Source organism: Polaromonas sp. P4_H1, from assembly GCF_056400945.1.
This window is the reverse complement of sequence record NZ_JBFUKG010000019.1, coordinates 56,478-107,570: the sequence shown is the minus strand read 5'-3', so window position 1 is coordinate 107,570 and position 51,093 is coordinate 56,478. Positions and strand designations below refer to the sequence as shown.

Annotated in this window: 45 protein-coding genes and 1 riboswitch (1 of these 46 cut by a window edge); of the genes, 27 read left to right on the top strand and 18 right to left on the bottom strand. The window is 64.6% G+C overall.

Features of this window, described 5'->3' with window-relative positions; all coding sequences use genetic code 11:
* Positions 1-320: 320 nt before the first annotated feature.
* Positions 321-1,523, bottom strand: a complete 1,203-nt coding sequence (locus AC1DS5_RS21295) for a threonine ammonia-lyase (RefSeq protein WP_477720250.1) — start codon at positions 1,521-1,523, stop codon at positions 321-323.
* Positions 1,524-1,698: 175 nt separating this feature from the next.
* Between AC1DS5_RS21295 and AC1DS5_RS21290 the strand changes: the two genes are divergently transcribed.
* The gene (locus tag AC1DS5_RS21290) at positions 1,699-4,068 is read left to right on the top strand and encodes an ATP-binding protein (RefSeq protein WP_477720249.1); all 2,370 of its coding nucleotides are present in this window, start codon (positions 1,699-1,701) and stop codon (positions 4,066-4,068) included.
* A gap of 8 nt (positions 4,069-4,076) precedes the next feature.
* Here AC1DS5_RS21290 and AC1DS5_RS21285 read toward each other — a convergent pair whose 3' ends face one another.
* The 4 genes from AC1DS5_RS21285 to AC1DS5_RS21270 all read right to left on the bottom strand — a co-directional run bounded on the left by AC1DS5_RS21285 (position 4,077) and on the right by AC1DS5_RS21270 (position 9,570).
* On the bottom strand, positions 4,077-5,822 hold the full coding sequence (locus AC1DS5_RS21285) for a sensor domain-containing diguanylate cyclase (RefSeq protein ID WP_477720248.1): 1,746 nt from the start codon (positions 5,820-5,822) through the stop codon (positions 4,077-4,079).
* Positions 5,823-5,961: 139 nt separating this feature from the next.
* Positions 5,962-7,944 (bottom strand): RecQ family ATP-dependent DNA helicase, encoded by a 1,983-nt coding sequence (locus tag AC1DS5_RS21280; RefSeq protein WP_477720247.1) that lies wholly within the window; start codon positions 7,942-7,944, stop codon positions 5,962-5,964.
* A 91-nt stretch (positions 7,945-8,035) separates the two neighbouring features.
* Positions 8,036-8,428: a rhodanese-like domain-containing protein gene (locus AC1DS5_RS21275; RefSeq protein ID WP_041388161.1), complete on the bottom strand. Its 393-nt coding sequence runs from the start codon at positions 8,426-8,428 to the stop codon at positions 8,036-8,038.
* Between the two features lie 170 nt (positions 8,429-8,598).
* Positions 8,599-9,570, bottom strand: coding sequence for an IS5 family transposase (locus AC1DS5_RS21270; RefSeq protein WP_477720253.1), 972 nt, complete (start codon positions 9,568-9,570; stop codon positions 8,599-8,601).
* Between the two features lie 245 nt (positions 9,571-9,815).
* Between AC1DS5_RS21270 and AC1DS5_RS21265 the strand changes: the two genes are divergently transcribed.
* Entirely contained in the window at positions 9,816-10,862 is a 1,047-nt protein-coding gene (locus AC1DS5_RS21265) for a homocysteine S-methyltransferase family protein (RefSeq protein ID WP_477720246.1), read from the top strand.
* A 295-nt stretch (positions 10,863-11,157) separates the two neighbouring features.
* Here the strand turns inward: AC1DS5_RS21265 and AC1DS5_RS21260 are convergent, their stop codons facing one another.
* Complete coding sequence (locus tag AC1DS5_RS21260) at positions 11,158-11,796, bottom strand: cyclic nucleotide-binding domain-containing protein (protein WP_477720245.1); 639 nt, start codon at positions 11,794-11,796, stop codon at positions 11,158-11,160.
* A gap of 33 nt (positions 11,797-11,829) precedes the next feature.
* A riboswitch (S-adenosyl-L-homocysteine riboswitch) is annotated at positions 11,830-11,922 on the top strand.
* A gap of 17 nt (positions 11,923-11,939) precedes the next feature.
* Here AC1DS5_RS21260 and metH point away from each other — a divergent pair.
* From metH to AC1DS5_RS21230, 6 genes are all read left to right on the top strand, one after another.
* A complete protein-coding gene (gene metH, locus AC1DS5_RS21255) occupies positions 11,940-14,759 on the top strand; it encodes a methionine synthase (protein WP_477720244.1) in 2,820 nt (939 codons plus the stop codon).
* A gap of 244 nt (positions 14,760-15,003) precedes the next feature.
* A complete protein-coding gene (locus tag AC1DS5_RS21250) occupies positions 15,004-15,828 on the top strand; it encodes a glycine zipper 2TM domain-containing protein (protein ID WP_477720243.1) in 825 nt (274 codons plus the stop codon).
* Between the two features lie 466 nt (positions 15,829-16,294).
* The gene (locus AC1DS5_RS21245; RefSeq protein ID WP_477720242.1) at positions 16,295-17,011 is read left to right on the top strand and encodes a Crp/Fnr family transcriptional regulator; all 717 of its coding nucleotides are present in this window, start codon (positions 16,295-16,297) and stop codon (positions 17,009-17,011) included.
* A gap of 224 nt (positions 17,012-17,235) precedes the next feature.
* A complete protein-coding gene (locus tag AC1DS5_RS21240; RefSeq protein ID WP_477720241.1) occupies positions 17,236-17,955 on the top strand; it encodes a Crp/Fnr family transcriptional regulator in 720 nt (239 codons plus the stop codon).
* A gap of 229 nt (positions 17,956-18,184) precedes the next feature.
* Positions 18,185-18,679, top strand: coding sequence for a hypothetical protein (locus tag AC1DS5_RS21235; RefSeq protein ID WP_477720240.1), 495 nt, complete (start codon positions 18,185-18,187; stop codon positions 18,677-18,679).
* 86 nt (positions 18,680-18,765) lie between these two features.
* Complete coding sequence (locus AC1DS5_RS21230) at positions 18,766-19,110, top strand: hypothetical protein (RefSeq protein ID WP_477720239.1); 345 nt, start codon at positions 18,766-18,768, stop codon at positions 19,108-19,110.
* Between the two features lie 207 nt (positions 19,111-19,317).
* On the opposite strand, the gene AC1DS5_RS21225 is transcribed toward AC1DS5_RS21230, so the two are convergent.
* Positions 19,318-20,892 (bottom strand): YifB family Mg chelatase-like AAA ATPase, encoded by a 1,575-nt coding sequence (locus AC1DS5_RS21225; protein ID WP_477720238.1) that lies wholly within the window; start codon positions 20,890-20,892, stop codon positions 19,318-19,320.
* 206 nt (positions 20,893-21,098) lie between these two features.
* On the opposite strand from AC1DS5_RS21225, the gene AC1DS5_RS21220 reads away from it, so the two are divergent.
* From AC1DS5_RS21220 to AC1DS5_RS21170, 11 genes are all read left to right on the top strand, one after another.
* The gene (locus AC1DS5_RS21220; protein WP_477720237.1) at positions 21,099-21,896 is read left to right on the top strand and encodes a TorF family putative porin; all 798 of its coding nucleotides are present in this window, start codon (positions 21,099-21,101) and stop codon (positions 21,894-21,896) included.
* Between the two features lie 59 nt (positions 21,897-21,955).
* A complete protein-coding gene (gene glnK / locus AC1DS5_RS21215) occupies positions 21,956-22,294 on the top strand; it encodes a P-II family nitrogen regulator (RefSeq protein ID WP_077591625.1) in 339 nt (112 codons plus the stop codon).
* A gap of 35 nt (positions 22,295-22,329) precedes the next feature.
* Entirely contained in the window at positions 22,330-23,880 is a 1,551-nt protein-coding gene (locus AC1DS5_RS21210) for an ammonium transporter (protein ID WP_477720236.1), read from the top strand.
* 380 nt (positions 23,881-24,260) lie between these two features.
* Complete coding sequence (locus tag AC1DS5_RS21205; RefSeq protein ID WP_477720235.1) at positions 24,261-27,311, top strand: biosynthetic peptidoglycan transglycosylase; 3,051 nt, start codon at positions 24,261-24,263, stop codon at positions 27,309-27,311.
* Positions 27,312-27,403: 92 nt separating this feature from the next.
* The gene (locus tag AC1DS5_RS21200) at positions 27,404-28,339 is read left to right on the top strand and encodes an SMP-30/gluconolactonase/LRE family protein (RefSeq protein WP_477720234.1); all 936 of its coding nucleotides are present in this window, start codon (positions 27,404-27,406) and stop codon (positions 28,337-28,339) included.
* Between the two features lie 107 nt (positions 28,340-28,446).
* Complete coding sequence (gene glcE, locus AC1DS5_RS21195; RefSeq protein WP_477720233.1) at positions 28,447-29,562, top strand: glycolate oxidase subunit GlcE; 1,116 nt, start codon at positions 28,447-28,449, stop codon at positions 29,560-29,562.
* Between the two features lie 18 nt (positions 29,563-29,580).
* Complete coding sequence (locus tag AC1DS5_RS21190) at positions 29,581-30,351, top strand: YoaK family protein (RefSeq protein ID WP_477720232.1); 771 nt, start codon at positions 29,581-29,583, stop codon at positions 30,349-30,351.
* A 5-nt stretch (positions 30,352-30,356) separates the two neighbouring features.
* Positions 30,357-31,592, top strand: coding sequence for a glycolate oxidase subunit GlcF (gene glcF / locus AC1DS5_RS21185; RefSeq protein WP_477720231.1), 1,236 nt, complete (start codon positions 30,357-30,359; stop codon positions 31,590-31,592).
* A 188-nt stretch (positions 31,593-31,780) separates the two neighbouring features.
* The gene (locus AC1DS5_RS21180; protein ID WP_477720230.1) at positions 31,781-32,152 is read left to right on the top strand and encodes a VOC family protein; all 372 of its coding nucleotides are present in this window, start codon (positions 31,781-31,783) and stop codon (positions 32,150-32,152) included.
* Positions 32,149-32,670, top strand: coding sequence for an EVE domain-containing protein (locus AC1DS5_RS21175; protein ID WP_477720229.1), 522 nt, complete (start codon positions 32,149-32,151; stop codon positions 32,668-32,670). The genes AC1DS5_RS21180 and AC1DS5_RS21175 overlap by 4 nt, the downstream gene beginning before the upstream one ends.
* Positions 32,671-32,704: 34 nt before the next feature.
* On the top strand, positions 32,705-33,397 hold the full coding sequence (locus tag AC1DS5_RS21170) for a helix-turn-helix transcriptional regulator (protein WP_477720228.1): 693 nt from the start codon (positions 32,705-32,707) through the stop codon (positions 33,395-33,397).
* Between the two features lie 18 nt (positions 33,398-33,415).
* Here AC1DS5_RS21170 and AC1DS5_RS21165 read toward each other — a convergent pair whose 3' ends face one another.
* The 3 genes from AC1DS5_RS21165 to lplT all read right to left on the bottom strand — a co-directional run bounded on the left by AC1DS5_RS21165 (position 33,416) and on the right by lplT (position 36,387).
* Positions 33,416-33,901, bottom strand: coding sequence for a glutathione peroxidase (locus AC1DS5_RS21165; RefSeq protein WP_477720227.1), 486 nt, complete (start codon positions 33,899-33,901; stop codon positions 33,416-33,418).
* 36 nt (positions 33,902-33,937) lie between these two features.
* Complete coding sequence (locus AC1DS5_RS21160) at positions 33,938-34,828, bottom strand: DMT family transporter (protein ID WP_477720226.1); 891 nt, start codon at positions 34,826-34,828, stop codon at positions 33,938-33,940.
* A gap of 278 nt (positions 34,829-35,106) precedes the next feature.
* Positions 35,107-36,387 carry a lysophospholipid transporter LplT gene (gene lplT / locus AC1DS5_RS21155; protein ID WP_477720225.1) on the bottom strand — a complete coding sequence of 427 codons (1,281 nt, stop codon included), beginning with the start codon at positions 36,385-36,387 and terminating at the stop codon, positions 35,107-35,109.
* Positions 36,388-36,590: 203 nt separating this feature from the next.
* Between lplT and alr the strand changes: the two genes are divergently transcribed.
* Together alr and AC1DS5_RS21145 are read left to right on the top strand one after the other, a co-directional pair.
* Positions 36,591-37,685, top strand: a complete 1,095-nt coding sequence (gene alr, locus AC1DS5_RS21150) for an alanine racemase (protein ID WP_477720224.1) — start codon at positions 36,591-36,593, stop codon at positions 37,683-37,685.
* Between the two features lie 287 nt (positions 37,686-37,972).
* Entirely contained in the window at positions 37,973-38,434 is a 462-nt protein-coding gene (locus tag AC1DS5_RS21145) for an N-acetyltransferase family protein (protein ID WP_477720223.1), read from the top strand.
* 26 nt (positions 38,435-38,460) lie between these two features.
* On the opposite strand, the gene AC1DS5_RS21140 is transcribed toward AC1DS5_RS21145, so the two are convergent.
* The 5 genes from AC1DS5_RS21140 to AC1DS5_RS21120 all read right to left on the bottom strand — a co-directional run bounded on the left by AC1DS5_RS21140 (position 38,461) and on the right by AC1DS5_RS21120 (position 43,028).
* Positions 38,461-39,354, bottom strand: a complete 894-nt coding sequence (locus AC1DS5_RS21140; protein ID WP_477720222.1) for an NAD(P)-dependent oxidoreductase — start codon at positions 39,352-39,354, stop codon at positions 38,461-38,463.
* Positions 39,355-39,456: 102 nt separating this feature from the next.
* Positions 39,457-40,365 (bottom strand): EamA family transporter, encoded by a 909-nt coding sequence (locus AC1DS5_RS21135; protein WP_477720221.1) that lies wholly within the window; start codon positions 40,363-40,365, stop codon positions 39,457-39,459.
* Positions 40,365-41,339 (bottom strand): 2-dehydropantoate 2-reductase, encoded by a 975-nt coding sequence (locus tag AC1DS5_RS21130; RefSeq protein ID WP_477720220.1) that lies wholly within the window; start codon positions 41,337-41,339, stop codon positions 40,365-40,367. Before AC1DS5_RS21130 ends, AC1DS5_RS21135 begins: the two co-directional genes overlap by 1 nt.
* Before the next feature lie 204 nt (positions 41,340-41,543).
* Positions 41,544-42,530, bottom strand: coding sequence for a Bug family tripartite tricarboxylate transporter substrate binding protein (locus tag AC1DS5_RS21125; RefSeq protein WP_477720219.1), 987 nt, complete (start codon positions 42,528-42,530; stop codon positions 41,544-41,546).
* A gap of 84 nt (positions 42,531-42,614) precedes the next feature.
* Entirely contained in the window at positions 42,615-43,028 is a 414-nt protein-coding gene (locus AC1DS5_RS21120) for a 5-carboxymethyl-2-hydroxymuconate isomerase (RefSeq protein WP_477720218.1), read from the bottom strand.
* Positions 43,029-43,175: 147 nt separating this feature from the next.
* Between AC1DS5_RS21120 and radA the strand changes: the two genes are divergently transcribed.
* The 6 genes from radA to waaF all read left to right on the top strand — a co-directional run bounded on the left by radA (position 43,176) and on the right by waaF (position 48,397).
* Entirely contained in the window at positions 43,176-44,546 is a 1,371-nt protein-coding gene (gene radA, locus AC1DS5_RS21115; RefSeq protein ID WP_477720217.1) for a DNA repair protein RadA, read from the top strand.
* A gap of 94 nt (positions 44,547-44,640) precedes the next feature.
* A complete protein-coding gene (locus AC1DS5_RS21110; RefSeq protein ID WP_477720216.1) occupies positions 44,641-45,435 on the top strand; it encodes a metallophosphoesterase family protein in 795 nt (264 codons plus the stop codon).
* Positions 45,436-45,570: 135 nt separating this feature from the next.
* Positions 45,571-46,005, top strand: coding sequence for a glycerate kinase (locus tag AC1DS5_RS21105; RefSeq protein WP_477720215.1), 435 nt, complete (start codon positions 45,571-45,573; stop codon positions 46,003-46,005).
* Positions 46,006-46,106: 101 nt separating this feature from the next.
* Positions 46,107-47,045 (top strand): branched-chain amino acid transaminase, encoded by a 939-nt coding sequence (locus AC1DS5_RS21100; protein ID WP_477720214.1) that lies wholly within the window; start codon positions 46,107-46,109, stop codon positions 47,043-47,045.
* Positions 47,046-47,074: 29 nt separating this feature from the next.
* Entirely contained in the window at positions 47,075-47,302 is a 228-nt protein-coding gene (locus tag AC1DS5_RS21095) for a zinc-finger domain-containing protein (protein ID WP_477720213.1), read from the top strand.
* Between the two features lie 81 nt (positions 47,303-47,383).
* Positions 47,384-48,397, top strand: a complete 1,014-nt coding sequence (waaF, locus tag AC1DS5_RS21090; protein ID WP_477720212.1) for a lipopolysaccharide heptosyltransferase II — start codon at positions 47,384-47,386, stop codon at positions 48,395-48,397.
* A 16-nt stretch (positions 48,398-48,413) separates the two neighbouring features.
* On the opposite strand, the gene AC1DS5_RS21085 is transcribed toward waaF, so the two are convergent.
* From AC1DS5_RS21085 to AC1DS5_RS21075, 3 genes are all read right to left on the bottom strand, one after another.
* Positions 48,414-49,460: an NAD(P)H-dependent flavin oxidoreductase gene (locus AC1DS5_RS21085; RefSeq protein WP_477720211.1), complete on the bottom strand. Its 1,047-nt coding sequence runs from the start codon at positions 49,458-49,460 to the stop codon at positions 48,414-48,416.
* Positions 49,461-49,741: 281 nt separating this feature from the next.
* A complete protein-coding gene (locus AC1DS5_RS21080; RefSeq protein ID WP_477720210.1) occupies positions 49,742-50,962 on the bottom strand; it encodes an ATP-binding protein in 1,221 nt (406 codons plus the stop codon).
* 21 nt (positions 50,963-50,983) lie between these two features.
* Positions 50,984-51,093 carry the 3' portion of a response regulator gene (locus tag AC1DS5_RS21075; protein ID WP_477720209.1) on the bottom strand. The gene runs 613 nt beyond the window's last position, so the window shows 110 of its 723 coding nt (coding positions 614-723); its start codon lies off the right edge, out of view; its stop codon occupies positions 50,984-50,986.

The following is a 51,093-nucleotide window of genomic DNA, read 5'->3' as shown; positions in this document are numbered from 1 at the left end:
GCAAATGCGAATGGGGTGAAAACAGCGCCAATCAAGGCGCGCGACGACGCCCAGACCGGGCGTCTGGGCTAGGAGCGCAACGCAGAGTGGCGCTGTTTTCACCCCATTCCCTTCGGGTTGCGATCAAAAAGGCCCTGCGCGGCGTTGCAAAGCCTTGGCGGGGTCTACCCCGCCTGCGTTTTGCGCCTTGCTCATGGCCTTTTTGACTCGCAACGCATCTTGCATAAATAGCGTTCACAGGCCCTAGTCCGGCGAGTCCCCTCCCGCCAGCGGCAGCGGCAGCGGCAGCGGGACGGTGGCGGTCATGGGGCGGCGGACGCTCAGTGCTGCTCGGACGCCTCAAAACCGGCCGCGGCCAGCGCCGCCAGCACCTGCGCGATGTGCTCGCGCCCGCGTGTCTGGATCACCAGTTCAATCTCCACGTTCTGGACCGACAGCGTGGTGAAGGCGCGCTGGTGGTGTACCTCGTCGATGTTGGCGCCCGCGTCGGCCACGGTCGCGGTGATCCTGGCCAGCGAGCCCGGCACATCCCGCACACTGGCCTTGATGCGGGCCAGCCGTCCGGCACGCACCATGCCGCGCTCGATGATGGCCGCCAGCAGCAGCGGGTCGATATTGCCGCCGCACAGCACCAGCCCGACCTTCTTGCCGGCAAAACGCGCCGGGTATTTGAGCAGCGCCGCCAGCCCGGCTGCGCCCGCACCCTCGACCAGGGTTTTTTCAATTTCCAGCAGCATCACCATGGCCTGCTCGATATCCCCTTCATCGACCAGCACCAGGTCGTCCACCAGCTTTGCAATGATGGCCTGCGGGATCACCCCGGGCGTGCCCACGGCGATGCCCTCGGCAATGGTGCTGGTGCCCTGCGGGTGTCGCGTGCCCTTGACGGCGTTGACCATGGCCGGGAAGCGCGAGGTCTGCACCCCCACGATTTCAATCTCGGGCTTCAGGGCCTTGGCGGCGGTGGCCATGCCCGCGATCAGCCCGCCGCCGCCCACGGCGACGACCAGCGTGTCCAGGCTGGGGACGGCGTGCAGCATTTCCAGCCCGACGGTACCCTGACCCGCCACGATGGCTTCGTCGTCATAGGGGTGCACAAAGACCAGGCCCTCGCGCTCGGCCAGCATCAGCGCATGGGCGCGCGACTCCTCGAGCGTGTCGCCATGCAGCACCACCTCCGCGCCAAAGCCGCGGGTGCGCTCGGTCTTCACGCCCGGGGTAAAGCGCGGCATCACGATGACGGCGCGCAGGCCCAGGCGCTGGGCATGATAAGCCACACCCTGAGCATGGTTGCCGGCGCTCATGGCGATCACGCCGCGGCGCCGTTCGTCGCCTGAGAGTTGCGCAAGTTTGTTGCACGCGCCACGCTCCTTGAAAGAGGCCGTGTACTGCAGGTTTTCAAACTTCAGGTAGATCTGCGCGCCGGTCAGCTGCGACAGCGTCTTCGACTCGACGCAGGGGGTGTCCAGCAAATGGCCCTGCAGGCGCTGGGCGGCTTGTTCAATATCGATCAGACTGAGCATGAAAGTTCTCCTGGGCAGATTGTGTGCCCTGAACGTGTTATTTTCTGCTGCATGTGTGGCACATTTCACATGACGGTCTTCAAGTAGCGTCTTCCATGATGCTTCAAGCTGCGTTATGGTGTGTATTTAGGGCAGGGTTTGCGTCAAAGGTTTTTTGCAAACTGGAGGTTTGTCCATGAGCAAGCGTTCCGCGAGTGAGCAGCAGTGGCTGTTGTCTCCCGGCCTGAAAGAAGCGCCGGTGCTCGATCTCATGTGCTCGCACTTTGTGCTGACCCTGGCCGCCCGCCAGGGCGCCAAGTTCAATGTACGGCGCGACCTCAACAGCCTGCTGTCGCTCTCGGGGCGCCATCTGGTCTGGCCGCTGCCGGCGATGCAGCGCCTGCGTGAATTTCTGGGGCGCCGCTGCAAGGACAACGAACTGTGGCGCGGCCACGAAACCCTGAGCGATGCCGAATTCATGGCGCGCCACGGCGCCTGGCGCGGTCCGTATGAAGAGGGCACGCTGTTCTTCTACCTGGATGAACACGCCAAGGACCAGCCCAAGGATTTGCTGTCCGTGCTGGCCGCCACCGGCGAGTGGCTGACGCACGCGCTGAAGAAGCAGTCCACGCTGGTCGAAAAAAACATCGATGCGCTGGCCAACCTGCTGCAGCTCAACCGGGCCGAGCGCGCGCTGCTGCTGTATGGAACCCTCGCGCGCTATCAACGGGATCTTCGCTCGCTGCTGGTCGAGTTCAAGGTCAGCAACGCGCCCGAGGCCTATGCCGCCATTGCCGACGTGGCCGGCGTCAAGGCGCCCGAGGTGGCCGAGGCGCTACGCGCCGGCTCGCGGCTGGAGCGCATTGGCATGGTCGAAAACCTGATTTCCGAACACAACATCACGGACCTGGCCGACTTGATGAAGGTCAGCGAAAAGCTGCCGCCCGTGCTGATGCGCGAATACCGCGACCAGAACGAGTTGATGGCGGTCTTCACCCGGCCCGCTGCACGCAGCAGCCTAGGCCTCGCGGACTTTGCCTTTGTGCAGGACGACGCCCAGGTGCTGGTGTCCCTGCTGCGCAATGCGGTCGCCGCCCGGGAGCAGGGCGTCAATGTGCTGCTCTACGGGCCGCCCGGCACCGGCAAGACCGAATTGGCCAAGGTGGTGGCACATGCTGCCGGGCTGGACCTGTTTGAAGTCGAATATGCCGACCGCGACGGCAACTCGCTGAGCGGGCGCGACCGCTACCGGTCGCTGCAAATCGCCCAGGTGTTCCTGAAGGGCAGCACGCATTCCGCCCTGCTGTTCGACGAGGTGGAGGACGTGTTCCCGCCGATTTCCAGCGAAGCCGCGCAGTTCATGGCGCGCTCCGAACAGTTGCCGCCCGCCAGTGCCGCCAACGGCTCGGTCAGCGGCAAGGCCTGGGTCAACCAGATCCTGGAGTCCAACACCGTGCCCACGCTCTGGGTGACCAACCGCATCGAGCAGATCGACCCGGCCTTCCGCCGCCGCTTTGCCTACCACCTCGAGCTTCGCTCGCCGCCGCCCGGCGCGCGCGAGGGTGTGGTGCGCAAGACGCTGGAAGGTGTGCAGGTCAGCGAGGCGTTTGTGCAGAAACTCACCGCGCGCAAGGGCCTGACGCCGGCGCAGATACGCACGGCAGTGCGGTTTGCCCAGCTGGCCAGTGCGCCACCGGACAAGATGGATGCCCAGGCCGATGCCGAGGGGCTGAAAGCCCTTCTGGCGGGCGGCCGGCCCGCGCTGATGGAGTCGCTGATCGAGCGGCAACTCAAGAACGCCGATGTCGCACTGGGCAATCCGGCGGAAGCGGCGGGCCGCCGCAGCGTGACGACTTACGACCTGGCGATGCTGCACGTCGAGTCCCGTTTTGAGGTGCCGCGCATCGTCGAGGCGCTGAAAAGCCGGGGCCACGGCTGCCTGTGCTTTTACGGCGCGCCCGGAACCGGCAAAACCGCGCTGGCCGAACACATCGCCAAAACGCTGGACCAGCCGCTCATCATCAAGCAGGCCAGCGATTTGATGAGCAAGTATGTGGGCGAGACCGAGCAGAACATGGCGGCCATGTTTCGCGAGGCCGAGGCCGAGAAGGCCGTGCTGCTGCTCGATGAGGCCGACAGCTTTCTGCAGGACAGGCGCGGCGCCCAGCGCACCTACGAGGTGACCGAGGTCAATGAAATGCTGCAGGGCATGGAGCGCTATGCCGGTATCTTCATCTGCACTACCAACCTGATGGAAAGCCTGGACCAGGCCGCGTTGCGACGCTTTACCTTCAAGATCAAGTTCATGCCGCTGACGCGCGAGCAGCGCGAAAAGATGTTCGTGGTCGAAGCGCTGGCCGGTGATGCCGCGTTGTTCACCGCCGCCTTGCAGGAGAGGCTGGGCAAGCTGTCACAGCTGTGCCCCGGTGACTTTGCGGCCGTCAAACGTCAGATAGATATTCTGGGCGCCGTGTTCGGACCTGACGAATTCATGAGCCAGCTCGAAGCCGAGCACCGTATCAAGCCCGAAGTGCGGGAGTCGCGCAACATGGGCTTTTTGCACTGATCAGAAGGTCAGAATTTGACGAGCCGGATGGTTTTGCGCGAGCCATGGTCCATGCCCGTGACGGCCTGCACCATGCGCGCCAGGCAGCTGTCCGCTTCCGGCTGTGCCGCGCTGGCCCGGCCGCCCAGATGCCCGACGGCAATGTGAAACTGCAGAGGTTCCGCATCGGGCAGCTGGTTCGAATGCCGCAGGCCGCTGGCGAGGATTTTGGTGGCCATGCCATTGGCGGCTTCCGCGCTGGTCGGTCCCTCCATCAGCAGGGCAAACTGGGCGTCCCCGATGCGCGCCACCGTGTCGCTCGAGCGGGCTGCCGCACCGATGCGCGCCGCCGCCATCACGACGGCACGATCCGCTGTCTCCTGGCCGTGGGTTTTCTGGAGACTGGCCAGGTTGGACAGGTTGACCAGCAGCATCCCGAAGGGCAGCTGGTGACGCTCGGCGGTGCTCAAGGCGTGTCGCAGCTTGGCCAGAAACACCCGTGCCGAGTGAAGGCCCGTGAGTGCGTCGTGGCTGTCGAGCCCTGAGGCGCGGGCCGTGAGGTTGCGGCGCTGCGAAACCCGGCGGTGCAGTCCATAAAACAGGATGGGCACTTCAATGGCAGAGCCCAGCAGCAGGGCGTAATCGCTCAGGAAGCTGGAGGGAATCACGCTCAGGTTGCGCAGCAGCGGGAAGGCGGCGGACAGCAGCACGGGCAGGAAGCCGGCGGCCACCCAGCGCGTGTGATAGTCGCCGGCGGCCAGCGCCACCCCGACGACAGTGAAGAGCACTGCCATGCTCAGGCCGATCAGGCTGTTCATCACCAGGTAGCTCGCCGGTGTGGGTGCTACCGCGTCAACCAGGCCCCCCAGCGGGAGCAGGATCATCAGTGCCAGCATGGCCAGGTCCAGGGTACGGTTAAAACGCCGGGGCAGGGTGACCGTTCGCACAAACCACATGGCACTGGCGGCAGCAGAGGGCAGCAACAGCACGGTGGCCATGCTGGAGCGGGACCATTCCGGCCACCAGTACAGCCCGGCCACGCCGGTGAAGGAGGCTTGCGATGCCGCAAACGTTGCGATATACAGGGCGTAGGTGCCAAAACCCGCATCCCGGTAAGTCAGCGCATTGGCCAGCGCCAGCGTGATCACCAGCGCGGCCAGGCCAAAATAAATGCCCAGCACCAGGTGTTCCGCCAGGCTGGCGTTGATGAGCTGCACGTCGCTCACAATGCGCGGCAGCGCCGAATAGGGCACGCGGGGATGGCGTATCTGCACGTAGTAACGCACGGGCTTGCCGGCCTCGGGGCTCAGGCTGAAGATGGGATAGCGCCCCGGCTGCGCCCACTGGCTCATCGCCCGGGTGTCACCGGCCTGTTGCGTGACCCATTGGCCTGCCGCATCACGGTAGTAGAGGCTGACGTCGTCCACGCCGGGCAGTGGCACGGTGAGCCGCCAATGCGCATCCGGCTTCTGGCTGGCGGCATCAAAACGCAACCACAGCGAGCCGTTTTCGATCAGGTGGCGTTGACCGTGCACCACCGGCGCAAACGGCAGGCCAGGCTGGTTGTCGAGCTGTTCGACCGTGAACCGGCCGTTGGTGTCGAGCAGGAACTCCAGCGATGGATCGAGGTTGACGGGACGGGTGTCAGCGTGCAGCACCAGAACAGGCGCTGGCGTCGGCGCTGCCTGGGCATGCGCCGCCTGCACGGCCGTGGCGACCAGCAAAGCAAGCAGCAAGGCAGGCAGTAAGGCAGGCAGATAGAGCCAGGCGAGCATTCCGCGCGTTGCTGTGCGACTGGATCTGTGGCGCATGCGGCCTGTTTTCATTGGACTCATTGTTTGTTGGAGGGCTAAAAGCTATCGGCCGGTCGGCTTGCCTGTCTGCAGCGGCATGGCGGATGCCGGAGCGCCTTGCTCAGGGCGACGTGCAGACCCGCAGCACCTCGGCGCCATAAGCCTCCAGCTTCTTCGCGCCAATCCCGCTGATCCCTTCCAGGTCGCGCAGGCTCTGTGGTGCGCGCTCGGCAATGGCGCGCAGCGTGGCGTCGTGAAAAATCACGAACGCCGGCAAGTTGTGTTCGCGCGCCACCTCGGCGCGCCAGGCCTTGAGGCTGGCCAGCCGCTCCAGCGCGCCGGCATTGAGCGCGGCTTCGGCCAGGCCCTTGACGGAGGTCTTGGTCACGCGCTTGCGGCGGTCGGTTTTGCCGCCTAGGGCCTGCTCGCGCAGCACCACGCTGACTTCGCCCTTGAGCACCTGCCGGGCATCGGGCAGCAGTTGCAGGGTGCTGAAGGCTTCCGTGTCCACACGGACCATGTTTTTCGCGATCAGCTGGCGCAGCACGCTGCGCCACTGCGCCTCGGCCAGATCGGTGCCAATGCCGAAGGTGCTGAGCTTGTCGTGGCCGTATTGGGCCACCTTCTCGGTGGCCTTGCCGCGCAGGATGTCCATGATGTGGCCGGCGCCAAAACTGATGCCGCTGGCCTGCTGCACGCGGTAGATGCAGCTGAGCATCTTGCGGGCGGCCTCGGTGGCGTCCCATACCGCGGGCGGGGCGATGCAGTTGTCGCAATTGCCGCAGAAATATCGAGCCCCCACGCTTGTCACTGCGTGTACTTCGCTGCCCCCCGAGGGGGCTGGCCTTGCTAGGGGCGGCCCGTCGCTGCGGCCGCTGTCTAGCTCTTCACCAAAGTAAGCCAGCAAGCTGGCACGGCGGCAGCGCGTGTCTTCGGCCAGCGTCAGCAGTGCATCGAGCTTGCCGCGCATCACCTGCTTGAACTCTTCGCTGGCGGCATCGCTGGTGTCTATCATGCGGCGCTGGTTCACCACGTCCTGCAGGCCGTAGACCATCCAGGCGTTGGCGGGCAGTCCATCACGGCCGGCCCGGCCCGTTTCCTGGTAGTAGCCCTCGATGTTTTTGGGCATGTCCAGGTGTGCGACAAAGCGCACGTCGGGCTTGTCGATGCCCATGCCGAAGGCAATCGTCGCCACCATGACGACGCCGTCCTCGCGCAGGAAGCGGTCTTGCCGCTGCTGGCGCAGCGAGGAGTCCAGCCCGGCGTGGTAGGCCAGCGCCTTCAGGCCGGCATCCTGCAGGGTTTCGGCGATTTCCTCCACGCGCTTGCGGGACTGGCAATACACAATGCCGGCCTCGCCCTCATGCTCGGACTCGATGAAGCGCAGCAGCTGGCGCGTCGGGTCGGCCTTTTCGACAATGGTGTAACGGATGTTGGGCCGGTCAAAGCTGCTGACAAACTCGCGCGCATCTTCGAGTTTGAGCCGCTCTATCATGTCCTGCCGGGTCAGCGCATCGGCGGTGGCTGTGAGCGCGATGCGCGGCACATCGGGAAAGGTCTCGTGCAGCAGGCTCAGGGAGCGGTATTCAGGCCGGAAATCATGGCCCCACTGGCTCACGCAATGCGCCTCGTCAATCGCAAACAGGCTGAGCAGGCCACGCTCGTGCAGCGAGGCCAGCAGGCCCTTCATGCGCGGCGTGTTGATGCGTTCGGGCGCCGCATACAGCAGCGTCAGTTCGTTGCGCAGCAGCTGCTTTTCAAGCTGGCTGCTTTCTTCAAAGCTTTGCGTTGAATTCAAAAACGCGGCGGACACGCCGGCCTCATGCAGCGCGCCGACCTGGTCATGCATCAGCGCAATCAACGGCGAAATCACCACCGTCACGCCGTGGCCGGCGTTTTGCCGCACGATGGCCGGAATCTGGTAACACAGCGACTTGCCGCCGCCGGTGGGCATCAGCACCAGCGCGTCGCCGCCTTGCACCACGTGATCCACGATGGCTTCCTGCGGGCCGCGGAAATCGGAGTAGCCAAAGACCTGACCCAGAACGTCCAACGGGGTCGGCCGCGATGAAGACCGGGATGAAGAAACAGGCAATGAAGACAAGAGGATGTTCAGGAGGCTGGGTTGCTATAAAAGTGATAGCCAATGGTTCAGATGAAGCCAAGGCTGGCGGCTGATTTGATGCCAAATGCAGCTACATCTGCTCCCAGGGCAGGCCGTCAAAGCGCCAGCCCGAGAGTGTTGACCTGCGAAACTGCTCGTCAAGCTCCCCTTCAAAGCCATGCACCACATGCTGCACGTCGGAAAATCCGGCGGCCTCCAGCGCCTTGCCGGCGTCCAGCGTGCGCTTGCCGGAGCGGCAGATCAGCAATACCGGCTGGGTTTTGCCGGTGGCCTCGCGAACCACAGCTTCGGCAAATTTCTGCGGATCAGGCTGCAGGTCAGGGTATTCATACCACGGCACATGGACCACACCGGGCGGGCGGCCGACATACAGCGACTCGATTTCCATGCGCACATCCACGAACAGGGTGTCGGGGTGCGCCTGCAGCCAGGTCCAGGCTTCTTTGGGTTGGAGGTTTTTCATGTGCGGTGAGCCAATGCCCGCTATTGTCGTCTAAGGCTACGCTGAATAAGCCCCGTCAAAGAGCCCATGCGGGTCAATGACGGAGCGATTGGATTCAAACGGGTCGCTGAGCGACCTTTCTTGAGGCCCTCTGAGCCTGTTTCTTGGGCCTCTCGGCTCGTTTTCCGCCCTCATGGGCGCACCTGTCCCATCAGCCTGGATCGGCTGAGGTAGATGTTGGCCAATGCCAGAGCTGTAAATGCCCGTGTCGCGTTCTTGGCCAGACCCCGGTACCGCACCTTGCCGAAACCCCACAGGCGCTTGACCACGCCAAACACATGCTCCACCCGTGCCCGGATGCGCGACTTGTTGCGGTTCTTGTCCCGGGCCGCTTCATCGACGATGCCGTTGCGCCGTGTGCGCTGGTTCGTGAAGTCTTTGGCCTTGGGCGCCTTGCCCTCGATCAGCGCCTTCTGGCTGGCATAAGCCGAGTCACCGTACACGCGCCTTTCTTGCCCATGCAGCAGGTCAGGCAGCGGGTGTTTGTCATGCACATTGGCCGCCGTGACCACCGCGCTGTGCGCCAACCCGCTTTGGCTGTCCACCCCGATGTGCAGCTTCATGCCGAAATACCATTGCTTGCCCTTGCGGGTCTGATGCATCTCGGGGTCACGCGCCTTGCCGGCATTCTTGGTCGAGCTGGGCGCGCCAATGATGGTGGCGTCCACGATGGTGCCGGTGTTGACCTTGAAGCCCCGGGCCAGCAACTCCTGTCCCACCTTGGCAAACAGTGCCTCGCCCAGCTTGTTGTCATTCAGAAGGCGGCGAAACTTCAGCATCGTGGTGGCGTCGGGCACCGGCTCACGGCCCAGATCGATTCCCGCGAAGCGGCGCAGGCTGACGCTGTCGTACAGGGCTTCCTCGCAGGCCAGATCGGCCAGGTTGAACCAGTGCTGGATGAAATGGATGCGCAGCATGCGCTCCAGGCCAATGGGCGGGCGCCCGTTGCCGGCCTTCGGATAGTGCGGCTCAATCACTCCGCACAACGCTGACCATGGCACGATGGCCTCCATGGTCGCCAGGAATTCGTCCCGCCGCGTGGGCTTGCGGTATTGCTCGTAGCCCGATTGGTCGGCTGCCATCGCCAGGGTCTGTTGTTTCATCGCCATGTAACGCTTCTGCCTCCGGAGCCGTGGACCTTAATCAGCATTGCCCTAAGGCCCCCACGTTCGCCCACTGCGTGTGGCTCTCTGCCCCCCAAGGGGGCGCTGCGCCTGCGGTCTGGCGAAGCCAGTCCCGCGGCCCCGGCTGGTGCAGATCACTGTCGAAGGGTAGTGTGGCCCTGGCGGAAAACAGGGACGCTATTCGGGAGCCTGCTAAAAAAGCTGCCGCACCTTAAAATCGGGGCATGAAGCCCCTCATCTATACCCACGGACAGCAACTGCCAGCCATCCTGGAACAACGCATCGCCATTCTCGACGGCGCGATGGGCACCATGATCCAGCGCTTCAAGTTGAACGAAGCCCAGTACCGCGGCGAGCGCTTCAAGGATTTTCACAAAGACGTCAAGGGCAACAACGAACTGCTCAGCCTGACCCGTCCCGACGTGATCCGCGACATCCATGAAGGCTACCTCGCCTCTGGCGCCGACATGATAGAGACCAACACCTTTGGCGCCACCACGGTCGCCCAGGCCGACTACGACATGGCGGACCTGGCCGTGGAGATGAACTACGAGTCGGCCCGCATCGCGCGTGCCGCCTGCGACAAGTTTTCCACGCCCGACAAACCGCGGTTCGTGGTGGGCGCCCTGGGCCCGACACCCAAAACCGCCAGCATCAGCCCCGATGTGAACGATCCGGGTGCGCGCAACACCAGCTTTGAAGAACTGCGCAAGGCTTATTACGAGCAGACCGAAGCGCTGGTCAAGGGCGGCAGCGATGTGCTGCTGGTCGAAACCATATTTGACACACTCAACGCCAAGGCGGCGCTGTTTGCGATCGACGAGTATTTCGACAATTCCGGCGAGTGCCTGCCCCTCATCATCAGCGGCACCGTCACGGACGCCTCGGGCCGCATCCTGAGCGGCCAGACCGTGACCGCCTTCTGGCACAGCGTGCGCCATGCCCGGCCGCTGGCCATTGGTCTCAATTGCGCGCTGGGCGCCACGCTGATGCGCCCCTACATCCAGGAGCTGGCCCGCGTGGCCGGCGACACCTTCATCAGCTGCTACCCCAATGCCGGCCTGCCCAATCCCATGAGCGACACCGGCTTCGACGAAACGCCCGACGTGACCTCGCGCCTGCTGCGCGAGTTTGCCGACGAGGGGCTGGTCAACATCGTGGGCGGCTGCTGCGGCACCACGCCCGAGCATATCCAGGCCATTGCGAATGCGGTGGCGCCCCTGCCTTCACGGGCGGTCGCTTCCCGCTTCTTCTACCCCGAGGCGGCTTAATAAAGCCCCCACGCTTTTCACTTCGTGTAATGCGCTGCCCCCCGAGGGGGCCGCTGCGCCTGCGGTCTGGCAAAGCCAGTCCCGCGGCTCCCGCTGGTATTAAGAGCCCCCACGTTCGCTCGCAGCGTGTAGCGCGCCTTGCCGGCCAAGGCTCGCGGGACGCTTCGCCTCTGTCGCCTGTCCCAACCTGCTCCAGCAGGTTCGGAGCCGCAGGCTCCAGCCCGTCGGGGGCTGGCCTTGTTTGGGGCGGCCCGGCGACGAAACTGACCCCTCGCTTTTTATTGCGCGTAACGCGTCAGTCGTCCGGCAGCAGGTGATCGATTTCCTGCTGCATGGCCTGCGTGAGCTGGCTGTATTTCTTGAGTTTTTCGGTGGCGTCGCGCAGCCGCTCGGCAATCCGCAGCGACACCGCAAACATCAGCTTGACCGCCGTGCGAGGCTGGTCAGTGCTGAGTGCTTCGAGGGCGACGCGTGACAAAACCGCGCACCGCACGTCGGTGCTGGCCGTGCAGGACGCCAGCCGGGCCCGGCCATCGACCAGCCCCATCTCGCCAACCAGGCTGCCTGGTCCCAGCACCGACACGGTGACGGGCGTGCGGCGGCTGACCATGATGCTTTCCACGGTGACCTCGCCTTCAAGCACCAGCAGCATGTAGTCGGTTTCGCTTTTGTCCCCTTCGGTGATGAAGGTGGTGCCCGCGGCAATTTTTTGCGGAACCATGTAGCTCACCACGGTGAGCGCCTCTTCGGGCGTGAGCTGCATCAGTGCTGTCGGCGCAATCAGCAGCCTGGCCGCCAGTTCGGCCGTGCTGGAGCCTTCAACCGCACGCATGCGTTCTTCCGGCCGCATCAGCTCGGGTGGACCGGTCGCCGCCTTTTTCTTGTCGCCAAACAGGGTTTCAAACATGGATTTTGCGGATTTATTGTGAGGCATGGCGCCGGCTGCTGCCTGCCCTTAAAATAATGGTAACCCAAGGAGCGTTGCAGCGAAGCATTCATTCGTCAGGCTTGGGTTACCGGCGCCTCCCCCGAGGCGCCGCAGTAACGACGCTCACCTTGAGCCCAAAAGGTGAGTGCATGTCCGAAATTCAAGATCCCATCGCTGTTCCTCCCATGAAACTGTCCGGCCTGGAGCCTGTGGCTATCGGGGAGGGCACGCTCTTTGTCAACATCGGCGAGCGTACCAATGTCACCGGCTCCAAGGCTTTTGCCCGCATGATTTTGAATGGCGAGTACGAGCAGGCCCTGGTCGTGGCGCGCCAGCAAGTGGAAAACGGCGCGCAAATCATCGACATCAACATGGACGAGGCCATGCTGGACAGCCAGGCCGCCATGGTGCGCTTTTTGAACCTGATCGCCAGCGAACCCGACATTGCCCGCGTGCCCATCATGATCGACAGCTCCAAGTGGAGCGTGATCGAGGCCGGCCTGCGCTGCATCCAGGGCAAGGGCATCGTCAACTCGATTTCCATGAAGGAGGGGCTGGAGCCCTTCAAGCACCAGGCCAAGCTGCTCAAGCGCTATGGCGCGGCCGCCGTGGTGATGGCATTTGACGAGCAGGGCCAGGCCGACACCTACCAGCGCAAGATTGAAATCTGCGAGCGTGCCTACCGCGTGCTGGTCGATGAGGTCGGCTTTCCGCCCGAAGACATCATCTTTGACCCCAATATCTTTGCCATTGCCACCGGCATTGAAGAGCACAACAACTACGCGGTCGATTTCATCAACGCCACACGCTGGATCAAGGCCAACCTGCCGGGCGCCAAGGTGTCGGGCGGCGTGTCCAACGTGAGTTTCAGCTTCCGCGGCAATGACCCGGTGCGTGAAGCCATTCACACGGTGTTTTTGTACCACGCGATCCAGGCCGGCATGGACATGGGCATCGTCAATGCCGGCATGGTCGGTGTGTACGATGACCTGGAGCCGACGCTGCGCGAGCGCGTCGAGGACGTGGTCCTCAACCGCCAGCCGGTTTACAAGCCGGGTGAGCCTGAACTCACACCCAGTGAGCGTCTCATCGAAGTCGCGGAAAGCGCCAAAAGCGGCGCCAGGGACGACAGCAAGAAAAACGAATGGCGCGCGCTGCCGGTGCGCGAGCGCCTGTCGCACGCGCTGGTGCTGGGCATGAACGAGTTCATCACCGAAGACACCGAGGAAATGTGGCAGGCCATCAAGGCCGAAGGCGGGCGGCCGCTGCATGTCATCGAGGGCCCGCTGATGGACGGCATGAACGTGGTGGGTGACCTGTTCGGCCAGGGCAAGATGTTCCTGCCGCAGGTGGTCAAAAGCGCCCGGGTGATGAAGCAGGCGGTGGCGCACCTGCTGCCTTACATCGAAGCCGAAAAACTGCTGCTGGAAGCCGCCGGTGGCGACGTGAAGACCAAGGGCAAAATCATCATCGCCACCGTCAAGGGCGACGTGCACGACATCGGCAAGAACATCGTGACCGTGGTCCTGCAGTGCAACAACTTCGAAGTGGTCAACATGGGCGTGATGGTGCCCTGCCACGAAATCCTGGCGCGCGCCAAGGTCGAGGGCGCCGACATCGTGGGCCTGTCCGGCCTGATCACGCCCAGCCTGGAAGAGATGCAGTACGTAGCAAGCGAGATGCAGAAGGACGACCATTTCCGCATCAAGAAAATCCCGCTGCTGATAGGCGGCGCCACCACCAGCCGGGTGCACACGGCGGTGAAGATTTCCCCCCACTACGAGGGTCCGGTGGTCTATGTGCCCGATGCCTCGCGCAGCGTGAGCGTGGCGCAAAGCCTGCTGTCCGACCAGGCCACCAAATACATTGATGAGCTGAGGGCGGACTACGACAAGGTGCGCACCCAGCACGCCAACAAGAAGCAGACACCGATGTGGCCGCTGGCCAAGGCCCGCGCCAACAAAACGCCCATCGACTGGACAAGCTACACGCCGCCCGTGCCCAAGTTCATCGGCCGGCGCGTCTTCAAAAACTTCGACCTGGCCGAGCTTGCGCAGTTCATCGACTGGGGCCCGTTTTTCCAGACCTGGGACCTGGCGGGCCCGTTCCCGGCCATCCTGAAGGACGAGGTGGTCGGTACCGAGGCGGTGCGGGTGTATGCCGACGCGCAACGCATGCTCAAGCGCCTGATCGAGGGCCGCTGGCTCACCGCCAGTGGGGTGATCGGCCTGTATCCTGCCAACAGCGTGGGCGACGACATCGAGATTTACACCGATGAGTCGCGCAGCGAGGTGGCCATGACCTGGTACGGCCTGCGCCAGCAGGCGGAGAAAACCGCGGTGGACGGCGTGATGCGGCCCAGCCGCTGCCTGGCCGACTTTGTCGCACCCAAGGTGCTCGCGCCTGATGTGATGGCCGCTCGCGCAGCTGCTGTCCCGGATTCGGGCCGGAAAGACGCTCGAATTGCCGACTACATCGGCCTCTTTGCCGTCACCGCCGGCCTGGGCGCCGAGAAGAAGGAGAAATACTTTCTTGACGACCATGATGACTACTCGTCCATCATGCTCAAGGCGCTGGCTGACCGGCTGGCAGAAGCATTTGCCGAGGCCATGCACCAGCGCGTGCGCAAGGATTTGTGGGGCTATGTGCCGGCCGAGTCGCTGGGCGCGGAGGCGCTGATCGCCGAAAAATACCAGGGCATCCGCCCGGCGCCCGGATACCCGGCCTGCCCGGACCACAGCGTCAAAGGCGATATGTTTGCGTTGCTCAAGGCGGGCGAGGTGGGCATGGCTCTCACCGAGAGCCTGGCCATGACGCCGGCAGCCAGCGTCAGTGGCTTTTACCTGAGCCACCCCGAGAGCACTTATTTCAACGTGGGCAAGATCGGCGACGACCAGCTGCAGGATCTGGCCCGGCGGCGCGGTGCAAAAGCGGAAGAATTGCAACGCTTGCTGGCCCCCAATTTGTGAGGCGGCAGGGCCGGCCAGGACGACACGAGGGCGGCCGGCTCCCGGCTGCGCTCCTACCCTCCTGTTTACCGTGTGTTTACCGCCGCATTGCCTGCATTTACAAAAAAACACGTGTCGTTGGCGCGGTCTGTGTACCTTTAGGCTGTCTCGGACGTTCATGAGTGAGCGGCGACAAGGGCACCAGCTTGCGTTCATGCAGCTTGCTGCCGTCCCGGGATCTGTTTAACAAAAGAAGGGATATCCCATGACCACCTCCGTCGATAACCTCCAGCCCGGCCAGCAACCGGCCTCGTCTGGCAGCAAGCCCCTGTGGGCTGCGATCGGCATACTCGGTGTGGCGGTGCTCGGCATGGGGGCCACCATGCTGTACAACCAGCGTGCCCAGCCTCCTGCTGCCAGTGTGGCGGCCGTGACGACACCCCAGGCCCCGGCTGCGCCGCAGCTGGCCGGGCCTGCTGCTTCCGCCAATGCAGCCGACGACCTGATTGAAAAGCCGGCGGCTGCACCCGCCAAGCCCGCTGCTGCGCCCGCACCGGCCAAAAAAGTGGTCAAACCCCAACCCAGGCCTGTGCCGGCACAGGCGCCGAGCTACTCGGGCGTTTCGCCCGCGCCGTCTGCCGCGCCGGCCCCCGTTATGGCGGCGGCACCAGCGGTGTGCGCGGTGTGTGGTTCCGTTGAATCGGTCACGCCGGTGGTGCGTTCCGCCAAGCCGGCCGGCCCCGGCGTGGGCGCGGTGGCTGGTGGGGTGCTGGGTGCCGTGCTGGGCAACCAGGTGGGCCATGGCGGCGGACGGACTGCCGCCACCATCCTGGGCGCGGTCGGCGGCGGTTTTGCCGGCAATGCGATAGAAGGCCAGGTACGCAAGGAAACGGTCTACCAGGTCGGCGTGCACATGGAAGACGGTTCGCGCCGCACCGTGGAAGTGGCGCACGCGCCCGCAGTTGGCAGCCGTGTGACCGTGGAAGGCGCAACCCTGCGCACCAGCGATGGCGCAACCTACGGCCCCAAGCCACCCCCGGCGCCTGTGGCCGCACAGCCTGCACTCTCCCCGGAGTACCAGGGGCGTTGATCAAGCCCGAGAGGTTCCTGAGCAGCATGACGGCGAGATCGGTGGCAATCCTGGCCATCTGACAGACCTGCAAGCCATCCCCCGCGCCAGGCGAAAGCTGCCATCAGCTTTCGCCTGGCGCTTTTTTTGTGTCCGCTGGACGGCGTCAGACATCAAGCACATCAGTCCGGCCAGGCTGTTGACAAGGCCAATTTTTAGCAGTACTACCCTCAAAAATAGCTTGATTTCTGGGGGCGATGCCTGGATTGAGCCAGGCGCAACCCGAATCCGGGCGGAAAGCGTTTTTTTCTGGCTGTCCGATCTCTTCTCCTGTATGTTCGCTATCGAACATATAAAGTTAAATTGGCGACTTGTATGTGCGCTAGCGAACATACAACATGGGATCTGGCTGCATATAGTCCAAGGCGCTACCAAAACCTCTGCCAGAGGTGGTTTTCGAAGTCAGACCCCGCCCCGGAGTTTTGTGATGGCCATTTCCCCCGACCCCAAAAAGAACCAGCTGCTCGCCGCCCTGCCAGATGCCGAGTGGAAGCGCTGGCTGCCGCAACTGGAAGTTGTCGACATGCCGCTGGGCCAGGTGCTGTACGAGTCGGGCGGCACATTGAGCCACGTGTATTTTCCAACGACAGCCATCGTCTCTTTGCTGTATGTGATGGAAAACGGCGCCTCGGCCGAGATTGCCGTCGTGGGCAACGAGGGCGTCGTCGGCATTTCGCTGTTCATGGGCGGCGAGTCCACGCCCAGCCGTGCGGTGGTGCAAAGCGCTGGCCAGGGTTTTCGGCTGAAGGCGCAGTTGATGAGGGACGAGTTTAAGAAAGCGCCGGTGCTGCACCTGATGCTGCGCTATACCCAGGCGCTGATCACGCAGATGGCGCAAACCGCGGCGTGCAACCGCCACCATTCGCTGGACCAGCAGCTGTGCCGCTGGCTGCTGCTGAGCCTGGACCGCCTGCAGGGCAACGAGTTGGTGATGACGCAGGAGTTGATCGCCAACATGCTCGGCGTGCGCCGCGAAGGCGTGACGGAGGGCGCGCTCAAGCTGCAAAAGGCCGGGCTGATCAGCTATGCGCGCGGCCGCATCTCCGTGCTGGACCGCCAGGGGCTGGAGCAGCGCACCTGCGAGTGTTATGCGGTGGTCAAGAAGGAGTACGACCGCCTGCTTCCCCAGCGGCTGGCGGCTTGACGGCTTGAGGTCTGGGGCGGGTGCCGGCTTTCGGCCCGGCCCCGGCTGCCTGGCGCTTCGGCCGTGGCCACACCCTGGCACATCGCGCCGTGTGTGCGCTGGCATACAGTGGCGCGGCGGTGCGTGGCGCATACTCGGTACATCGACCTACACTGCATCTCGCAGCAGCGCGCCATGCTCGCCCCCGACACCTGAGAGGGCCGGCAGCACACCGGAGAGCCATTTTGGCCACCGTCCAGAACCATCTGATCGAGCGGCTTCCCCGCAAGGACCGCGTGCGGCTGCTGGCCATTTGCGAGCCCGTCCAGCTGGTGCTGTCCGAAGTGCTGTGCGAGCCCGGCACGCCAACGCGCCATGTCTACTTTCCCACCGAGGGCTTCATTTCGCTGGTGGCGCTGCTTGACGGCAGCCCCGGCGTGGAAGTGGGCATGGTGGGCCGCGAGGGCATGCTGGGCGCGCAGGTGGCCCTTGGCGTGGTCACCTCGCCCTTGCATGCGCTGGTGCAAGGCCCGGGTGCGGCCTGGCGCATAGGCACCGGCGCCTTCCGCAAAGAGCTCGCAGGCAGTGCGGCACTGCAGCGCGGCCTCAATCGCTACCTCTATGTGCTCATGGCCCAGCAGGCCGCATCGGCTGCGTGCCTGCGCTTTCACCTGATCGGCCCGCGCCTGGCGCGCTGGCTGCTGATGACCCAGGACCGTGCCCACTCCGACAGTTTTCATGTTACGCAAGCCTTTCTCGCCTACATGCTCGGTATGCGCCGCGTCGGCGTCACGGCGGCTGCCGGTGCTTTGCAGCGCAGCGGCCTCATCGAATACCACCGCGGCGACTTCAGGGTGCTGGACCGCAGCGGGCTCGAAGCCGCGGCATGTGGCTGTTATGCCGCTGGGCGGCAGTCCTATGCCGAACTGCTGGACGTCTCATCCCGTCGCCCCACAGGGCTTTAATGCCTGGTCCAGCGACGCTCGGCGGCTCCCTGAAAAGACGGTCGCCATTGCGGGGAGGGAGGCGAGCATCCGGGTTTGCCTGTTCCCGGTTTTGTTCGTTAGCGCACCGACGCACGAATCGCGACTTGCTATAAGAAACCAGTGCGATATTGCCAGCCGTGTACCTGGTCGAGGCACCTGACCGCTGTTGCAGCGTGATGAATCAACCTAACTTAGTACGAGGTGTGCCATGATCCACACAAAACCTGATCGGGCACCCGGGGCCGCGAACCTGGCGTACCTGGCGTCGACCATGCCGATTTCCGGGGGGCTCGGGCCAGACTCAAGGAGTCACTACGCCGGAGCTGCCGCCGCGATCAACATCTCTTTCGCCTGTGCCAGGGGCCATGACGCTGACACAGACACAGACACAGGCGACGCTGTTGCCTTACTGGCGGCAAGCGCCTTGCTGACCGGGCAGTCGCGTGAGATCGCGAACGATGACTGGGACGCCATGTTCCGCGCCGTCGAATCAAGGCTGAGGCAAACGGTAGGCGAGCGGCTGGCCGTCGTCACCGGGCCGCAGCCGCAACATGCAGCGGGTCGGGTTCAGGCCATTGTGCTGGAATGTGTGGAGGCGCTGGAGCAATTGCACACGGCGCTGATGCTGGAACGCGATCGCTGCGGCCATCTGGAACGGGAGCTGGCCCTCCTGAATGGTTCAGCGGCCCGGCCGCTTCTCTGAGCCGCAGCCTGTTCCGGGCGATCCGGTCACGCACTACGCACTGAAATCACGGGAATCGCTGAGCCATGGGTACATCGATTGAGCAGGTGACGCAGGCGCCGGATGAAAAAAACGCCGGTCTCGCTGGCGATCGCGATTTCGCAGCGGTGCGTGCAGGGTGTCAGGCCTCAGGTGGGGCGGTGCGCGAGAGCGATCTCGCCGGCTGGCTGGAGAAGCGCCAGCTTGGAAATGCTGTGAGCCTGGCAAAGCTGATCATCTCGGGCAATATTTTTGGTTTTGAATGGCAGGGCAACTTCTGGATTCCGATGTTTCAGTTTGACTTTCGCGACCTGTCGATCAGGCAGGCGCCCCGGAAGGTGCGCGCCGAACTGGGGGCGCGTTTGACGGCTGGGCGCTTGCCGTCTGGTTTGTCCAGCCTTGCGTCTGGTTGAACGGCCAAAGCCCCCTCGCCCTGCTGGAAGCGGACCTGCCGGCCGTCCTGGAAGCAGCGCGCAGCGAGCGCCTTGTTGCAACGGGTTGGACGGGAAAACCCGGTACATCGTTTGCCACGGCACTCCGGGGGCGGAGCCATCATGCACCTGCAGCCTCAGCGGAGGCTGCGGGTCCTGGCACTGGTGAATGACGCCCCGGCGCCAGGTTTAGTGAGCGGCCTTGAGCGCACGGCGGTACTGCACCGCCTCGGCTACATGCGTGACCTGCACCGTGGCCGCACCCGCCAGGTCCGCAATGGTTCTTGCCACCTTCAGGCACCGATGAATGCTGCGACCTGACCAACCCAGCCGCGTGGCGGCGGTGTTCAGAAATTTCGCCGCCGCGTCATCGAGCTGGCATTGCGCATCAATCGCCTGGCCTTCCAGGGCCTGGTTGGTGCTGCCCTGCCGGGTGATGGCCCGCTCGCGGGCCTGGACCACCCGGCCCCGGATTGAGGCGGTGGCCTCGCCGGGCGGCGTGTTCACCAGTTCATCGGCGGCCAGCGCACCGACTTCCACATGCAGGTCAATCCGGTCCAGCAGGGGGCCGCTGAGCTTGCCCTGGTAACGGGACACCTGGTCGGGCGAGCAACGGCAGGCACGCAGGCTGGAGCCGAGGTAGCCGCAGGGGCAGGGGTTCATGGCGGCGACCAGCTGAAAGCGCGCTGGAAACTCGGCGCGCTGTGCTGCCCGGGAAATCGTGATGGTGCCGGATTCCAGCGGCTCACGCAGTGCTTCCAGTGCGGCGCGCGGGAATTCAGGCAACTCATCGAGAAACAGAACGCCCCGATGGGCCAGCGAGATCTCGCCCGGGCGGGGCGGCGAGCCGCCGCCCACCAGTGCCACGGCGCTGGCCGTATGGTGGGGCGCGCAGGTCGGCCGGAGGGCCCAGTTTTCCAGCGCGAAGCGACCGCCCAGCGAGGCGACCGCGGCGCTTTCCAGCGCCTCCTCGGTGGTCATGGCGGGCAGCAGGCCGGCAAAACGTTGTGCCAGCATGGATTTGCCGGAGCCGGGCGCGCCCATCATCAAGATGCTGTGTCCGCCGGCCGCGGCAATTTCCAGCGCCCGCCGGGCCGCCGCCTGGCCCTTGACGTCGGCGAGATCCGGGTAATCTGCCTGCTCCCGGCGAGGAATGGGCGCGATCCGGGTCCAGCCGTCCAGCACCTCGGGTGGCGTGTCACCGGGCAGGAATTGCCTGACCACGTCCAGCAAATGGTGCGCACGGTAGATTTCGGCGTCGGGAACCAGCGCTGCCTCCTGGGCGCTGCCTTCCGGCAGCACCAATTTGGGTTGCCTGGCCGGCATGCCGGGTTTGTCAGGAGTCATGGCGCCATCGTTTTTTGCGAGGTGCGCCAGTGCCAGGCTCATGGCCAAGGCGCCTCTTACAGGGCGCAGGTCACCGCCCAAAGACAACTCCCCCGCGAACTCATAGCCCGCCAGCTTGCGGGCGTCCAGCTGGCCGCTGGCTGCCAGAATGCCCAGGGCAATCGGCAAATCAAAGCGGCCGGAGTCCTTGGGCAAATCCGCAGGTGCCAGATTCACCGTGATCCTCTTGTTGGCCGGAAACTCCAGCCCGGTGTTCTGAATGGCGGAGCGCACCCGCTCGCGTGCTTCCTTCACCTCGGTTTCAGCCAGGCCCACCAGGGTGAAGCTGGGCAAGCCGTTCGCCAGATGCACTTCGACGCACACCGGCCGTGCCTCCAGACCCAGCAGGGCCCGGCTATGCACTAAAGACAAGCTCATTTTTGTAACTCCCTCTTAAATGCATCAAAGTTGTGCGCATATTTGAGCCAACTTGGTGCAATATTCGTTTTTCTTGGTTTAGATGTAACGCGACAGTGCGCGAAAAGGTAGACGTGTACCCACAGAAGGAGCGGGGGTTTGGCACGTAACGTGCTACGAACAATTCGGGCAACTTCAACCAACTTCAACAACCTTCGGAGCTTCTCATGAAACTTATCCCCGTCCAGGTCGCACTTGCCGCATCTCTGGTTATGTCCAGCGCAGTCTTTGCCCAGACGCCAGCCCCTGCCGCAGAGCCATCCCCGCTGTCATTCAACATCTCCCTGACCAGCAATTACAAGTTCCGTGGCCAGGACCAGGATTACTCCAAGACACGAAGTTTCAAGCCGGCCCTGCAGGGCGGCGTCGATTATGCGTTCAGCAACGGTTTCTATGTGGGTAACTGGAACTCCACCATCAACTGGACCAAGTACCTGCCTTCCGGCGACAACAGCCATGTTGAAGTCGATCTCTATGGTGGCTACAAGTTCAAGGCCGGCCCTCTCGACATGGATGTGGGCGCTCTGACCTACCTCTATCCGGGTGCCAGTGGCGCCAACACGACCGAGGTCTACCTCGGGGCCGCTTACGGGCCGGTCAGCGCCAAGTACTCCCACACCGTTTCCAAGGGCTACTTTGGACTCGGCAAGGAATACCTGGTGGGTGAGGGCCGTGGCACCGGCTACCTGAACCTGGCGTTCGCCCAGGAAGTGATGCCCAAGGTGACCTTCAAGGCCTCCCTCGGCTTTACCGACCTGAAGAGCGCCGCGAACTCCGCCGGCCTGCCTGATTACATGGACTACAGCGTTGGCGCCGCCTACGACCTGGGCGACGGTCTCTCCCTGTCGGGTGCTGTGGTCGGTGGCAACAAGAAAAACAGCTATCTGTATCCCGCGTCAGTTGACACCAGCGGCAAGTCCATCAACAAGGGCACGCTGGTTGTGACGCTGACCAAAACCCTGTAAAGGCGGCAGAAGCGGCGCACAGCCTGGCCGCTTCCCTATTCATCCTGGAGGAACCTGAAATGAAACTAGTAACGGCCATCATTAAACCGTTCAAGCTGGACGAGGTGCGTGAAGCACTCTCCGGTATTGGCGTGCAAGGCATCACGGTGACGGAAGTCAAGGGCTTCGGCCGTCAGAAAGGCCACACGGAACTGTACCGCGGTGCAGAGTACGTGGTCGACTTTCTGCCCAAGGTCAAAATTGAGGCGGCAGTCTCTGACGAGCTGGTGGACCGCGTGATTGAAGCGGTTGAAGGTGCTGCCCGCACCGGCAAGATCGGCGACGGCAAGGTCTTTGTCTATAACCTCGAGCAGGTTGTGCGCATCCGCACCGGTGAAACCGGCAAGGAAGCGCTCTAAAGCTCGGCTCAACCTAGAAAAAAGAGAACATTGACATGAAAAAACTTCTTGCTTCCCTTGTATTGGGATTGAGTTTGCTGGGTATCGGCGCAGCCGTGATGGCGCAGGCGCCGGCAGCAGCGCCTGCCGCGTCGGCCGCCGCCGAAGCCAAGCCGGCCGAGGCAGCCGCTCCGGCGGCGCCCGCTGCCGCTGCAGCCCCCGCCGCGGCAGCCGCAGCGCCTGCTGCCGCAGCGGCCTCAGCACCTGCTCCTGTCCCCAACAAGGGAGATACGGCCTGGATGATGGTCTCCACCCTTCTGGTGATCATGATGACCGTTCCGGGTCTGGCCCTGTTCTACGGCGGCCTGGTCCGCAGCAAGAACATGCTATCGGTCCTGATGCAGGTCATGGTGACTTTTTCCATGATCGTCGTGTTGTGGTTCATTTACGGCTACAGCCTGGCATTCACCGAGGGCAACGCTTTCTTTGGCGGCTTTGACCGGCTGTTCATGAAAGGGATCTGGGACAACGCGGCCGGCACCTTCGCCAACGCTGCCACCTTCAGCAAGGGCGTCGTGATTCCTGAAATCGTGTTTGCCGCCTTCCAGGCGACTTTCGCGGGCATCACCTGTACCCTGATCGTCGGCGCCTTTGCCGAACGCATCAAGTTCTCCGCCGTGCTGCTGTTCATGGCCATCTGGTTCACCTTCAGCTACGCCCCGATTGCGCACATGGTGTGGTTCTGGATGGGTCCTGATGCCTACACGGGCAAGGAAGTGGTTGACGCGATGAACGGCAAGGCCGGTTATATCTGGCAAATGGGCGCGCTGGACTTTGCCGGCGGTACCGTCGTGCACATCAATGCTGCTGTTGCCGGCCTGGTCGGTGCCTATGTGATCGGAAAGCGTATCGGCTACGGCAAGGAGTCGATGGCGCCTCACAGCCTCACGCTGACCATGGTCGGATCCGCTCTGCTGTGGGTTGGCTGGTTTGGTTTCAATGCCGGTTCCGCGCTCGAAGCCAATGGTTTTGCCGCCCTGGCATTCATCAATACGCTCGCTGCCACCGCCGCCGCTGTGCTGGCATGGTGTGTCGGTGAATCGCTGATGCGTGGCAAGGCTTCGATGCTGGGTGCTGCATCCGGTGCGGTTGCGGGTCTGGTGGCCATCACGCCGGCAGCCGGCAACGTGGGTATCGGTGGTGGCCTGGTGATCGGTCTGGTGGCTGGCTTTGCCTGCCTCTGGGGCGTGAATGGCCTGAAGAAACTGCTGGGTGCTGACGACTCGCTCGACGTGTTCGGCGTGCACGGTATCGGCGGTATTCTGGGTGCCTTGCTCACCGGCGTGTTCAACTCCCCAAGCCTGGGCGGCCCCGGCTTTGTGGCTGACTGGACGACGGCCACCGTGGTGACCGCTGCCGACTTCTCGGTCGTGTCACAACTGTGGATCCAGGCCAAGGCCGTGCTGATCACCATCGTCTGGTCTGGCGTGGTGTCCTTCATCGCCTACAAGATTGTTGACCTGACGATCGGCCTGCGCGTGAGCGAAGAAGACGAACGCGAAGGTCTGGACATCACCGCACACGGTGAAACAGCCTACAACCGCTAACAGGAATAGGGAATGCCGGGACTGCCTTGAAGGCAGTCCCTTGATCAACGAGAGTCTCCTTTGGATGTTCAGCCCGCCGGTGCCAAGCCGGTGGGCTGTTTTTTTTGCCTGCGCGGTTTACACAGGCGGGGCGGCTGAAGGGATATGGCCGGGGCCCCGGCGCCGGGCTTACGCCGCAGGTCGCAGGTCAGGGCGTCTCGTGCGTTGCCATTCGCCGACATTGATATACAACAACTCATTTCTCGGGGATGATGCAACTGAGGGTATCGCCGGCGCTTGCAATTTTGTACATTTATTGCTGATTCGGGTGGCCTGTTCATCGATTCGGCAATATCTTGCACGGTCTTGCCCGCACGGAACAATAACCGGAGAGATTCAGGATGACGCGTGTGCCGGAAAAATGGCTGTCATTTTTTCGCTGGTTTGGGACCGCATGGGCGTTTTCCCTGCTGATGGTGCTCGTCGTGCTGGGGCTGGTGGTGGAGCGGGAACTGAGCACCTCCCGTTACCAGGCGCACTTTTTTGCCAGCCTGGCCAGCAAGGCCAGCTACACCCTCGGCGAGGGGCCCAGTCCGTCCATCCGTTTTCCCCGCAGCGGACCGTATGACGACCGCCTCGGCTACACGGAGTTGCCGGCATTTCTGGGCAAGCTGACGGGGCGGGGCTTCGAGATCACGCAGCAGGCGCGCTCGTCGGAGGGCATGGTGCGCATCATGGACGCTGGTTACTTTGCCCCCTACCCTGAAAAGACGCAGAGCGGCCTGATCATCGTCGATTGCCACAACGACAGCCTGTTTCAGGAGCGCTATCCGGAACGGGTCTACAAGAGTTTTGACGATATTGCGCCCGTTCTGGTGCAGAGCCTGCTGTTCATCGAGAACCGCGAGCTGCTTGACCCGGACCATCCGAAGCGCAACCCGGCCGTGGAATGGGACCGGCTGGCCCATGCCGTCCTGAACAACGTCCGGACCAGCATCACCGGCAATGGCCGTTCGCCCGGCGGCAGCACGCTGGCAACGCAGATTGAAAAATATCGCCATTCTTCCGAGGGGCGCACCTCATCGATCCGGGAAAAGCTGCAACAGATGGTGTCGGCCTCCCTGCGTGCCTACCAGCAGGGCGAGGACACCCGTGCAGCACGGCGCCAGGTCGTGCTGAGCTACATCAACACAATGCCGCTGTCAGCCAAGGCCGGCTTTGGTGAAGTGCATGGCCTGGGTGACGGCTTGTGGGTCTGGTACGGGCGTGATTTCAACGAGGTCAATCGCCTCCTGAAAGACGTGGACGTGGACGAGAACGGCGGCGATCTCAGCGAGGCGGGGCGGCTTTACAGGCAGGCGCTCAGCCTGTTGATCGCGCAGCGCCGTCCTTCATACTACTTCGACGCCAGCGAAACCGAGCTGGAACAGCTCACCGACAGCCATCTGCGCGTGCTCGGCAGCGCCGGCGTGATTCCACTCGCGCTGCGCGACGCGGCGCTTCGGGCCAGCCTGAACCGGCGCGCCGACAAGGTGCCTGCCGCGGCTGCTTCCTTTGTCGAGCAGAAGGCGGCCAATACGGTCCGTACGCATCTTGCCGGCCTGCTCGGCGGCAGCCGCCTGTACGACCTGGATCGCCTTGATCTTACCGTCGCCAGCACGCTGGATGCGCCGGTGCAGAAGGCGGTCACCCGTGCGTTGCGGGAGTTGCGCGACCCGGCCAGCGCCAAAGCGGCCGGGCTCAGCGGCAAGCAGTTGCTGGACCGTGGCGATCCGGCCAAGGTGGTGTATAGCTTCACGCTGTACGAGCGTGGAAGCGACGTCAATTACCTGCGGGTGCAGACGGACAATTTCGACCAGCCGCTCAATATCAACGAAGGCACCAAGCTCGACCTCGGCTCCACCGCCAAGCTGCGCACACTGGTGACCTACCTCGACATCATGGACAAGCTGCACCAGCGCCTGGCCGGGCTGGACGCCATACAGTTGCGCGCACTGGAGGTTGACAAGAAGGATGTCCTGACGCGCTGGGCGGCCGACTATTTTCTCACTGCGAAAGACAAGAGCCTGGCCCCCATGCTGGAGGCCGCGCTGGAGCGGCGCTATTCGGCCAGCACGGGGGAAGGATTTTTTACCGGTGGCGGATTGCACCACTTTGACAATTTCAAGCCCGAAGACAACGGCAAGGTGATGTCGGTGCGCGATGGGCTGCGCAACTCGGTCAATCTGGTGTTCATCCGGCTGATGCGCGACGTCGTGCACCACTACATGTTCCTGACCCCCGGTTCTTCGGCCAGGCTGCTGCAGGATGCCGACGACCCGCGCCGCGCCGACTACCTGGCGCGTTTCGCCGACAAGGAGGGGCAGGTCTTCATGCGGCGCTTCCTGGTCAAGTACCGCGGCAAGACCGCGCAGGAGGCCGAGGAGGTGCTGCTGCAGGGCGTGCGTCCGACCGCGTCACGGCTGGCCGCCATCTTCCGCACGATTGAACCCGACGCATCGCTGGAGCAGTTCACCGCGTTTGTGAAGCGCCACCGGACGGGCGGCATCGACCCGGCCGAGCCCCGGCTGGCCAAGCTCTACGCACAATTTGCGCCCGGACAGATGTCCCTGGCCGACCGCGGCTACGTGGCGGGTGTGCATCCGCTGGAGTTGTGGCTGGTCGGCTACCTGCGCAACCATTCGGGGGCGAGCCAGTCGCAGGTGATGCAGGCCAGCAGCGCCGAGCGGCAGGCGGTGTATTCATGGCTTTTTTCCGCCCATCGCAAGCAGGCGCAGGACAAGCGGATCTTGGGCCTGCTCGAAGGAGAAGGCTTTCTGGAAATCCATCGCCAATGGGCGCTCACGGGTTACCCTTTTGACGCTCTCGTGCCGTCCTATGCGACCGCGATCGGCGCGTCGGCCGACCGTCCCGCCGCGCTGGCGGAATTGATGGGGATCCTCGTCAACGATGGCCTGCGCAAACCGGCCATGCGCATCCAGTCCCTGCATTTCGCCGCCGCAACGCCCTATGAAACCGTGCTGCAGTACAAACCCGGCCAGGCGGAGCGGGTGCTGGCGCCGGAAGTCGCCCGGGCGGTACGCGGCGCGCTGCGGCTGGTGGTCGAGAGCGGCACCGCGCAACGCGTGAAGCAGGCCTTTGTGCGGCCAGACGGCAGTATCATGCCGGTGGGCGGAAAGACCGGCACCGGCGATCAGCGCTTCGATGTCTATGGCGGGGGAGGCCGGCTGATCAAGTCGCGCGTGGTCAATCGTTCGGCGACTTTCGTATTCAACGTCGATGAACGTTTTTTTGGAACCATCATCGCCTACGTGCCGGGGGCCCAGGCTGCCGCCTACGATTTCACCAGCGGCCTGCCGGTGCAATTGCTGAAAGTGCTGGCCCCCAGGCTGACGCCCCTGATGAACGCGCGCGGCGGCGATGACGCGCCGCCGGGCACCTGCGTGCCTTGAGTGCATTGAGGGCCCAGGCTCATGGCTTCCCTGTATGGGCCGGAGACATGGGGCCAGTATTGACGGATCGAATTCACCAAAAAAAGGAAACCATGACCTGGCAAACCCTTGTTGCCCAGCCCAGCGAGCTGGGCGAGTCCCCGTTCTGGCACCCGGATGAACAAAGCCTTTATTGGGTCGACATTCCGGGCCGGCAGATTCACCGCTGCAAGGTGGGGGAGGCGTCGAATGGCCCGGTGGAAAGCTGGGCCATGCCGACCGAGCCCGGCAGCATCGCACCGGCGCGGACGCGGGGCCAGGCCAGCGGGCTGGTCATCGCGTTGCGTGACGGCATTTACCGCGCCCGGCAGTGGGGCGGCGCGCTGGAGCAACTGGTGCGGGCCGGGCATGACACCACCACCACGCGCTTCAACGACGGCAAGGCCGACCCCCTGGGCCGCTTCTGGGCCGGCACCATGTACGAGCCCCGCGACGCCAGACAGGCTCAACTTTTTTCAGTGGATTGCCGCGACGGCCGCGCGCCCCTGGTAGAGCTCAAGGCCGGCGATGCCATCATTGCCAACGGACTGGCCTGGTCGCCCGACGCCGCCACCGTCTATTGGACCGATACGCCCAGCCACACCATTCACGCCTGGGACTGGGAGGGGCAGAGCAATGCCATGAGCCGGCGCCGTGTGTTCCGGCAGTGGCCGGGAAAACCTGAGGGCTGGCAGCCCGGCATGCCCGGCTACGGAGGCCGGCCGGACGGCGCCGCTGTGGATGTGGAGGGCAACTACTATGTGGCCATGTTCGAAGGCGGCCGGCTGCTCAAGCTGTCGCCCGCCGGTGAGCTGCTGGCCGACATGGCTGTGCCGGCGCGGTGCCCCACCATGCCGTGCTTTGGCGGGCGCGACCTGCGAACGCTCTACCTCACGACGGCACGCTACAAGCGCCCCGACGAGGAGCTGCAAACCTGGCCGGACTCGGGCTGCGTGTTCTCGATGCGGGTCGATGTGCCCGGCCTGCCGGTGAACTTCTTCAGGGACTGAAGGGCGGGTTCTGCGGTGGGGGTGGCGCCGGCCCGCAGGAAAAAATCGAACACGGCCCGTTCAAAAAAATCAAAACCCCGTCCGCCGGAGCCGCTTACCATTGGCCCATGGCTTCAGATATTGCAGATACCGAGGTGACGGCGGCCTTGGCCGCGCGGGTGCGGGACGCCTCCGCCAGAGGCACGCCCCTGCGCATCCGGGGCGGCGGCACCAAGGACTTTTATGGGCAGGCCCTGAAGGGCGACGTCCTCGACATGAACGTTCTGGCCGGCGTGGTCAGCTACGAGCCCAGCGAGCTGGTGGTCACGGTGCGCGCCGGCACCCCGCTGGCCGAGCTGGAAGCCCTGCTGGCGGCCCAGGGCCAATGCCTGCCGTTTGAGCCGCCGCATTTCGGCGGTTCCGGTGCGCGGGCCACGGTCGGCGGCATGGTCGCCAGCGGCCTCAGCGGACCGGCGCGCAGCAGCGTGGGGGCTGTGCGTGACTACATGCTGGGCGTGGTCCTGCTCAACGGCAAGGCAGAGCGGCTGACCTTTGGCGGCCAGGTGATGAAGAATGTGGCCGGTTATGACGTGTCGCGCCTGATGGCCGGCTCGCTCGGAACGCTGGGCGTGCTGCTGGAGGTCTCGCTCAAGGTGCTGCCGGTCGCGCCGCTGGAGGCCACGCTGGTGTTTGACATGGATGAAGCGGCATCCCTGCGCCAGCTCAACCGCTGGGGCGGACTGCCGTTGCCGGTCAATGCATCCTGCTGGCACGACGGCCGTTTGTGGGTTCGCCTGCGCGGCGCCAAGGCGGCGGTTGCTGCCGCGCAAAAAACCATGGGCGGCGACCTGGTGGACGAGTCATCGCACACATCGCCCAAGCTGTGGGCGGCCTTGCGTGAACAGACGCTGCCTTTTTTCGAACTCCAGGAGGGCGAATCCCTGTGGCGCGTCAGCGTGCCCGACACGGCCGCGCCGCTGCCCCTGGGCCCCACGCTGCTGGAGTGGGGTGGCGCACAGCGCTGGGTGAAACGGTCGGGCGGACGCCCGGCCGATGATGCTCAGGCTATTCGCGAGGCCGCGCTGGCGGCCTCTGGCCATGCCACGCTGTTTCGTTCCGCCGACAAGACCATTCCGGTGTTCTCGCCGCTCAAAGCCCCGCTGGACCGCATCCACCGCGACCTCAAAAAACAGTTCGACCCGGCCGGTGTTTTCAATCCGGGCCGCATGTTTGCGGACTGGTAAGGAAAAGCAGGGCCAAGCATGCGACGTCTGCGCCACCTGACCGGGCAACACCGGACGGCTTCCATCAACCGCCTGCTCGGCGGCGTGCTCGCCTTCAATGCCGGGGCCATCAATGCGGGCGGCTTCCTGCTTGTCAGCATGTACACCTCGCACATGACGGGGTTTTTGTCCATGCTGGCCGACAACCTGATTCTGGGCCACATGACGCTGGTGCTGGGTGCCGTGGGCACTCTGCTGGCCTTTACCTCCGGGGCGGCCCTGACCGCCATCCTGGTGAACTGGGCACGGCAGAACCGGCTGCGCAGCGAGTATGCGCTGCCCCTGCTGACGGAGGCCATGCTGCTGCTGGTCTTCGGGCTGCTCGGCGCTACGCTGAATCGCCAGACCCCTTTTGCCGTCCCGCTGACCGTGCTGGTGCTGGCGTTCACCATGGGTCTGCAGAACGCGCTGGTCAGCAAGATTTCCTCCTCGCAGATTCGCACCACCCACATGACCGGCGTCCTGACCGATGTGGGCATTGAGCTGGGCAAGATGTTTTACTGGAACCGGACTGCCAGCCCGCCCGAGTCCCGTGTCCGCGCCAACCGGATGAAGTTGCGCCTTTTTGGCACCCTGCTGGGCATGTTTGTTGCCGGCGGCGTGGTGGGGGCATCCGGGTTCAAGTATGTGGGCTTCATCTGGGTGGTGCCCCTGGCGCTGCTGTTGCTCGCCTTGTCCTTGCCGCCCCTGTACGCGGACTTTCACCGCACCTTGCGGCGCAAGGTCAAAGCCATCCAGCAGTCTTCCTGAGCACCATGCAAACCCATCTCGCCCCCGAATTCAAAAACACCGCCGAAGGCCGCGAGGCCGAAGCGATTTTGCGCAAGTGCGTGCACTGCGGCTTTTGTACCGCCACCTGCCCCACCTACCAGCTGCTGGGCGACGAACTCGACGGCCCGCGTGGCCGCATCTACCTGATCAAGCAGGTGCTCGAGGGCGAAGCGCCCACGCGCAAAACCCAGCTGCACCTGGACCGCTGCCTGACCTGCCGCAACTGCGAGACCACCTGTCCGAGTGGCGTGCAGTACGGCCACCTGGTGGACATCGGCCGCAAGCTGGTCGACGAGCGCGTGCCGCGTCCGGCCGGTGAGCGCACCGTGCGCTGGGCACTTAAGGAAGGCTTGCCTTCCCCGCTGTTTGCGCCTGCCATGAAAGCCGGCCAGACTGTGCGTGGCCTGCTGCCTGCGGCCCTCAAAAACAAGGTGCCGCAAAAGCAGGATGCTGGCGCCTGGCCGCAGCGCACGCATGCCCGCAAGATGCTGATGCTCGAAGGCTGCGTGCAGCCCGCCATGATGCCCAACATCAATGCCGCGACGGCGCGCGTGCTGGACGCGGCCGGCATTCAGACCGTCTTGGCGCGCAAGGCCGGCTGCTGCGGTGCGGTCAAATTCCACCTCAACGATCACGAAGGCGGAAAGGCCGAGATGCGCCGCAACATCGACGCCTGGTGGCCGCACGTGCGAGCAGGTGAAGACGGCGGCGTTGAGGCCATCGTCATGAACGCCTCGGGCTGCGGCGTCACCGTCAAGGAGTACGGCCACATCCTCAAGGACGACCCGGCCTACGCGGCCAAGGCGGCGCGCATCAGTGAGTTGACGCGTGACCTCAGTGAGCTGCTGCCTGAATTGGTGGCCCAGCTGCACGGCAAGGTCACGGTCAGCACGGATCCGATGGTGTTTCACCCCCCCTGCACCCTGCAGCACGGCCAGCAACTGCGCGGCGGTGTTGAAAAGCATCTGGGCGAGCTGGGCTTTGACATCAAGGTGGCCACCAACGAGGCGCATCTGTGCTGCGGTTCGGCGGGCACCTACTCGGTGCTGAACCCCGGCATTGCCTATCAGCTGCGCGACCGCAAGCTGGCCAACCTGGGTGAGATGGCGCCGCAAATCATTGTCTCGGCCAACATCGGCTGCATCACGCACCTGCAAAGCGGCACGGCAACGCCTGTGCGGCACTGGATCGAAGTGCTGGACGCTGCGTTGACGCCCTGAGTTGAGTGGAAACACCGGACCAGCCAGGGCAGCGGAACTGGCTCCGCCAGGCCGCAGGCGCAGCGCCCCCTCGGGGGGCAGCGCACCACGCGAAGCGGGAAGCGTGGGGGCCAACATCCCTACTGACACCACGTTGTCAGTAGCAGGTGCGCACCATCAAGGCTTCTTCCACACAACAGGAGCCTTCCATGAAAAACGCCATCAGCTGGTTTGAAATCCCCAGCACCCAACTGGACAAAGCTCAGGCTTTTTACGAAACCGTTCTCAATTGCAAGATGCGCCGCGAGGCCATGGGCCCGTCTGAGGGTGCGGTGTTTCCCTATGACGGGGAGGGCGTGGGCGGCGCCTTGATGGCTGGCCCTACCGCGCCGGCGCTGGCATCCGGCGGCACGCTGGTCTACCTGGACGCCTCGCCTTCGCTTGATGCCGCCCTGGCGCGCGTCGTCAAGGCCGGTGGCAAGGTCGCCTTGCCACGCCAGGCACTGCCGCCCGGCATGGGCTTTTTCGCCCACATCACCGACCTGGACGGCAACCGCGTTGGCCTGCACGCACTGGCATGAGCTGCAAGAACTGGATTGCCGTCGCCAGCGCCGAGCATGCGCGGCGTGGGTGCGCGACGTTGGACACCGGCTACATGCAGGTGTGCCACGGCAAGTGTGCGCCGCTCAAGCGTGCATCAGCGGGTGATCGCGTGGCTTATTACTCACCCACGCTGGCCATGGGTGGCAAAGACAAATTCCAGCGCTTTGTCTCCATCGGCGTGGTGCAAGCCGGCGAGCCCTATGCCTTCGACATGGGCGGCGGTTTTGTGCCGTTCCGCCGCGACGTGGCCTATGTGGCCGCGCGGGAGGCATCCATACTGCCCTTGCTCGACGAGCTCGAGTTTGTGGAAAACCGCCAGCGCTGGGGCTACAAGTTCCGGTTTGGCCTGTTCGAGGTCAGCGACCACGATATGCGGCTGATCGCGCGGGCCATGCAGGCGGATCTGGCGGCGCTGGGCCTGCAAGCCGGCGCAGGCCAAAGCCAGGCCTGGCGTTCAGATGGACAACTGCGCCGCGCGGCGAGACATTGCGCCTGAGGGCCACCCGGTGCTCCCCTATCATTCACACACCATGCGCCGCGCCGACCGCCTCTTTCACCTTGTGCAGCTGATCCGCGGCCGGCGTTTGAGCACGGCGGAATTCCTGGCGAAGCGGCTCGAGGTGTCGGAGCGCACGATTTACCGCGACGTGGCCGACCTGCAGCACCAGGGCGTGCCTATCGAGGGCGAGGCGGGCGTGGGCTACCGGCTGGGCGCGGGCTTTGACCTGCCGCCGCTGATGTTCACGCAAAAGGAAGCCAATGCGCTGGCCGCGTCGGTGCGCTTGGCCCAGGCCTGGCTGGACCCGGCCATGGCGGGCGATGCGGAGGCGGCCTGGAGCAAGATTGTCTCGGTGCTGCCGCCTGCCGCGCGCGCGGCGGCCGAGGGCGTGCCGCTGTACGCCGTGGTGATAGAGCCCGACGCGGCCACACAGCGCAGCCTGCAGCTGCTGCGCGAAGCGGTGCATGCGCGCCGCAAGGTAAAGGTGCGCTACCTGGATGCGGGCGGGCGCGAAAGCCGGCGCGTGCTCTGGCCGCTGGGCTGTTTTTACTGGGGCAGTGTCTGGACGCTGGGCGCCTGGTGCGAAGCCCGGCAGGACTTTCGCAGCTTCCGCGTGGACCGCATGGCTGCGGTCGAAGTACTGGACGAGCGCGTGGGCCATGAGGCCGGCCGCACGCTGGCGGACTACCTGCGGTCGGTGAAGGCCAACACCAGGCCGGCCTGAACCGCGAGCCAGGTCGCCTCAGGCCGCGAGCGCGGCCTCGATATCCTTGGCCAGATCGGCCGGTTTGTCGGTCGGCGCATAACGCCGGATGACCTGTCCGTCCTTGCCGACGAGGAACTTGGTGAAGTTCCATTTGATGGACTTGCTGCCCAGCAGGCCCGGGGCTTCGGACGACAGCCACTTGTACAGCGGGTGCGCGGCAGGGCCGTTGACGTCGATCTTGGACATCATCGGAAAACTCACGCCGTAATTGACCTGGCAGAACTCGGAGATTTCGCTGTCGCTGCCCGGGTCCTGCGAGCCAAACTGGTTGCACGGAAAGCCCAACACCGCCAGGCCCTGGCCGGCGTAGTTCTTGTGCAGTTCTTCCAGTCCGCCAAACTGCGGGGTGAAGCCGCACTGGCTGGCGGTGTTCACAATCAACATGACCTTGCCCGTGAATTCGGACAGGGGAACGCTTTGGCCATTGATCTGGCGGGCTTCAAAATCGTAAACGGTGCTCATGGGTTTGCTCCTTGTCGGAGCCGGCTTGGCTCACTGTCATTTTGCGCCAGTTTGCGGCGCGGGCGCCAGCGCGGCCAGCAGGGCGGCCAGCACAATCAGGCCACCACCGAGCAGCGTGCGTGGGCTGAAGTCGGCCACGCCCATCATCGCGGCGGACACGCTGGCGAACAAAATCTCCGTCAGCATCACGATGGCGGTGGTGCTGGCCGCCAGCCGCGCCGCGCCGTACTGAAGCGCCGTGTTGCTGGCGAGAAAGGCGATGCACAGGCCTACCGCCACGCCCAGCCCACCGGCCCCAAAAGCAGGGGCTGGAACAATCTGCCAGGCCATGCCGGCCAGCGCGGTTGCGCAGGCCATCAGTGCACCCCCGCCAAACATCGCCAGCATGCGCGACTCGCTCGGCGTTGAGCCGAGCCTGCGCAGCAGCACATTGGTGACGGCAAAGCAGAGGCCCCCCATCAGGCTGAGCCAGTCGGCCGCGCTTTGCGGCACGGGCCACGGCGTGCCGGGCGACTTCAGCACAATCACCACACCTGTGAGCGCCAGTGCCAGCCTGAACAGCGATGCCGCCGTCGGTTTTTCACCCAGTACGGCCCAGGCGATCAGCACAGACCAGACCGGCATCAGATAAAACAGCAGCACCACCCGGACCACGTCGCCCACCGTCACGGCCCAGTTGAATCCGACGTTGGTCAGGCCCGCCGCTGCGAGCAGGAGCAGCAGCGCGGGGTACTGCAGCAGGCCACGCCAGGCCTGCGGGCGCCACGCCAACACGCCCAGGGTCGCCACGCTGTAGATCAGCGTGGTGGCCCACAGCGGGTGCAGGCCATAGGCCAGCAGCTCGCGAAACGGCCACCAGGAGACGCCCCAGACAAAGGCGTTGATGACGAGTGCGCCGGCGGCTAGTAGAGCCCCACGGTCCCTCACTGCGTGTAGCTCCCTGCCCCCGAGGGGCCGTCAGCCGGCTCGGGGCGGCCCTTCGCCGCTGGTGCCCCACGGTCGCTCACTGCGTGTAACTCCCTGCCCCCGAGGGGCCGTCGCTTGCTCGGGGCGGCCCTTCGCCGCACGTAGCCCCACGGTCGTTCACTGCGTGCAACTCCCTGCTCCCAAGGGGCCGTCGGCTGGCTCGGGGCGGCCCTTCGCTGCGCGTGGTCCCACGGTTGTTCACTGTGGGTACCTTTCCCCAAGGCTCGCGTCGGCCGACATCAGTGAAATTTGTCGCTGCGGGCGATGCTGAGCAGGTGATCCACCTGCTCCTTGTATTTGATGCAATTGCTTTTGTGCCAGCGCTGGATCAGCCACATGAAGCCGGCCACCACCATGCCAAAGGCGGTGATGGCGCCAAAGGCCGACAGGCCCATGCCGGTGGATAGGCTGTAGAAAGCGCCCAGGCTCAGGATGCAGGCCTGTTCGTTGAAATTCTGCACGGCGATCGAGCGGCCCGCGCCCATGAGGTTGTGGCCCCGGTGCTGCAGCAGCGCATTCATGGGCACCACCAGAAAACCACCCAGACCGCCCAGCAGGATCAGGAAGGGCGCGGCGACCCAGACGTTGCCAATGAAATTCATCAGGATGACCAGCACGCCCATGGCAATGCCCAGCGGCATCACGGTTGCGGCCTGGTCCAGGCGCATGCGCATCGAGGCCAGTATCGCGCCCACGGCCGTGCCGATGGCCACCACCCCCACCAGGGAAGAGGCCTGCGTGGTGCTGTAGCCCAGGGCGGCCGCACTCCATGCCAGGACGATATAGCGCAGGTTGCCCGACACGCCCCAGAACAGTGTGGTGGTGGCCAGCGAGATCTGGCCCAGTTTGTCGCGCCACAGCGCCGCGTTGCAGTTCCAGAAGTCGGGCAGCAGCTCCAGCTTGTTGCGCGGCATGGGGCGCATTTCGACGCCGGTGTCGGGGATGCGCGTGTTGAACCAGGCGGCAATGCTGTACAGCAGTATCAGCACGGCAATGGCGGCTTCGGGGGCGGTGTCGACGCCGGTGTTGATGAGGGGGAAGTCAAACGACAGCAGCAGATGGGACACCGAATGGCCCACCAGTTGCCCGCCGAGCAGCACGCCCAGGATGATCGATGAGATGGTCAGGCCTTCAATCCAGCCATTGGCCTTGACCAGCTGCGAGGCCGGCAGCAACTCGGTCAGGATGCCGTATTTGGCGGGCGAGTAGGCGGCAGCGCCGAGCCCGACGATCGCATAGGCCAGCAGGGGGTGCGAGCCAAACAGCATCATCAGGCAGCCAATCACCTTGATGCCATTGCTCACAAACATCACCTGGCCCTTGGGCCGCGCGTCGGCGAAAGCCCCGACAAACGGCGCCAGCACCACGTAAAACAGCGCGAACATGGGAACCAGCGCCGCGGGCTGCCACTTGGGCGCCCCGCTGGTTTTCAGCAGTTCCACGGCGGCTACAAACAGCGCGTTATCAGCCAGCGAGCTGAAAAACTGGGCTGCCATGATGGTGTAAAAACCGCGCTTCATTAAATTATGTTGATCACTGCCTGAATTGCATCAGTCCGGCTGATACCGCAAGATAAGGGTGAATGTCTCCGAATGATTCCGGTTTATAGCATGGGGGCTGGTGTCAGAATCCGGAAAGACCTTGAAGAGGCACATTAACCGCAGCGGCCCGCGCCGCCTTTGTCCACTAAGTCACGCTATTTCACCTTCTACCAATTTGCGCCATGCCACGTCCCATTCTTGCCACCATCCACCGCCCGGCGCTCGCCCACAACCTGGCACGCGTGCGCGACGCCGCACCTGACGCGCGAGTCTGGGCGATCGTCAAGGCCAATGCCTACGGCCACGGCATCGAGCACGTCTTTGACGGGCTGCGCAGCGCCGACGGTTTCGCCCTGCTCGACCTGGCGGAGGCGCGACGCCTGCGCGCGCTCGACTGGCGCGGCCCCATCCTGCTGCTGGAAGGCTGCTTCGAGGCGCGCGACCTGGAGCTGTGCTCCCGCCTGGGCTTGTGGCATGCCATCCATTGCCAGGAGCAGATCGACATGCTGGCCGCGCACAAGACGCAGATTCCACACCGCGTGTTCCTGAAAATGAATTCCGGCATGAACCGCCTGGGTTTCAAGCCCGAGCGCTTTCGCGCCGCGTGGACGCGTCTCAATGCGCTGCCGCAGGTGGACGAGATTTCACTGATGACGCACTTCTCGGATGCCGACGGCCCGAAAGGCATCGCGGCGCAACTCCGGGCATTTGATGCCATCACCCATGACCTGCCTGGCGAGCGCACGCTGAGCAACAGCGCGGGCGTGTTGCGCCATGGCGATCAACTGGCGGCCCGCTCCGACTGGGTGCGGCCCGGCATCGCCGTCTACGGCAGTGCCCCCGACTTCCCCGAGCACAGCGCCGCCGAGTGGGGGCTGCAGCCGACCATGACGCTGTCGTCCCGCATCATCGGCGTGCAAGACCTGGTGGCCGGCGACACGGTGGGCTATGGCTCCAGTTTCACCGCCGACGGCCCGCTGCGCATCGGCGTGGTCGCCTGCGGTTATGCGGATGGCTACCCGCGCCACTGCAGCACGGGCACGCCGGTGCTGGTGAACGGCGTACGCACCCGCATGGTTGGGCGCGTCAGCATGGACATGATCACGGTCGATCTGACGCCGGTACCCGACGCCGGGATGGGGGCGGAGGTGACCTTGTGGGGCCGGTCTTCGGGCGCCGTCCTGCTGCCCATTGACGAAGTGGCGCAAGCCGCCGGAACCGTGGGGTATGAGCTGATGTGCGCGGTGGCGCAACGCGTTCCGGTGGTGACTGAGTGAATGTCATTGGCTGGAATGTGCGCCTGGTATGCATCTGGGAATTGTCAGATTCACCTGCGATGGTTTCAATGCACATCTTGTGAATATCCTGTGCGATTGATAGGGTTTGGCAGCCAAAATCTGTGAGTAACTCTGGAATAGCATCGGGATAACTTTTAACGACGATACGGTTTTTGTCCACGCATCTGGACCTGGTTCAGCTCTCATGGTTTGGCGGGAGCTCCCATTTGCCATTTGAATTCCTGGTTCGATTTCCCCAACAACAATTAACTCCTGGAGCATTTTTAATGCCATCCCAAGTCACCGTCCGCCCTATCGCTGCCGCGGACTTCGAGGCCTGGCTTCCCCTCTGGGCGGGCTACAACAAGTTCTATGGGCGCTCAGGCCCCACCGCGCTCGCGGACGACATCACGCGCATGACCTGGTCGCGTTTCTTCGACGCGTACGAGCCGGTGCATGCGCTGGTCGCCGAGTCCGACGGCGAGTTGGTGGGGCTGGTGCATTACCTTTTTCATCGCAGCACGACCCGCATTGCGCCCACCTGCTATCTGCAGGATCTGTTCACCACCGAATCAGTCCGTGGCAAGGGTGTCGGCAGGGCGCTGATCGAAGCCGTCTATGCGCGGGTGAAAGAGGCCGGCTCATCCCGTGTGTACTGGCAAACACACGAGACCAACACGACGGCAATGGCGCTCTATGACAAGGTGGCCGAGCGCTCGGGTTTCCTGGTCTACGGAAAAGCGCTGTAGCGCGCCAAGTCTTCGGTTGCTTCAGTTCACTGCGGCGCGATCTTCGCGCCGGTGAGCTTCTCCTGCGCCGTCACCAGGGCCGGGACGAACTTCTTGCCCTGGCCCAGGGCGCTGGCGGTGACCAGGCTCTGGTGCACGGCCTCGCCGACGAGCGACGGGACATTCACCATTTCGGCCAGGTGGGTGTAGTAGCGCAAGTCCTTGCGCGCATTGTCCAGCTCGAACTTCAGGCCTGTGAAGTCACCATTCAAGGTCTTGGCCATGGCCTGGAACAGGCCTGAGTTCACCGCACCCGCCGAGACCACGTCGACCAGCTTTTGCGGGTTGATTCCGGCCAGTGCGCCCACGGCAAAGGCTTCGGCCGTGGCCGTGCAAATGGCTTGCCCGATGAAGTTGTTGAGCAGCTTGATCACGTGGCCAGCGCCGGGGCCGCCGACGTGAAAGATGTTTTCGCAATAGGCCGCCAGCACCGGACGGATTTTGTCGAACACGGCCTGCTCGGCGCCCACCATGGTGTTGAGCTTGCCCAGCTCGGCCTCCACCGGTGTGCGCGCCAGCGGGGCATCCACCAGGGTGGCGCCATGCTCCGCGCACAGGGCGGCCAGGCGCCGCGTGGACTCCGGCTCGCTGGTCGACGTGTCGATCACGATCAGGCCGGCGCGCGCCCTGGAGAGCACGCCGCCGGGCCCGGACAGGGTCTGCTCAACCTGGGGAGAGCCGGTGACGCAGATGACCACCGCGTCGCAGTCGCCCAGCGCCGCGGGGCTGGCGACCTGTCTGGCGCCGGCGGCCAGCAGGTCGGCCACGCGCTCGGTGTTGCGGTGCACGGTCAGGCTGAGGTCAAAACCCTTGGCCTGCAGGTTGCGCGCAATGCCGTGGCCCATCAGGCCCGAAGCGCCGATCATTCCAATGTGTTCCATGCTTGTCTCCTGTGAAAATTCAATGAACGGAAAGGGTTTTGACTGCGCACTGTAGTCCGGCCAATCAGCAAGGTGGCTTTGGGTACGTGCACGCGCGCAGGCTCAGCGCTTGCGCAATCCCAGCACCATCACCGCCCCGACGACCAGCAGCGCCCCCGCCACCTGCACGGGCGCAATGGCCTGGCCCAGAATCAGCCAGGCCAGTACCAGCGCGCAGACGGGCTCGACATTCATGATGGCCGAGTTGCCGACAACGCCAAGCCTGGGCAGCACGGTGAACATGATGGTGAAGGCCGTGCCGTAGAGGCCCGTGAGCGCCGCCAGACCGCCCCAGCCTGCCGGGTGCTGGGGCAGATGAAACCCGCCCTGGCTCGCCACCGCGCTCAAGGCCACCAGCCCCGCGATGGACATCGTGGTGGCCGTGCGCACCCGGCCATCCACATCGGCCGCTTCATGCTGCGTAATCACCAGCGCCAGCCCGAAAGTGGCGGCTGCACCGAGCGCAAAGGCGACGCCAGCGCCTATGCGTGCCCACTGGCCCGAAGCGTCCAGGCCGGACGCCGCGCCGAGCACATCCAGTGCCAGCGCCAGACCGAGCAGGATGACCGGCATGGCCACCAGCAAGGCGCGCTCGGGCGCCTGCCGGTACACCAGCCAGGCCCACAGCGCCGTCCAGATCGGGTAGGTATTGAACGCCAGCAGGGCCAGCGCCACCGGCAGCCGCGCGACCGATGAGTACAGGCACAGGCTCTGGACGCCGATCAGCAGGCCGATCAGCGGCAGCATCCGCTTGTGGCGTGCGCTGAACTTCACCTGCACGCGCTGCGCCACCAGGATGGCGGCAATCACGCAGGCGGTGATGACGCTGCGAAACACCACCGCGGTGGCCACGTCCACGCCGTGGTTGAAGGCAATGCGCGCCGCCACATGGTTGGCGCCCATCATGAGCGCGATCAGCAGCAGCGTGGCAAAAGCGGTTCCGCTGATGGCTGTGCGGCCGGGGCTGGGCATCAATAAAGCCCGTGCACTCTGGCATGCAGCCGCGCCAGGCCGAGCAGCGCGTCTGTGTAGGGCGTGGGCACCTTGGTCAGCCCGCCCAACTCCCTGACCACGGTGACCAGCGCATCCAGCTCGACCGCCTTGCCGGCCTCCACGTCCTGCAGCATGGACGTCTTGAAGGCGCCCAGCTTGAGCGTCACGGCATGGCGGTCTTCGGGGCGCTGGTCGATGTGTATGCCGATACGCGCGCCGATCTCCCTGGCTTCCAGCATCACGCTGGAAACGAAGCCGCGCACCAGCTCATCGTCCATGATGCGGTCGGTGGTGGCGCCGGTCAGCGCGCTGATCGGGTTGACCGTCATGTTGCCCCACAGCTTGAACCAGATGTCTTTCTGGATCTGGTCGGACACCGGGGCCTCGAAGCCGGCCTTTTCCAGCAGTGCCGCCAGCTGCCGCACCCGGGCCGTCTTTTCGCCCGAGGGCTCGCCCACGATGAGCTTGTTACCGAAATGATGGTGCACCTGACCCGGTTCGTCCAGGGAGCAGCTGGCATGCACTACGCAGCCCACGATATGCCGTGCCGGAATGGCCTCGGCCAGCGCGCCGTCCGGGTCGACGGAGGTCAGGCGCGTGCCCGCCAGCGCACCGCCAAAGCCCTGCAAAAACCACCACGGCACGCCGTTCATCGCGGTCAGGACCATGGTGTCCGGGCCGATCAGCGGCGCGATATGGCGCACGACCTCCGGCAGTGACGGCGCCTTGACGGCCAGCACCACCAGGTCCTGCACGCCCAGGTCGGCCGGCAACGCACTGGAGGCGACAGCCTGCGAACTCATGCGCCCGCCCTGGTGCAGGCGCAGGCCATGCAGCTGCAGGGCATCGAGCGTGGCACCGCGGGCCACCACACTCACGCTGCAGCCGGCACGTGCCAACCCGCTGCCGATCCAGCCACCGATGGCGCCCGCGCCGTAAATGCAGACTTTCATGCTGGAGTCCGTCAAGTTGTTAAGGGAAATTGATCCCAAGAGAAATTAGCCCCTCAAGAGCAGGGAGCTACACGCAGTGAACGACCGTGAGGGCTCTTCCCTCCAGCCGGGGCCGCGGAACCGGCTTTGCCGGGCCGCAGGCGCAGCGGCCCCCTCGGGGGGCAGGGAGTTACACGCAGTGAGCGACCGTGGGGGCCACATTCTCTAGCCTTCCGGCGTGAACCCAACGGCTTTCACCAGCGGGCCCCAGAGCTCGGTGTCGGCTTTCAGCATCGCGGCCAGCTGGGCGGGCGATGTGGGCATCACCTCCAGGTAAGACACCGCCAGGCCGTCAATCACATCCTGCGATGCCAGCGCCGCACGGATGGCGCTATTCAAGCGCTGCACCACGTCCTGCGGTGCCTTGGCGGGCAGGAAGAAGCCAAACCATTCGGTGAACGCCATGTCCTTGAAGCCCTGCTCGAGCAGCGTCGGCGTATTCGGCGTGAACTTGCCCCGCCTGGGGCCGCTGGTGGAGAGCAGGCGGCATTTGCCGGCGGCCACATGCTGGGTGAACTCGCCGGTCGGGCCGGACACGGCGGCAATCTGCCCGCCTATCATGTCCAGCACCGCAGGCTGGGTGCCGCGAAACGCCACATGGCGCAAATCGACGTTGGCCGCGCGGCCCAACAGGGCGCCGATGAAGTGTGGCGACGAACCGGCGGCGGGCGAGCCGAAATTGGCCAGGGTCGGGTTGGCCTTGCACCAGGCCAGGAACTCGGGAACGGTCTTCACGCTGGCCGGCACCATGGGGCCGACGGCAAAACCGTAGTCAAACACGGCGGCGGCCGAAACCGGCGTGAGGTCGGCTACCGGGTCGTAGGGCAGCTTTTTGTAGGTGTGCGGGTAAATGCCCAGCATGGACATGGGCGTCAGCAGCATGGTGGCGCCGTCGGGCGCGGCGTTTTTGACAAACTGCACGGCGATCTGGCCGCCGGCGCCGGTCTTGTTTTCCACCACCGCGCTTTTGGCATAGCCGGGATGCAGCTTGTCGGCCACGCGGCGCGACACGATGTCGGCAGTGCCGCCGGGCGCAAAACCGGCGATGACTTTGGCGTTGTCAATGGCCTGGGCCCAGGCCTGCTGGCCGATGCCGGCGAGCAAGGCGGCGGCGCTGGAAGACTGGATGAGCTGGCGGCGTGAGATGTTCATGGTGTGTCCTCGAAAAGTCGATGTAATCGTTGGTGAACCCGCAGATATTGTCCATGGCAAGCGGGCAGGTTGTTTGGATGTTGTTCAGCCCTGGGCAGTATTCAGGTGCGCGGCCAGGTTGTTGCGCTTGCCTTCGTACGCCGGCGCGCCTTCGTCGATATGCAGCGTGAGGCCGATGGCGTGCCCGGCAAACACCGTTTCCAGGTGGGCGCTGGCACTTGCCAGCACCGCATCGCCGGCGCGCTTTTTCAGCGCCTCGCTGCGGCCCGGCGTGATGCGCAGGCTGAGGTAAACAAAGGCCCGGTCGGGCTGGCCGTCGGCCACGGCAAAGTACGGTGCCGGCCAGGCCATCACGCGCGTGCCGGCGACCGGGAACAGCGGCGCCACACCGTCTTCTCCGCGCAGTGCCACCAGCGTGGCAGCCAGGGTTTTGCACAGGGCGTTCATGTCGGTGACGCTGTCGAGGTTGGCGGTGTATTGAATGTTCAGGTGAGGCATGGGGATCCGGAGGGGGAACAAGCCGAAGAAGCCAGGAAGCCGAATAAGCCGGCCGGGTCAGTGATTATTCACCTGCCCGCAAAAACAGGTGGCGCGCCCTCATCGTCAAGATGTCGATACTGGTTGTTTGTACAGTAATATTCGCCCATGGCCAAAGAAAAAACGATTTACACCTGCACGGAATGCGGCGGCACCAGCCCCAAGTGGCTGGGCAAGTGCCCGCACTGCACTGCCTGGAACACGCTGATCGAGTCGGTCGCCGAAAACAGCTCACCTGTCAAAAACCGTTTTGCATCCCTGGCCAAGGCCTCCGAGGTGACCACCCTCTCCGACATTGAAGCCACCGACATGGCGCGCACACCCACGGGCCATGAGGAGCTGGACCGGGTGCTGGGCGGCGGCATTGTGGATGGCGGTGTGGTGCTGATCGGCGGCGACCCCGGCATTGGCAAGTCCACGCTGCTGCTGCAGGCGCTGGACTCCCTGCAACGTGCCGGCCTGAACACGCTGTATGTGACGGGCGAGGAAAGCGGGGCGCAGGTTGCGCTGCGCTCGCGCCGGCTGGGGCTGGATGGCTCGCAGGTCAAGGTGCTGGCGGAGATTCAGCTGGAGAAAATCCTCGCCACGCTGGAGGCAACCCGGCCGGCGATTGCCGTCATTGACTCGATCCAGACGGTGTACTCCGACCAGCTCACCTCGGCGCCCGGCTCGGTGGCGCAGGTGCGCGAATGCGCGGCCCACCTGACGCGCGCGGCCAAGTCCAGCGGCGTGTGCATCGTGCTGGTCGGCCATGTCACCAAAGAGGGCGCGCTGGCCGGCCCGCGCGTGCTGGAGCACATGGTCGACACGGTGCTCTACTTTGAAGGCGACACGCATTCGAGCTTTCGCCTGGTGCGCGCCATCAAGAACCGCTTCGGCGCGGTCAATGAAATCGGCGTGTTTGCGATGACGGAGAAAGGCCTCAAGGGGGTGACCAACCCGAGCGCGATTTTCCTGTCCCAGCACAGCGAGCCGGTGCCCGGCAGCTGCGTGCTGGTCACGCTGGAAGGCACACGCCCGATGCTGGTCGAGATCCAGGCGCTGGTCGACAACGGCGGCCCCAGCCCGCGCCGGCTCAGTGTGGGCCTGGACCGTGACCGGCTGGCCATGCTGCTGGCCGTGCTGCACCGCCACGCCGGCGTGGCCTGCATGGACCAGGACGTGTTTGTCAACGCCGTGGGCGGCGTGCGCATCAGCGAGCCAGCCGCCGACCTGAGCGTGATGCTGGCCATCACCTCCAGCCTGCGCGGCAAACCGCTGCCCAAGGGCTTCATCGCCTTTGGCGAGGTCGGCCTGGCCGGCGAGGTGCGCCCCGCGCCGCGCGGCCAGGAGCGCCTGAAGGAAGCGGCCAAGCTGGGGTTTAGCGTGGCGGTGGTGCCCAAGGCCAATGCGCCGAAAAAGCCGATCGAAGGGCTGACCATCCATGCGGTGGAGCGTGTGGAACAGGCCATGGAAGTGGTGCGCAGTCTGGCCGTTTGAACTGAGAGCGGATTGGTCCTAAAGTCATGCATGTGGCCGTTCCAAGCCATCACAGGTCATCACAAGCACCACAAGCCATCTCGGGCCACTTCTCATGAAAATCGCGGTCATCTCGGACATCCATGGCAACCTGCCGGCCCTGCAGGCGGTGCTGGCCGACATTGCGCGTGTGGGCGTTGACCAGACGGTGAACCTGGGCGATATCCTGAGCGGCCCGCTGCAGGTCGCCGAAACGGCGGACCTGCTGATGGCCCGGAACTTCCCGACCATCCGGGGCAACCACGAGCGGCAGCTGCTGGCTGTGCTCGGTCAGCCCGCCGGGCAGATCGATCCGCTCGACAGCGACGGCTACGCCGCCACCCAGGTGTCGCCGGCCCACGTGGCGTGGATCAACGCGCTGCCCGTCTCGATGGCGCTGGACAGCGATGTGTGGCTGTGCCACGGCACACCCGGCAGCGACCTGCAGTACTGGCTGGAGACGGTGGTGCCCGGCTTTGAACAGGGCCAGGGTCCGGGGGTGCGCGCGGCTACCCCCGAGGAAGTGGCCACGCGCCTGGGCAGCGTCGCTTTCCCGGTGGTGCTGTGCGGCCACACGCATGTGCCGCGCCTTGTCCAGTGCGGCGACACGCTGGTCGTGAACCCGGGCAGCGTGGGCCTGCCGGCGTATGACGACAACCATCCCTACCCGCACGTCGTTGAAAACGGCGCCCCGCACGCGCGTTACGCCGTGCTGGAAAAATCCCGCCACGGCTGGCAGGTTGAGTTGCGCGCCGTGCCGTACGACCATCTGGCGCAGGCCCGGGTCGCCGCCCATCATCAGCGCCCCGACTGGGCCTATGCGCTGGCGACGGGCTTCATGCCGCGCCCGGCCAGACCTGTGCCGCCCTGAAAATGGCGGCGGCTTGTCCCCGTGACGGCCGGGCCAGGGGCCTGAGATGCCTGGAAATCACGCTTGGAAGGCGTTCCGGGCAGCTACGCACTCCCCACAGCGCTGGTTCGGCTTGGCGGCTGCGAAAATAGCGCCATGAACTTCCAAAAAATTCTCGTTCCCGTGGCCGGCGTTGCCGTGGTGGTGCTGGCTTACCGGTTTTACGGCTGGATCGGCGTCGCGGCAGCTGCCACCGCTGTGGTGATGTGGGTGCTGCTGCACTTCACCCGGATGATGCAGGTCCTCAAGCGCGCCGCCAACCGCCCCATTGGCCACGTCGAGAGCGCCGTCATGCTCAATGCCAAGCTCAGGCCCGGCATGACGTTGCTGCATGTGATTGCCATGACCCGGTCTTTGGGTGAGCTCAAGTCGGCCAAGGGCGAGCAGCCCGAAGTGTTCCGCTGGACGGATGGCTCCGAGTCGTACGTCACCGCGACCTTTGTGGCGGGCAAGCTGGCGCACCATGAGCTTTTCAGGCCCGAAGTGCCCGATTCCCAGCCGGCGCAGGACACCCCGCCGGTCGCCCCGTAAAATCAGCGTTTCGGTTGTAACCGCCTGTCCCGGCATCGGCCGGGCGGCTGCCCCGATTTTTCGCCCTCATTTCAAGACACTTACCACACAGGATCAGCACCATGTCCCCAGTAGCACCCTCCATGGCAGACCGCGACGGCAAAATCTGGATGGACGGCCAGATGGTCGACTGGCGCGACGCCAAAATCCATGTGCTGAGCCACACCCTGCATTACGGCTGCGGCGCTTTTGAGGGCGTGCGCGCCTACAACACCGCCGGCGGCACGGCCATCTTCCGGCTGGAAGAGCACACCGAACGCCTTTTCAACAGCGCCAAGATCCTGCGCATGAAGATTCCCTTCAGCAAGGAAGAGGTCAATGAGGCGCAAAAGGCCGTGGTGCGCGAAAACAAGCTCGAAAGCTGCTACCTGCGCCCGCTGACCTGGATCGGCTCGCAGAAGCTGGGCGTGTCGCCCAAGGGCAACCAGATCCACCTGATGGTCGCCGCCTGGCCCTGGGGCGCCTACCTGGGCGAAGAGGGCATGAAGCGCGGCATCCGCGTCAAGACCTCCAGCTACACGCGCCACCACGTCAACATCACCATGACCCAGGCCAAGGCGGTCAGCAACTACACCAACTCGATCCTGGCCAACATGGAAGCGCTGGACGACGGCTACGACGAAGCGCTGTTGCTCGACGCTTCGGGTTTTGTCAGCGAAGGCGCGGGCGAAAACATTTTTGTCATCAAGGGCGGCGTGGTTTACACGCCCGATTTGTCGGCCGGCGCCCTCAACGGCATCACGCGCAACACCGTGCTGCACATCTGCAAGGACCTGGGTCTGGAGCTGGTGCAAAAGCGCATCACGCGCGATGAGGTCTACATCAGCGACGAAGCCTTCTTCACCGGCACTGCCGCTGAAGTCACGCCCATCCGCGAACTGGACCGCATCGAGATCGGTGCCGGCTCACGCGGGCCGATCACCGAGAAAATCCAGACTGCCTTCTTTGACATCGTCAACGGCCGCAACCCGAAGTACGCCCACTGGCTGGCCAAGGTCTGAAGCGCTTACCGATTACTGAAAACCCGAACATGAGCACCCCCACGACGACCACCCATTCCTCCCCTGTGGAGTTGCTGGCTTCCGACCTGAACGCCCAAGGCGGTGTCTACTGCCCCAGCCCCAAGGCCGACATGAAAATCTGGAACAGCCACCCCAAGGTCTACCTGGATGTGGCGCGCACCGGCCAGGCCAAGTGCCCCTACTGCGGCACCGTCTACCAGCTCAAAACCGGCGAACACTTTGGTGGTGGACATTAGGCCCCCACGCTTTTCACTGCGTGTAATGCGCTGCCCCCCGGGGGGGCTGGCCTTGCTTGGGGCGGCCCTGCGCTGCGGCCGATGACAGCGAAGTCGGAAACGGCCAATTCGCTTGTCATTGCGCCGCAATGGATAGGCGACGCGGTGATGACCGAGCCCTTGCTGCGCCGGCTGCACGCACGGGGTGAGCGCATCACGGTCGGGGCCTTGCCCTGGGTGGCGCCGGTCTACCGGGCCATGCCCCAGGTGGCCGAGGTCATCGAATTTCCGTTTGCCCATGGCGGCCTGCAGTTCAAGGCCCGGCGCGCCATTGCCAAGCGCATCGAAGGCCGGTTTGACGCGGCGTATGTGTTGCCCAATTCACTGAAGAGTGCGCTGTTGCCCTTTCTGGCCAGCATTCCGAAGCGCGTGGGTTATCTCGGCGAGGCACGCGTCGGCCTGCTGACCCATCGCCTGAAAAACCCCAAGAACAAGCCACCGATGGTGGCGTTTTACTCAGCCCTGAGCGGCGAGCAGGACGTGGCCGGGGACCGGCCGCAGCTGCAGATGGATGCGGCCGATGTGGACCGCGCATTGGCAGAACTCGGGCTGGCGCGTGGCGCTTACTACGTGTTTGCGCCGGGGGCCGAGTACGGCCCGGCCAAGCGCTGGCCGGCGCGTCATTTTTCGGAGTTGGCGGCGAAACTGGACCGGCCGGTCGTGTTGCTCGGCTCCGGCAAGGAGGCCGGGCTGTGCGACGAGATTGCGGCGCCGGTGAATGCGATGCAGGCCGGCAAGTGCCTCAACTTCGCTGGCCGGACTTCGCTGCACCAGGCGCTGTGCCTGATCGCCGCCAGCAAAAGCACCGTCAGCAACGACTCCGGCCTGATGCATGTCGCCGCCGCGCTGGGCGTGCCGCAGGTGGCGATTTTTGGTTCATCGAGCCCGCTGCACACGCCGCCGCTGAGCGAGCAGGCCACCGTGCTCTGGCTGAAAGCCGACCCGGCCTACCAGCCGCCGCTGGATTGCGCCCCCTGCTTTGAGCGCGAGTGCCCGCTCGGCCACATGCGTTGCCTGAATGACATCACGGCCGATCAGGTGCTAGAAAAATTATAGCGACCGAAGCCCGAATTTATTGGGCTAGAAGTTGTTTTTGCTCAAAAACTTCAACGGCGTCGGCGCTCATGCGGGCAATCACCTCGGCGGCCGGCGCCAGGTTGCCAATCAGGCCGACGGCTTCACCCACGGTGGCGTGAGCCCGGGAAAAATCGCCGGCCCTGACGCCTTCATCATAGTCGGCGCGGGCGGCGGCAGGGTCTGCCCGCAGGGCGTCCTGGCGGGTTTCCCACTGGCGATGCAGGTCGTTGCGGATGGCGCGGAAATCGTAGGGTTCAGGCCAGTTTTTGCGCCGCAGGATGTCGAACACGCTGCTGCGGGCCGTGCCATCGCCGGTGGTGGCCAGTGCCAGGTCTTTCGCCCCCTGGGCGGCCAGGCTTTCGGCGGTGGCCCACAGCCGCGAGCCGACCAGCGCGCCGTCGGCGCCCAGCACCAGTGCGGCGGCCAGCGTGCGCCCGTCGGCAATGCCGCCGGCGGCCAGCAGCAGTGTGTCGGGCGCATTAACGGTCAGCCAGTCCGCCAGTTCGGGCACAAAGGTGATGGTGGCGCGGCTGTTGAGGGCATTGATGCCGTGGCCACCGGCCTCGCCGCCTTGGGCGACGATGATCCGCGCACCGGCTTCGAGCGCCTGAGGAACCTGCTCCATGCGCTGCACCTGGCAAATCAAGGCTGCGCCGGTGGCGGCGATGCGGGCCGCATAGGGCCGCGGGTCGCCAAACGACAGCATGATGGCGTGCGGCTTGTCGGCGGCCGGATGCGCCAGCACCCAGTCGAGCGCGCTGGCGTCCTCGTCAAGCTTCCACGTGATAAAGCCGCAGCCGAGGCGGGCCCGGTCGCCGCTGTCGCTGGTGCCTTCCAGCGCCAGTGTGTACTGCGCCTGCGTCCAGGCCAGATCGCCATAACCGCCGCCGACCAGCCCGAGCGTGCCGGCCCTGGCGCAAGCCGCAGCCAGCGCGCCCCCCGAGGCCAGCGCCATCGGCGCCAGCACCAGTGGCGTCTGGAGGCCAAACTGGCGGGTCAGGCGGGTTTGCAGACGGAGGTATTCGGAGGTGCCGGTGTTCATCTGTCCATTATGGGAACCCGGCCAAAAAAAAGCCACCTTTCGGTGGCTTCTTGAAGTCCTCCTGAACAGAGGACGCCGTTGGGAGATCAGATGAATGGTTCGCCAGCGTTTTGTTTTTTCTTCCCTGAATTCCCTGGAACTTCTTTTGACTTCTATGTTGTGACAGCAACAGCGCAACTGTAGGCCAGGCCTTTTGGTATGACCATCCCCTAAACAGAGGAGAAAAGAGTAGAAAACAGACTTTTTTTTGAGCCGGTACCCCTGAATTTTCCGGACTGGCGTCAGGCCCTCTGGCTGGCGGCGGGGAGTTCCACAATGAATGACGCGCCGCCGCCCGGACGGGCTTCGCAGCGCACGGTGCCGCCATGGCGCAAACTGATGGATTTGACCAGGGCCAGCCCCAGGCCCACACCGCCCTCACGTTCGCTGGCGCCGGGCAGTCGGTAAAACGGCTCAAAAATGCGTTCGCGCTGGCCGGCAGGCACGCCCGGCCCCCGATCGTGAACCCGGACGACGGCCAGTTGCCGGATACCGACGCGAATTTGCGCCAGCTCCAGGCTGATGTCGCCGTTGCTGTAACGCCTGGCGTTTTCCAGCAGGTTGCGGATCAGCCGGCGCAGCAGCCGTGGCGAGCCCTGCACCGTCAGGCTGTGGCCGGAGGGCGCAATGCCCAGGCCGGTGCCCAGTTCGGCCTGCAGCTCGGCATTGACACGCGAGCACTCCTCGGCGGCCAGCCCGGTCAGGTCCACGGTTTCAAAAGGCTCGGCATCGGCCTGCTTGGCATCGAGCCGGCTGGCCAGCAGGATCTCGTCGATCAGCTGGTCGAGTTCGTTGATGCTGCGCGAGATTTCCATGCGCTGGGGTGATGCAGCATCTGCGCCCATTAGTTCCAGGCCCATACGGATGCGCGCTAATGGCGAGCGCAGCTCATGGGAGGCGTTGGCCAGCAGGGATTTGTGCGACTCCATCAGGGTTTCAATGCGTTCGGCCGCGTGGTTGAACCGTTCGGCCAGGAAAGCCACCTCGTCACGCCCATCGGCATTGACACGCGCCGACAAGTCGCCGGCGCCCCAGCGCTCCACGCCGCGCTGCAGGGCTTCGAGCCGCAAGGTCAGCCGCCGCATCACCGGATAGGCGCCCAGCGCCACGGCCAGACCCACGAGGACCAGCATCCAGCCAAAACCGAAGCCAAACGGGGGACGCATCCACGGCGGGTTGCCGGGTGGCCGTTTGGGACGGGGCAGCAGCAGGTTCAGGGTCTGGCCGTCTTTGGTCACCACATCAAATTCGAGGTCGTCGCCGAGTTTTCGGTCCGGCCGGGTTTGCGCCGTGCCGATGACTTCGCCGGCTGCGTTGTGGACCAGCACCTCGCGTATGGGCAGCTGCGGCGGGTCGGCGCTCAGCCGCCAGGCCGCGCCCACCAGGAAGGTGAGCACCACCACGGTCGCCACCACGGCGAGCCAGATGCGCACATAGAGGTGAGAGGTAAAACGCGCCCACATAGTCGGATCAACCCAGCCGTTTTAATCCTGCTGCTTGGCAAACACGTAGCCCACGCCGCGCACCGTGAGGATGCGCTTGGGGTCCTTGGGGTCGGCCTCAATCGCGCTGCGGATGCGGCCCATGTGCACAT

Bases quoted from the DNA above. Each gene is read 5' to 3' on its own strand.
- AC1DS5_RS21145 (WP_477720223.1), top strand. From the start codon at position 37,973: ATGCCATCCCAAGTCACCGTCCGCCCTATCGCTGCCGCGGACTTCGAG.
- alr (WP_477720224.1), top strand. From the start codon at position 36,591: ATGCCACGTCCCATTCTTGCCACCATCCACCGCCCGGCGCTCGCCCAC.
- AC1DS5_RS21120 (WP_477720218.1), bottom strand. From the start codon at position 43,028: ATGCCTCACCTGAACATTCAATACACCGCCAACCTCGACAGCGTCACC.
- AC1DS5_RS21265 (WP_477720246.1), top strand. From the start codon at position 9,816: ATGAAGCCCCTCATCTATACCCACGGACAGCAACTGCCAGCCATCCTG.
- AC1DS5_RS21235 (WP_477720240.1), top strand. From the start codon at position 18,185: ATGATCCACACAAAACCTGATCGGGCACCCGGGGCCGCGAACCTGGCG.
- AC1DS5_RS21105 (WP_477720215.1), top strand. From the start codon at position 45,571: ATGAACTTCCAAAAAATTCTCGTTCCCGTGGCCGGCGTTGCCGTGGTG.
- AC1DS5_RS21080 (WP_477720210.1), bottom strand. From the start codon at position 50,962: ATGTGGGCGCGTTTTACCTCTCACCTCTATGTGCGCATCTGGCTCGCC.
- AC1DS5_RS21205 (WP_477720235.1), top strand. From the start codon at position 24,261: ATGACGCGTGTGCCGGAAAAATGGCTGTCATTTTTTCGCTGGTTTGGG.
- AC1DS5_RS21250 (WP_477720243.1), top strand. From the start codon at position 15,004: ATGACCACCTCCGTCGATAACCTCCAGCCCGGCCAGCAACCGGCCTCG.
- metH (WP_477720244.1), top strand. From the start codon at position 11,940: ATGTCCGAAATTCAAGATCCCATCGCTGTTCCTCCCATGAAACTGTCC.
- AC1DS5_RS21175 (WP_477720229.1), top strand. From the start codon at position 32,149: ATGAGCTGCAAGAACTGGATTGCCGTCGCCAGCGCCGAGCATGCGCGG.
- AC1DS5_RS21130 (WP_477720220.1), bottom strand. From the start codon at position 41,339: ATGAAAGTCTGCATTTACGGCGCGGGCGCCATCGGTGGCTGGATCGGC.
- radA (WP_477720217.1), top strand. From the start codon at position 43,176: ATGGCCAAAGAAAAAACGATTTACACCTGCACGGAATGCGGCGGCACC.
- AC1DS5_RS21295 (WP_477720250.1), bottom strand. From the start codon at position 1,523: ATGCTCAGTCTGATCGATATTGAACAAGCCGCCCAGCGCCTGCAGGGC.
- AC1DS5_RS21095 (WP_477720213.1), top strand. From the start codon at position 47,075: ATGAGCACCCCCACGACGACCACCCATTCCTCCCCTGTGGAGTTGCTG.
- AC1DS5_RS21260 (WP_477720245.1), bottom strand. From the start codon at position 11,796: ATGCCTCACAATAAATCCGCAAAATCCATGTTTGAAACCCTGTTTGGC.
- AC1DS5_RS21270 (WP_477720253.1), bottom strand. From the start codon at position 9,570: ATGAAACAACAGACCCTGGCGATGGCAGCCGACCAATCGGGCTACGAG.
- AC1DS5_RS21275 (WP_041388161.1), bottom strand. From the start codon at position 8,428: ATGAAAAACCTCCAACCCAAAGAAGCCTGGACCTGGCTGCAGGCGCAC.
- AC1DS5_RS21165 (WP_477720227.1), bottom strand. From the start codon at position 33,901: ATGAGCACCGTTTACGATTTTGAAGCCCGCCAGATCAATGGCCAAAGC.
- AC1DS5_RS21180 (WP_477720230.1), top strand. From the start codon at position 31,781: ATGAAAAACGCCATCAGCTGGTTTGAAATCCCCAGCACCCAACTGGAC.
- AC1DS5_RS21170 (WP_477720228.1), top strand. From the start codon at position 32,705: ATGCGCCGCGCCGACCGCCTCTTTCACCTTGTGCAGCTGATCCGCGGC.
- AC1DS5_RS21200 (WP_477720234.1), top strand. From the start codon at position 27,404: ATGACCTGGCAAACCCTTGTTGCCCAGCCCAGCGAGCTGGGCGAGTCC.
- glnK (WP_077591625.1), top strand. From the start codon at position 21,956: ATGAAACTAGTAACGGCCATCATTAAACCGTTCAAGCTGGACGAGGTG.
- AC1DS5_RS21110 (WP_477720216.1), top strand. From the start codon at position 44,641: ATGAAAATCGCGGTCATCTCGGACATCCATGGCAACCTGCCGGCCCTG.
- AC1DS5_RS21225 (WP_477720238.1), bottom strand. From the start codon at position 20,892: ATGAGCTTGTCTTTAGTGCATAGCCGGGCCCTGCTGGGTCTGGAGGCA.
- AC1DS5_RS21100 (WP_477720214.1), top strand. From the start codon at position 46,107: ATGTCCCCAGTAGCACCCTCCATGGCAGACCGCGACGGCAAAATCTGG.
- waaF (WP_477720212.1), top strand. From the start codon at position 47,384: ATGACAGCGAAGTCGGAAACGGCCAATTCGCTTGTCATTGCGCCGCAA.
- AC1DS5_RS21140 (WP_477720222.1), bottom strand. From the start codon at position 39,354: ATGGAACACATTGGAATGATCGGCGCTTCGGGCCTGATGGGCCACGGC.
- AC1DS5_RS21210 (WP_477720236.1), top strand. From the start codon at position 22,330: ATGAAAAAACTTCTTGCTTCCCTTGTATTGGGATTGAGTTTGCTGGGT.
- AC1DS5_RS21125 (WP_477720219.1), bottom strand. From the start codon at position 42,530: ATGAACATCTCACGCCGCCAGCTCATCCAGTCTTCCAGCGCCGCCGCC.
- AC1DS5_RS21245 (WP_477720242.1), top strand. From the start codon at position 16,295: ATGGCCATTTCCCCCGACCCCAAAAAGAACCAGCTGCTCGCCGCCCTG.
- AC1DS5_RS21220 (WP_477720237.1), top strand. From the start codon at position 21,099: ATGAAACTTATCCCCGTCCAGGTCGCACTTGCCGCATCTCTGGTTATG.
- AC1DS5_RS21285 (WP_477720248.1), bottom strand. From the start codon at position 5,822: ATGCTCGCCTGGCTCTATCTGCCTGCCTTACTGCCTGCCTTGCTGCTT.
- glcE (WP_477720233.1), top strand. From the start codon at position 28,447: ATGGCTTCAGATATTGCAGATACCGAGGTGACGGCGGCCTTGGCCGCG.
- AC1DS5_RS21190 (WP_477720232.1), top strand. From the start codon at position 29,581: ATGCGACGTCTGCGCCACCTGACCGGGCAACACCGGACGGCTTCCATC.
- AC1DS5_RS21290 (WP_477720249.1), top strand. From the start codon at position 1,699: ATGAGCAAGCGTTCCGCGAGTGAGCAGCAGTGGCTGTTGTCTCCCGGC.
- glcF (WP_477720231.1), top strand. From the start codon at position 30,357: ATGCAAACCCATCTCGCCCCCGAATTCAAAAACACCGCCGAAGGCCGC.
- AC1DS5_RS21135 (WP_477720221.1), bottom strand. From the start codon at position 40,365: ATGCCCAGCCCCGGCCGCACAGCCATCAGCGGAACCGCTTTTGCCACG.
- AC1DS5_RS21085 (WP_477720211.1), bottom strand. From the start codon at position 49,460: ATGAACACCGGCACCTCCGAATACCTCCGTCTGCAAACCCGCCTGACC.
- lplT (WP_477720225.1), bottom strand. From the start codon at position 36,387: ATGAAGCGCGGTTTTTACACCATCATGGCAGCCCAGTTTTTCAGCTCG.